This is a genomic window from Mycobacterium syngnathidarum (assembly GCF_001942625.1).
Taxonomy (GTDB): Bacteria; Actinomycetota; Actinomycetes; order Mycobacteriales; family Mycobacteriaceae; genus Mycobacterium; species Mycobacterium syngnathidarum.
Window position 1 is genome coordinate 1 of record NZ_MLCL01000010.1, and the last position, 44,562, is coordinate 44,562.

A 44,562-nucleotide genomic window follows, 5' to 3' on the forward strand; every position below is an offset into this window, starting at 1 on the left:
CCCCGGGAAAGCCCGCACCACCTGGCGAAACAGGACAATCCACCCACGCCTACACCCGAAAACTACTCCCCAGCAACACAACTCGACATCAGACCAAGCCCACGCCCATTTCCACGCAAAATCCGGGCTAGGCGGCGCAATCGAGTCGGGTGAAGTCACATCCAGGCCCGCAAGGGTGGCCGTTTACGGCGATTCCGTGCCGCTGCAACACTCGAGCGACCTTGCCCGCGGTCTGACACGGCCGGTCAAAGACCTGCCCGTAGGAGAGCCTGACTGTCGAACGGCCGTCGACGGCAGCATCGAGATCGCGTTCGAAATCGGCATCACGCCTAATCGCGGAATTGTGATGGGCCTGGCCGTCGAGCTCGACGATGAGCTGGTCGCCGTACTCGGCATCGCGGTAGCAGACACCGACGGACGCCGCGGCCCGCTTCTGCCTCGTGGCCCGAGGCAAACCGTGCGGTCGCTCGACGCGAACGAGATAGCCGTGCTCAAGAACCGAGCAGGTGCCGTCGGCGATGTCGACCAACACCGCGCGTAACCACCGGCGACGGCGGACCCGTGCCCGAGAATCGAGCACTTGCAGCAGCCGATGGGCGGTGGTTCGCCGCGATTGGCAGGCGTTGGCCAGGACCGCGATGGCATCGAGTTCGGACGCGGCGCGGCACGCGACGTCGATCGCCGCCTCGTCGTAGCGCATCCGCGGTGGGCTGACGTTCCACAGCACTTTGTCCTCGAGGTGCGCGACACGGTGAATGCGGACTCCCGTGGGTTCAGCCAGTACTGTTCGGTGTCGCGAGACCGCGACGTGGACGGGCAACGCGTCGGCTCCCAGCGCCGATTCGAAGCACAGCGCCGCCGGGGCCGCGTAAAGCACTGCAGCCCAGGCGCGTTGCGACGACGTCAGCGGTCCGGTGTGGTCGACGTACACGCCCACGTGGACTCGGGCCCACTCATTGCGTCTGAGCAGTCGCCGGATCTCGTGCTCGCGCAGGCCCGCGCCCAAAGCCTGCTGACGCGAGATCACCCCGTCCTGTTGGCGAACCACGTTGCCGACGTCCACCAACTCGATACTCGTGGACAGTCGCGATGGCGGCCAGAAGCATTTCGAGGACCTGTGGATAACCGGCCGCGCCGAGCCTGGCTACGGATTGTCTCCGGCAGGCACAGTTGTCGTCGTCACCGGCGCAGTGGTGGTGGTTGTGGTCGGCGCGGTCGTCGTGGTCGTGGTCTCGGTTGTCGTCGTGGTCTCGGTGGTAGTGGGGGTCGTCTCCTCAACCGTGGTGGTCGGAACGACCGTCTCGGTGACGGTGTGGGTTGGGGCCGGGACAACCGGGGCTGACGTCGCGACCGATGTCGTGGTGGTCGATGTAGTGGTGGTGGTTGTCGTCGATGGGGAGTCCGACGAGAACAGTTGCACCAGGGCGTAGATGACCAACGCTGCGATGACCGCGCCGACGGCGCCCATGCCGATCAGTGCAGCGGGCTTGCGGTACCAGGGGACTGGCTCGGGAGCGGGCGGTTCGGCGTACTCGCCGTAGCTCGGGGCGTATTCAGTGGGCTCGTCGTCGTCGTAATAGTTCGACACTCGCCGATGGTAGGCGGGTTCAGCCGCCCGGCGGTGGATACAGCGTGCGTGTCACGTTGGTGCGCGGCCGGTGGCGCGTCGTGGTCGGGTACTCGCCGTAACCGGCGCTGCTCGACTCAGTTGTTGTGGTGGTGGTTGTCGTGGTTGTCGACGTGGGCGACGTCTCGGACGTGTCGGACGACGTGGTCGTGGTGGTTTCTGACTCGCCCGGCAAGCCGAACTCGGTGGTGACCGGGAGGCTGCTGCTGGTTGTCCGGGTCGTGGTGGACTTCGAGGTCTTCATCGAAGTCGACGTGTAGGTCGGCGGGACGAAATCGATCGGCGCATCTTCGGGCCCGCTCGAGCTGGTCAACGAGATCGCAGCCCACAGGACCAGGCCGATCACGGCGAGGGCGGCCGCGCTGGCCCCTGCGACTGCCGGCGTCGAGTGATGCCAGGGAGCCTCGGGAGGCTGCCCCTGGTCGTCGTCGTCACCGGTCACGGGCACCGATACTATGCCCGGCCTTCGAGCGCGTCTCGATCAGCTCAGTTGACGGACGACTTCACCCGCGAACAGCTCGAGGTGATCCAGATCGGACTGGTCCAGCATCTGCAGGTAAACCCGCTGTACTCCGGCCTCCAGGAAGGGTCCGAGCTTGTCGACGATCTCGGCCGGTGTGCCGACCAGTGGCGAATTGCTGCGCAGCTCATCGACCTCGCGGTTGATCGCGGCGGCCCGCCGGGCGATCTGCGGTTCGTCGCGGCCCGCGCACAGCACGAACGCCGCCGAGTAGGTCAGTGAGTCCGCGGCGCGTCCCGCCGAGGTCACCGCGTCGGCCACCCGCGCGAATTGGGTCTTGAGGGTGTCCAGGGGCACGAACGGGACGTTGAACTCAGCGGCGAACTCGGCCGCCAGCGCCGGTGTGCGCTTGGCTCCCTGGCCGCCGATGACGATCGGCAGCGTGGCCTGGGAGGGCTTGGGCAGCGCCGGCGAGTCGACGACGGTGTAGTGCTTGCCGGTGAAGTCGAACGTCTCGCCGACGGGCGCCTTCCACAGGCCGGTGAGGATGCGCAGCTGCTCTTCGAGCCGGTCGAAACGCTCGCCCAGCGGAGGGAACGGGATCGCATACGCCTGGTGCTCGGCTTCGAACCAGCCGGCACCAAGGCCTAATTCGACACGGCCGCTGCTCATTTCATCGACCTGCGCCACCGAGATGGCCAGCGGGCCCGGATGACGGAAGGTCGCGGAGGTGACCATGGTGCCCAAGCGGATCGTCGAGGTTTCGCGGGCGATGCCGGCCAGCGTCACCCAGGAGTCGGTCGGCCCGGGCAGGCCGTCACCGCTCATCGCCAGGTAGTGGTCCGACCTGAAGAACGCGGAGTAGCCGAGGGCTTCGGTGGCGCGGGCCACTGCGAGTTGGTCGGAGTAGGTAGCACCTTGCTGGGGTTCGACGAAGACACGGAAATCCACGCCCGCCAGCCTATCGGCCATCTCGAGTGGACGAGCAATTCCATGAGTGTGCCTGCCGGTACCACCCGGTGCGTTAGAGCCCGCGCTTGGCGCCGCGAAGCTTCGCGATCGCGTCGTCGTCGCCGCTGAAGGTCACCCGGGCCGGCTCTCGGCCGGCGGCGAACAGAAGCAACTCGCCCGGCTCTCCGGTGACCGTCACCCCGGGTCCGGTGCCGACGGTCGCCAATGTCTTGCCCGCCGGTGTCGTCAATGCCACCCGGACCGGGGACTTACCCATCGCCATCTTGGCCATCGTGGCGATCCCGCGGGACAGCGCAGACACCGTCGCATCGTCGAGATCTCTTGGTTCCCAGCCAGGTTGGGCCCGGCGTACATCTTCGTTGTGGATGAACATCTCGTTGACGTTGACCAGCGGGTCCAGCAGCTTGAACGGCGAATACAGCGGCGGGCCCGCGGCGATCTGATCGATGAGGGCGTCCCACTCGGTGCTTTCGGTGATCTTCTGCTGCACGCGCTCGGTGTAGCCGGCGAGCTGGGGCACCAGGATGCCGGGGGCGGCGTCGAGGCGACGCTCACGCACCACCAGGTGGGCGGCCAGGTCTCGGGCAGTCCAACCCTCACATAGGGTCGGGGCATCAGGACCCGCGGCCCGCATGGACTCGACCAGGGCGGCGCGTTCTTGCCGAGCGACAGTCATGCCGCCAACTCTAGAAGGTTTTCACTCCTTCGACAGCGATGAGCATGCCGTGACCGCTGGCGTCATTGCTGATCCGGGTGCCGTCCTCACTCGCATCGATGGTCCAACCCACTGCGCTGTACTTGCGATAGTCGAGGGTGACCACTGGAATGTCGCCCAGGTTGCCCACGACCCACTTGATCTGGCCGTCCGGGGTGAGCCTGACTCCGTTCGCCTGCTCCCCGTCGATCACCGGTGCGTCGGTGAAATCGGATTCGCAGCCGACGTCCTGCTTGGAGAGTTGGCAACGGGTCTTGCCGGATTTCGTCTCGATGAAAACGTATCCGTTCTCCGGCTCCAGTGGGGTGGCGCCGGCCGGCGCGTGGGAGGTGCTCGGTGGCGCCGAGGCCGTCGTGCTGGGCGAGGGTGCTGGGCTCGACCGGGTAGGCCGTGCGGTCGGGAAGCTGGGCTCGGTCGGCGATTGCGGGCTGGTGGCCGGCGTGCCGTCGATGCTCGACTGGCAGCCGGACAGCAGCGCACCCACAGCCAGCAGGCTGCCCACCGATCGCCAGGCCTTCACCGGGCCAAGGCTACGCATCGCGGGTGATCACGATGGGTTATGACGCGCCGAGAAGCGCAGCCTGCCCGATGCCCGGTCAGACGAGGAACGGGTTGTGCTCAGGCAGCGGTTTGATCAGCGGATCGAGCAGCTTCGCCGACTGCTCGACGGTGAGGACGTCAGCCGGGTCGAGCTGGATGAACTCCCGCGCGCTTTCGTCGTACTCCCAGACGTCCTCACCGACCAGCAGGCCGTTGTCGTAGGGCCAGATCATGTGCTCGGCGGTCTTCACCAGATAGGTGGCCTCGGGATCAGCGGCCATGCCCTCGGCGGCAAGGATGACGCCCGGAGTCTGCTGATAGATATACGACGTCGACACGATCATGTCATCGCTGATGGCCAGCTTCTCGTCATCGGCGTAGAAGATGCACTGGGCGGTGTCCTTCCAGGCGTGGTAGAGCCCCTTGACCGCCTCGGTGCCTTCCACGGTGACGGTCTTGCCGAGCATGTTGAAGTGGTAGACCGGTTTTTCGACGGTCATGTCCGGGGCGAAGATCTCCTCGTAGCGGCCGGCCATTTCCAGGTAGCGGTGCCGGTTGTAGGCGTGCAGCATGTAGAGGTGGCGGGGGTTGTCCGTCGTCTCGATCAAGCGCTCCACGGCTCGGTTGGTCTGGGTGATGTCGTAGCGGCTCATTTGTTGGTTTCCTTTCAGGCTGTGAGAAACATGGTTCGGAGTTCGGATTTCTTGAATTTGCCTGTGGCAGTGCAGGGAAGCGCTTCGACGAATTCGAATCGATCCGGCAGCTGCCACTTGGCGAAGTCCTGCGCGAGGTGGTCGCGCAGGGCCTGGGCGGAGGTGTGACCACCGTCGTGAAGCACCACCACGGCCAGCGGGCGCTCGCCCCAGCGCTCGTCGGGCACGGCGATCACGGCGGCCTGCGCGACGGCCGGATGCGACATCAGCTGGTTCTCCAGATCCACCGAGGAGATCCACTCGCCGCCGGACTTCACCAAATCCTTTGAGCGGTCGCAGATCCGGATGCTGCCATGCGGATCGATGCGCACCACGTCGCCGGTCCGGAACCAGCCGTCGGCGGTGAAGCTTTCCGCCCCGCGGCCACTGTGATAGCTGCCCGCCACCCAGGGTCCGCGCACTTCGAGCTCGCCCATGGCGGCGTCGTCCCACGCGATGAGATCGCCGTTCTCGTCACGACCCCGGATGTCGAAGAACGGGCTGGCGAGGCCCTGCCGCATGCGGTAGTCGTACTGCTCGTCCCGCTCACCCGCGTCGAGGTGCGCCGGCGCGCGGCACACCGCGCCCAAGGGAGCGGTTTCGGTCATTCCCCAGGCCTGCACGACGGTCAGTCCGTGACGGTCGAATCCTTCGAACATCGACCGCGGCACCGCCGCGCCCCCGACGATCAGCCGGTCCAGCTCGGACAAGTCCCACTTGCTCGGGTCGGCATCGAGCGCGGCGAGCATGCCCATCCACACCGTCGGGACACCGGCGGTCATGGTGACCCGCTCGCGGGCACACAAGTCGAGGACACTTTCCGGGTCCAGGCGCGGGCCAGGCAGGACCAGACGTGCGCCGGCCAGGGCGGCGGCGTAGGGCAGGCCCCACGCGTTGGCGTGAAACATGGGGACGACGGGAAGGACTGTGTCCCTGGAGGATACGGAGAGCTGGTCGGGCAGGGCCGCGACCAGTGAGTGCAGGGTCAGCGCTCGGTGCGAGTACACGACTCCTTTGGGACGGCCGGTGGTGCCCGAGGTGTAACACATCGCGGCGGCGCGCTGTTCGTCGAGCGCGGGCCAGACCATTGGTTCGGTGCCGGCGATCAGAGTTTCGTAATCGAGTGTTCCCTCGGGGACGGCCCCATCATGGGTCACCACGATGACATGCCGGAAGTCGTGCCCGGCGCGGAAGGCGTCGAAAATGTCCAGCAGGGACTCGTCGACGATGATCACCTGGTCGTCGGCGTCGCCGACGATGAACGCCAGCTCGTCGGGGAACAACCGGGGGTTGAGGGTGTGGATGACCGCGCCCATCGCGGGCACCGCAAAGTACGCCTCCAGGTGTTCGCTCTGGTTCCACAACAGCGTTGCCACCGGATCGCCCTCGCGGACACCCAAGGCGCTCAACGCATTCGCAAGGCGTCGGGCGCGGGCCGCGCATTCGCCGAAGGTGGTGCGCGTGACCGCACCGGAAGGGCGGCGCGACACGACGTCCGTGCCGCTGTGGAATCGTTCGGCGCGCTCGACGATGCTGGTGAGGGTGAGCGGGTAGTCGTCCATGCTGTTGCTGCCCAACATGTTTCCGGTCACGACTTCGCCTTCTTCGGGCTCGTGTCTTCGGTGGCGTTGCGCAGCTCTGCCAGACCGTCGCCGAGTGCGGCCAGGATCGGCCACGGATCATCGACCAACTCCCGGTCGACGACGATCCCGAACTCGAGCGAATCCTGGTAGCTCATCACGGTGATGTTGATGCCGATCCCGTCGAGCACTCCCGAGACCGGGAACTGGGCACGTTGTCTTGCGCCACCGAGATACAGGGGCGTCGACGGCCCAGGGACGTTCGAGATCATCGCGTTCGCCGGCTGATTGAGCCCGCGCACCCCGGCCAGGCGCGACAGGGATCGGGCGGCCTGGGCGAACAGGGCAGGCGGGATGAAGTGATTGGCGTCCTGCAACAGCGAGGCCGGCAGCGCGCGCTGTCGCTCCTTGGCGGCGTTCATCGCCTCGTTGATCCGGCGCACGCGCTCGACGGGATCGGGCTCATCGGTGGGCAGCTGGGTGAGCATCACCGAGACCCGGTTGCCGAAGGTGCCCTGTTGCTCGGGGGTTCGCACCGACATGGGGATGAAGCTCGCGAGGGGTTCTGCGGGAAGCTCGCCCTGCTTGTCGAGCCAGGACCGCAGACCCGACGCACAGATCGCCAGGACGACGTCGTTGACCGTGCAGCCGAGCGCGTTCTTGATCGCCTTGACCTCGGCCAACGGCATCGAGCCGAAAGCGACGCGGCGGTGCGGCGATACGCGGGCCTGGAACCGGGTCCGGGGAGCGGTGACGTCGCTGCCCCGCAGTGCGGCCACGGGGCTGCCGGCTTTCACGGCTCGCTTGACCAGCCGGCTGCTGCGCGCGATCGCCTTTACTCCGGGGAGATGCCGGATGGTCGGAACATCGTCGAGGTGGGGCAGCGCGGTCGGCCCGGCACGCAGAACCCGCAGTGGCTGGCCGGCCAGCCCGACCAGACCGCGGCCCAGCATCTCCACTTCGGACGGATACTTCTCGGCGACGATCGTGGGTGCAGCTTCGCGCTCACGTCCGGTGGTGTCGTCGAGCAGGATGCTCATCACCTCGGCACCGGACACTCCGTCGACCGCGGCGTGGTGCATCTTCGTCAGCACCGCGACCCCGCCGTCTTCGAGTCCGTGGATGACGTACACCTCCCAGAGCGGACGGGCCCGGTCGAGCTGGCGGCCGATGATCCGGGCCACCTGCTCGGCCAGCTGTCGCTCGTCGCCCGGTGTGGGCAGGGCCAGCTCGCGGACGTGGTACTCGATGTCGAAGGAGCCGTCGTCGACCCAGTACGGGTAGTCGAGGGAGAAGGGCACCTGGGCGAGCCGCCAGCGGAAGGTGGGCAGCAGGTGCAGGCGTTCGCTGATGACCCCGCGAACGAGGGCGGCGTCGAGCGGCTCGCCCGATGCGGTGTGGGAGTCGTAGATGCCGAGAACACTGACGTGCCCTTGGACACGGTCGTTTTCCATGGCCAGGAACTGCGCGTCGAGGCTGGTCAGTTGTCGCATGTGAAGATCGTCCGTCGGACGGGTCGGCATTCTCTTGTCTGCCTGCGCCAACGCCGCGCCTGGTGGTTGTCCAATTTGCCCACCGCCGGGCGGGAGCGGCGCTACGGTGCAGGGCATGGAGCCGGCCTGGGCGGGCGTGCACGATGACGAGCAACGACGAGTGTGGTCGGCGGTGTTGCGGCCGGCCGCCGCCGAACTCACCGAGCGGGCCCGCGAAATCTCAGCCGCGGTGAACGATTACACCCGGGCTCGGCTGGGCGATCTGCTGGTCAACGAGCAGGCTCTCGAGGTCAACCGGGCGAGTACCGAGGCCAGCATTCGCGACTTCGCGCAGGTGCTGTCGGCCGGCGAGGATCCGCTGGCGGCGGTGCAGCTGCAGTCGCCGACGCTCGATTACGCGCGCGACGGAGCGCAACACGGAATCCCGCTCACCACCCTCATGCGCAGTTATCGCCTCGCGCACGCCGCCACCGCGACTCATTTCAACGCGATTCTGCAGAACCACGCGGGCAGCGCCGAAGAGCTGCAGCTGGCTTCAGAGCTGGGGTCGGCGTGGATGTTCGCCTATGTCGACGCTGCGCTGTGCCTGGTGGAGGAGGTGTACACCGCCGAACGCGATCGATGGTTGCGCAGCGCCGCGGCCAGTCAAGCAGAAACCATCGCCACGATCCTGGCCGGTGAACCCATCGACACCGACGTGGCCACCCGGCGGCTTCGCCACGACGTCCGCCGGGTCCATGTCGCAGCGATCGCCTGGCTCGAATCCCACGAAGAAGGCCGCAATACGCAAGCCGTCCTCGAAGCGGCGATCCGCGATATCGCCTCCGCCATCGGCAATCAGAACCCCCTCGTGCATCCGCTGGGGATCCTGTCCACGGCTGCCTGGATCAGCTCGCACAGCCACATCCCGTCGAAAGTTTTGGACGAGTTGCGGTTTCGTACTGCGAAGGCGCCAGGCGTGCGGGTTGCGATCGGCGAGCCGGCTTCCGGAATCGGGGGTTTTCGGTCCAGCTACATGGAAGCCGTCGAGGCACAAAGGGTCGCACGACTGGCCGGCCGGGCCGTCGGCAGCGTCACCCGCTACGACAATGTGGCGCTGCGTGCCCTCGCGACCGCGAACGTCGACCAGGCGCGCGACTTCGTGCGACGCGAACTCGGACCGCTCGGGGCGACGGACGAAACCACCCGGCGGTTGGCCGCCACGGTGCGCGCCTATCTCGACGAGAATTGCAGTCGCGGACGAACAGCCAAGCGGCTCCACGTCCACGACAACACCGTCGCGTACCGGATTCGTCAGGCGGAGGAACTGTTGGGCAGGTCGTTGGAGCGGCGCACCCTCGAGTTGCGTGTCGCGCTGGCCCTGGCCGATGTGGTCGCCGAGACCTCCGATTCCGCAACGACGTCCGCTTCTCTGCGGCCGGCCAACTGACTGACCCACCCCCCGGTCACACCCGGCCGAGCATCGCGTCGCGCACCCGTCCGACGCCGGCGAGGCGCGCCAGGTCGCCGATCAGAACGGGTGCGACGGCACCGATTCCGGCGAGTAGCCGCACGCCGACCGAGGCGACCGTGGTCTCCGGGGTGCCGCGCTCGATGGCCCCGGCCACTGCCCGGGCGACATCTTCGGGTGAACTCGTGCCGAATCCTCGCGGAACGGTGACGCCGGTGTCCGCCAGCATCCCCGCATCGCGGATCGGGCCGGGAAAGATCGTGGAAACCCCGATACCGGTGCCGTGCAGTTCTTGTCGCAGGGCCAGGCCGAGGCCGCGTAGGCCCCATTTGGTCGCCGTGTAGACCGCGCCGTTCCCCGGTGTCGCGATGAGTCCGGCTCCCGAGGAGATGAAGACGATGTGGCCCTGGCCGCGGCGTTGCATCGACGTCACCGCCGCACGGGCAAGCGCCGCCGGGGCCAGCAGGTTGATACGCACGGCGTCTTCGATCTCGCTGTCGCTGAGCATCGCGAGGTCCTGTGGGATGCCGACGCCTGCATTGGCGACGAGGATGTCCACATCGCCTGTACGGTCCATCAGATCCCGCACCGCGTCCAGGTCGGTCAGATCTGCGGTCAACGCACGCGCGGACGGGCCGAGTTCACCGACCAGCTTTTTGAGCGCCAGCTCGCGCCGGCCGGTCACCGTGAGTGAGCACCCACGCCCGGCGAGTTCGCACGCGATGGCCCGGCCGATTCCACCCGTCGCGCCGGTCACCAGCGCGCTACGGCCCTTCAGTTGCATGTCACGTCCTCGGATGTGGTTGATTACTTGGATAATTCGGCGACGCGTGCCCCGAGCCACCGCGCCAGTGGCGGGGCATACCGTGAGAGCACATACATCACGTGCGCTTCGGCGGCGATCGGAGCGACCGCGCGGTTGCGGTCGACTGCGCGCAGGATGTTCTTGGCCACGCGCTCAGGGGTGTACCCGCGCTTGTGGTACGTCGATTCGAGATGTCTGCGCCGCGCGTCAACGTCCCCGCTGCCGCGGATGAGGCTGTTCTGCGTGATGGCGGTGTTGATGATGCCGGGACATATCGCGGTGACGCCGATGCCGTGGGGCTTGAGTTCCATGCGCAGCGCTTCGGACAAACCGAGTACTGCGAACTTCGTTGCGCTGTAGGCGGTCAGCTGCGGGTTGGCCAGGAGGCCGGCCGCCGAGGACAGGTTGACGACGTGTCCACCGCGACCCGCGTCGATCATGGTGGGCAGGAATGCGCTGCAGCCGTGCACCACACCCATCAGGTTGACGTCGATCAACCATTGCCAATCTTTACTGTCGGTGTCCAGGAATCCGCCCACCAGGCCGACTCCGGCGTTGTTGACCACCAGGTCCACCTGGCCGAAATATTCGGCGGTGGCGTCGGCGAATCGTGTCATCGATTCGGTCTCGGACACGTCCGCCCACGAGGTCAGAACCTGCGCACCGTGGGCGCGGGCTGCGTCAGCGGTGTCGGACAGGCCGGCCTCGTCGACGTCGCACAGGGCCAGGTGGGCGTGGCGCCGGGCGCACAACAGGGCCAGTTCGCGGCCGATACCGCTGCCGGCGCCGGTAATGACCACCACCCGATCGGTCAGGTCAGCGGTCTTGAATCGAGGTCCAGTTATGGGCATGCACCGACGCTATGGACACGGCGTGGCCGCCCGCTCGTGCCGATGAGCCAACGTGTGCGCGGCCGGTTGTCGCAACGCGCCAATCGGCCGCGTTCACCCCAGGTGCTGGACGAGATGGGCGGCAATGCGTTTCGTCGCGTCATGGGCGGTGGCCACCTCTGATCTGGTGAAGCCGTGGTCGATGCCCGGAAAACAATGGTGAGTGGTCAGGACACCCGCGTCGGACAATCGTGCCGCCAGCTCGTCGCCCTCGGGGCCCAGGGTGTCGAGGGCGCCGGTCAGAACCAACGTCGGCGGCATCGCGTCAGCGAGGTCGTCATCAAAGCGAGGAGAGGCCAGCGGTTCTCGTGAGCGGTCCGTATCCACTAGGTAGGCGTCGATCACAAGTCGTTGGATCCTTCGCGATATGCGCGGACGTGCCTTGCCGGAAGTGCGGTCGGCACGGCTGAGATCGACGACGGGAAACGCCAATACCGCCGCCCGCAAACTGATTTCGCCGGTGAGATATGCCTGCTGACACACGTTGATCGCGAGCTTTGCGCCGGCGCTCGCACCTGTCACCGATAATCGGGCCGCGTCCCAGCCGCGGCGGCCGGCCTCACTGCGTACCCACAACGCGACGTCGAAGCATTGTTGTTCGGCGACCGGGTATCGAACCTGCGGCGCCGTGGCGTAGTCGGCCAAGACGACCACTGCACCGGCCTCTGCCGCGATGTAGTGCGCGATGTACTCCTCTTGCCGTGGGTTGCGAACGATGAAGGCGCCGCCGTGTAGGTGCAGGTTGACCGGTGGCCCGTCCGCGCCGGCCTTGGCGAGCGGGGCATCAGGGTGCGGTGAGTAGATGAAACACCGGACCGCGCCGTGACGTGTCGCCACGTCGACGATTTCGGGCGGGTCGATCCGTTGGGTCGCGGAACCGAAACTGCGTGGGGTGGGTACGAGCGGCAGCAGGCGCTGGGCCACGTGCGCTGAGAGTCGTGCGCTTGCTCGCCGCGTTCTGCTGGACGTAGCTGTGTTCACTTCGCGGAACGGTAGCCAAGGCCGCTCGACGCCGGCTTGTCGCGAAGAGCTGAAAAGTGTGGTTGTCGTTGGTCGAGGACGACAGACGGCGATCTGGAGTGTTGCATTCAGCCGGTATCGCGCATCAACCCCTGCAGCGCTGTTTCGGCGAGCCGACGGGCGTGTGCCTCGGTGAGCGCGCAATGTCCGGTCAGCCGGCGGAAGATGAGTGGACCGAACAGGATGTCGATGACGTCGTCGATCGCGATGGCGGCGTCGGCATCACCGCGGGCCACACCACGCTGCCATAGCTCGGTGATCGCCGCACGCCGACCGCTGAGAAAGTACTCGCGGAAATATGCTGCGCCCGTTCGGTCCTCGACGCAGGCCGCGAGCAACTGGGCGAATACCTCGCCGCGAGCACCGGCGTAGAACGCCGATACACGTACCACCTGCTCGACGAGATCGCCTGCGGTGGTGCCGGTATCGGGCAGAGGCAGTGATTCGGCCATCATGGTGCCGAAGGCTTCGGCCGCGATGGCGGTCCGCGATGGCCAGTGTTTGTAGATGGTGGCTTTGCTGGCGCCGGATCGGGCGGCGATCGCGTCGACCGTGGCGGCAGGGTATCCGCCCTCGTCGAGCAATGTCGCGGTGGCGTCGAGGATGGACTGATGGACGCGGTCGCTGCGTGCGCCGGTGGGGCGGACGAAATCCTCGCCCGCCCCACCGGCTATCGCGTCAGCTCGCGGCGACATCATCGAAATCCGTTGATTCCGAGACGCTTCGCCATTGCGCGAGCTCGGTTTGCACGTGCGCGATCTTGCCTTCGACCGCCGCGATGGTGTCGTTGCCCAGCATCAGACGCAGTGGGGGCTGTTCGGCTTCGGCGACGTCGATGATCGCCTTGGCTGCCTTCACCGGGTCGCCCGGCTGGTCGTGATTGCGCTCTGCTGCAGCGCCGCGCATCTGTCCGGCGGGGCCGGTGGCGTAGTCGTCGATGATGTTGCGCTGGGTCTGCAGGCTCGACGAATCGAGGAAGTCGGTGCGGAAGTAGCCGGGCTCGACCACCATGACATGGACGCCGAGCGGCTGCAGTTCGGCGTGCAGCGCTTCGGAGAGTGCCTCGACGGCGAACTTGGTCGATGCGTAGACGCCCCAGCCGGGCGAGCCGACGAATCCGCCGACCGAGGAGATGTTGACTATGGTGCCCGCCCGCTGGGCCCGCAGCACCGGGGTGACGGCCCGGGTCACGGTCAGCAGGCCGAAGACGTTGGTCTCGTAGACAGCGCGTACCTCGGCGTCGGTGGCCTCCTCGACGGCTCCGAGCAGGCCGCGTCCGGCGTTGTTGATCAGTACATCGATCCGGCCGAAGCGTTCCACCGCGGCCTGCGCGGCCTGTTGTGCCTGCGCTTCGTTGGTGACGTCCAGGGCAACGGCGAGCACGTTGTCGTCCTCGCCGAGTGCGGCGGTGACGGCCGCGGCGTCACGCGCGGTGGCGACCACCTGGTGTCCGCGGGCCAATGCGTCGCGGGCGATCTGCAATCCGAATCCGCGGGACGCCCCGGTGATGAACCAAACGCTCATGTCTGTGACCACCTATTCTGAGTTATCTGAACTGTACGTTCAGTTTAGTTACGATGATGGCCTGTGCAACTGGGACGAGGCCGGGATTATTCCGACCGGCTGACACCGCCGGCCGAGTAGCATCCGTCACATAACTCAATACGTCGATGACGCATTGCGGGAGAACCTCCGATTTGGGAGGCGCCGTAGGAGCAAATCCTCCCCGGGAATCTCTCAGGCCCAGTACCGCAGTGTCGAGGCAACTCTGGAGAACAGCGCGGTCTCACGCGCTTACCGAAGGTGAAAGGCGCGACGCGCCAAATCTCTCAGGTTTCAGGACAGAGCGGGGAGGTGTCACCACACAAACCCGGAGTTGTAGTCATGACGATCAGTGTTTTCGAACTGTTTTCGGTCGGGATCGGCCCGTCCAGCTCACACACCGTGGGCCCGATGCGGGCCGCGGGCATGTTCGTCGACGAACTTGCCAGTCGCGATGCGGTCGATCGCGTCGCCGAGGTCACGGTGGACTTGCTCGGTTCGCTGGCGGCGACCGGCGCCGGACACGGCACGTTGCCGGCGATCCTGCTGGGATTGGAGGGCTGTCGGCCCGAGACCATCGAGACCGGCGAGATGGAACGGCGGCTCACCAAGATTCGCGCCGACGGCAAGATCCGGTTGGCCGGCCGGGTGGTGATCGCGTTGACCGAAGCCGACATGCAATTGCATCCGGGCCGTCGGCTGCCACAACACCCGAATGCCATGACCCTGACGGCGTTTTCGGCCGGAGGCGACACCGTCTATCGCGACACCTACTTTTCGGTGGGCGGCGGTTTCGTCGTCGCTGAATCCCGCTCTGAATCCCGCGCGGAGCCGCAAGCGTCGGTGCGAGAAGACGCCGAAGCCCCATTCCGTTCCGCGGCTGAGTTGCTCGCGTTGACCGAGCGGAACGGTTTGTCGGTGAGCCAGGTGATGATGCGGCAGGAGTGTGTCGCCCGAACCGAAGTCGAGGTGCGGGAACGCCTCCTGCACATCCGCGACGTCATGGTCGCCTGCCAGGCCAACGGGATGTCCCGCGACGGTGACCTGCCCGGCAATCTGCGGGTCCGGCGCCGCGCCAAGGACTGGTTCGTGCGACTCGAAGCCGAGGATCCACAGCGTGATCCGGCCTTCGCCGAGGACTGGGTGAACCTGGTGGCGCTCGCGGTCAACGAGGAGAACGCGTCGGGCGGCCGGATCGTGACCGCGCCGACCAACGGCGCGGCCGGAATCATCCCGGCGGTGCTGCACTTTGCAGTGCACTACACCCCGGCCGGAAACGCCGACCCCGACGACACCGCCGTCCGCTTCCTGCTCACCGCCGGGGCCATCGGATCGCTGTACAAGGAGCGGGCCTCGATCTCGGGTGCCGAGGTCGGCTGTCAGGGCGAGGTCGGCTCCGCCGCTTCCATGGCCGCCGCGGGCCTGGCTGAAATCCTTGGTGGCACACCGCGACAGGTCGAGAACGCGGCCGAGATCGCCATGGAGCACAGCCTCGGCCTCACCTGCGACCCGATCGGTGGGCTGGTGCAGATCCCGTGCATCGAACGCAACGCCATCTCGGCCGGCAAGGCGATCAATGCGGCACGTATGGCGCTGCGGGGCGACGGCACCCACCGCGTCAGCCTGGACCAGGTGATCGAGACCATGCGTGCCACCGGGATGGACATGAGCGTCAAGTACAAGGAGACCTCGACGGGTGGGCTCGCCGTCGCGGTCAATGTCGTCGATTGCTAGTGATGCAGCAGAGTGCGCAACGCGACGGCTTCGGGATCGTTGCCGAAGTGCTCGACGACCTGCACCTGGATCTCGCCGACGAGGCCACCGAGGATCGCTCCGACGGCGATCATGGTCGGTTCGTCGTCCTTGAACACCGGACGCAGGATCGACTCGTACTCCTCGTTGGTGAGCTGACTCATCTTGTCGATGATGGTCTTTTCCAGATCCAGCGCGTTCATGGCGTAGTCCTGAGCCTCGACCAATGTCGTGGGAAGCCGCTCGAGCACGACCTTGACCAGATGGTCCTTGGCCGCGTTGTACCGCTGGGTGCCGACGGCGAGCTTGACCAGCGGGGTGGCAATACCGGTCTGTGCATCGATCGCCGCTTCGACCTCCTTGCCCACCAGCGCGAACAGTTTGTCGGAGCCTGGACCCCGTAGCACGCCGTCGAACAGGATCTCGGGTGAGAACAGGTCCTCGGACAGAATCCGCGCGTAGTCCTCGGTGATCTTGTCGCGCTCAGCGTGCAGCAGGCCCTGGAACGGGATGAAGCCGAGGTACTTGGTGGGCTGCACCGGCCGGAACAACATGTTGAGCGCGATGTAGTCACTGATCAGGCCGACCCCGAAGCCGAACGCCGGCATGATCCACGGGTTCTGGAACAACGCCCACGCAACCATCTGGACCACGCCGATCACGAGCCCGAAGTAGATGCCGCTGCGGCGGACGAAGGCCATCGCGTTGTCGCCGAGCCCGCGCATGAGTCTGTTGAGCTTGTCCTTGTTGCGGACCAGCGTCGTCACGGCCAGGTACTGGATGTCCACGAACCGGTTGAGGTCCGCGCGCATCTCGTTGAGCATCTTCTCCACGACCTTGGGCGTCTGGTCGTGGATGCGGGCCTGGATCGCGTTTCGCGCGGCGTCGGGCAGCGAATCCCATAATCCGGGGCGGATCTGCTCGGCGATGTCGCGGGAGATGTCGTCGACCGCCTGGGTCAGCGGCTCGCGCAACGCCTCGACGGCTTCTTTGGCGTCGACCTTCGCCAGCAGCTCTTCGGGTTTCAGCAGATTCTGGGTGAGTAGCTCAATGGTTTTCGATCCCACCTTGCCCGCGCGCCGCGGCACGATGCCCTGCCAACCGAGCAGACCGACGCCCCTGAACTCCATCGGTCGATAGAGCATCTCGAGCGCGACGATCTTGGTGCTCCACCCGACGAAGGCGGCCACGAACGGCATGGACAGATAGATCAGCCAGTTGACGCCGAAATCTGCTTTGATCTCCTGCCAGGTCTGGATCGCGAGAACGGTCTCGCTGCCGCTCATGCGGTTACGAACCGTCTCGTTCCACCGCAGCCTCCCACAGGCCGCGGCCCAGGCCCGACAAGCTCAGGGTCAGCCGTTCGACCTTCGCGGCCAGCGGCCCGCGCGATGCGCTCTTGATCGCCCGCAACACCATGGGCTCGGCCAGGAGCACCTCGTACTCGGCCTTCTGAGACGGATCCTCTGGCCCGGTCTCCACCAGGCCGAGGGAGAGCAGATGACCGACGTACTGCGGAACCATGCCGGGCAACGCCACATTCGCGGTTCGGCCGATCAGACAGGCGTTCTCCAACACCGCCTGGCCGGGCGTGCGGGCCCGGGTCCAGGTGTGGATGTTGACCAGCGGTGACGTCGCCCCCTCGGAGAGTGCGCCGATGATCCGCGCCTCGTCGGCCACCAACTGATCGAGCAGGCGGTGGTACAGCTCTACCTGGCTGCCTGCGGTGCTCTGGTCCAGGGCCCGGTCCAGCAGGCGGTCCATCTTGTTGTTGAGCGATTCGGCTGTCGGTTCTTCGGGCGTGGCGATCGTCACGGGCCTCGGCGCCGAGTCGAGGGCCTCCAGCCGGTTCTTCACCAGGGTGGCCAGCTGCTCCTCGCCCCAGGCAGCCAGCTTCATGCTGGTCTTCGCGGCGTCGACCGCACGGTCGGCGATACCGAACGGATCGAACCGCTTGGGTACGAGCGGGCGAGGGTTGCGCGGTGTGCGGATGGCAATGGCGATGTCGCCGACCGGGGTGGCCAGCCTGAATCCCCGGCGCTGGTAGCCGTGCTTGGCCGGCTTCTTCTCGGACCTGTCCGGTTCGGTCCTGGTTATCTCGTCTGCCATCGCCGGTCGATCCCCCTCAAGTGGCTGGCTGCGCCCCGGGGGGCGACGGTTGAGCCGATATCAAGCCGTGGTCGAGCCGACCGGCGGCACTTGATTATGGGGCACGGTACCCCGAGCATCGTGATGCCGGTACGCGGGTCAAACCAGCCGATGCTCGAACGCGAATGCGGCGGCCGCCGTCCGTGAGGTGACGTCGAGCTTGCGGAAGATATTCGACAGATGCCGGGCGACCGTCTTCTCGCTCAAGAACATGGTGGCCGCGATCTCGGGATTGGTCTTGCCCGCAGCCACCAGCCGTAGCACTTCGATTTCGCGCTGGCTGAGTCCACCGGGCGCGCTCGAATGCAGAAGGTCGGCAGTTTCGTGCTCAGCTGGTGCGGCACCCAGCCGGGCGAAGCTGTCGTGTGCCTCGGCCAGCTCCGCGACCGCCGAATCCTCGTCACCGAGCGCGCGCAACGCCCGGCCCAGCAGCGCTCTGCACCGCGCGGCCTCGTATGGCGCTCCGAGTTCTCTCCAGAGTTGGCCCGCACGGCGCAGTTCCCCGACCGCGGTTGCCGGGGCGCCGTGGACCAGTGCGACCTGGCCCGACGCACAGCCGGCCATGGCGCGCAACCCGACGCATCCGAAGTCGTTCGCGATCTTTGACAACTCGGCGCTGGCCTCGGCCGCGAGCTCCGTCTCGTCGCCTGCCAGCAGGATCTCTACCGCTTCGGGCAGCAGTTGTGAGCGGTGCACCGGATCGCGCGGTTCGGCCAGTAGTCGTTTGATCGCAGCGACTGCGGCAGCAACTCGACCACGGGCGAGCCACACGAGCGCCAGACCCGGGTGCGGCTCATGCCCGTGCTGCAATGCCTCGGCATACGCTGCCTCGGCCGCATCGAATCGTCCCCGGATGCGCAGCACGTCACCGCGTTCTGCCAGCGCAAGGCCGGCGGCCGGACCGGTACCTGCCGCGACGTACCGCTGTACGGCGTCGGCGAACTCCTCCAGCGCCTCGTCGAACGCGCCGCACAACCGCATGATCTGGCCACGGTGCACGGCGCATTGGCCGGTGAACGGGACCAGGCCGGGTTGGTCGTCGCACCAAGTGGTCAATGCAGCCGTCCATTCGGCGGCCCGTCCGAAATCGGAAACCTCCTGGCAGCCCTCGATCATCGAGCAATAGACGTGACCCGCGAAGATCGGTGAGACGGCGCCGGCCATGATGCAGGCCATCGCCTCGTCCAGCAATGCCAGCCCCTCGGGGACGTGCCCGGCGTACAGCGCCAGCCGGCCTTGTGAGCTGGTGCCCATGGCCGTGAGGTCCGGGTCACCGAACCGGTTCCCGTATTCGGTGATCTGGACGGCACAGTCATGCGCCGGTGCGAAGTCGCCCGCGAAGACGCTTCGCATCATCACCGGGATCAGCACATAGCCCCGTTCGACCAGGTCGCCGGCCACACCGTCGAGCAACCCTTGTGCGCGAGCCACCCAACCGCCGCCGACCGCCGACTCGCCGGCGTCCATGAGCACCATTGCCAGCCAGAACGCCGATCTCACCGCCGCAGGTACGTCGCCGGCATCGAGATTGGTCTGGTAGGCGCGCTGTAGTGCCTGGATGCAGTCGTTGTGCCGCCCGGTCAGGTATGCCGCCGTTGCAAGGCGTACAAAATCTTCGCCTTCCAACGTGGCCGAACTCTTGTTCAGGCCCGATAGGGCCTCGTAGGCGGCCACCCACTCGCGGCGCTCATATGTCTCGCGCGCCGAGAGCAGGTCATCGACGATGCCCACCGCGCATCACCCCCAGGTCGGGCGACTTTGCCTGGGTACGAGACTACGCGCCGCCGGCCTTCGGTTCGCCGCACGATCTTGCGCGCGACGTATCTCGCGTCGCGGCCGATTCCGGGTAAGACCATCGAGCTGAACGCATACTGGAAACTCAAACCGCAGAAGAACAATCCGGGCGCCTCGGCGCACACTCCGCGGTATTCCCGCGGCCAGCCGTCCGGCCCGAAGATCGGTAGCTCGATCCAGTCGAAAACTTGCTTGAATCCGGTGCACCACACGATGTTTCGCACGTCCAGCACCGTGCCGTCCGACAGTGTCGGCTGGTGATCGGCCACCCCGGACAGGCGGATGGTGTGGCGTCGGACTCCTCGGTCGGCAAGGTCTGCGCGTTTCACCCGAAGCATCGGCGCGCCGTGGGAACGAATGTGTCGCATCGCTTTCCGAGCGATCGGCATCCGCCTGGTGACGATGTGGCGCCACACGAACACCAGGATGGGCAACGCGACGCGGATCCGGCGCGAGTCCCAGCGCACCGGGATCTGACCGCAGTCACGACCACACAGGATGGTCGGGTGCGTCAACGCCGTCTCGTAGGCGATGTCGGTGCCGGAATGCGAAGCGCCGACCACCAGCACAGGCCCAGGTTGTAGCTGTTGCGGCCGCCGGTACTGGCTGGAATGTAGTTGTCGGATGGTGGGGTCCAGGTCCGAAGCGAAACCGGGAAGATTGGGTGTCAGACCGAACGTTCCGGTCGCCACGACGACGTTGTCGCAGGTGAGGATGTTGTCACCGATGTGGGCGGTGTAGCCGGGGCCCGGGCCGGCCGTCAGTAGGTCGACGCGCGTGCTCATCCGTACCGGCAGATCCCACTCGAGCGCGTACCGCTCGAGGAACTCGGCCACTTCGTCTCGGGTCGGGTACCGCCAAGGATCCTTCCCCGGGAAGGCCGTGCCCGGCAGCCCGCTGTACTTGGCCGGTGTGTAGAGGCACAGCGAGTCGTAGTGTCTGCGCCAGTTGTCGCCGATCCGTTCGTTCGCGTCGACGATCACGAACGGCCGGTTCATCTGCCGCAGGTGATAACCGGTGGAAAGACCGGCCTGTCCCGCTCCGATGATGAGTGTCTCGATGTGCTGAGTCGTCATGACCGACCTCCTGCGCGCTCCACTTGGCCTCAACGCTAGGAAGCGCACGCCCGGCCCCGCATCGGGCGAATGACCCATCTAGGCGGATCACCTGTGAGCGATGTAGTACAGGTTGAGTGGGTCGGATTCGATTTCTCGGATGCTGATGTCGCGGAACCCGGCATCGGTGAGCATCGCGGTGGCCAGCTGCCGTCCCCACACCGTGCCCAGTCCGTCGCCGTCGATGGCCAACGAAACGCTCATGCAGTGAACCGTGGAGATCGTGTAGAGGAACGGTGCGAACGGGACGCCGATGTTGTCTTCCAGTCGACTCGAGGCTTTGATGTCGACCATCAAGAAGATGCCTCCGGGGCGCAACGCGCGATGGATGTTGGAGAGCACCCGCGCCGGATGGGCTTGGTCGTGGATGGCGTCGAACACGGTGATGACGTCATAGGCGTCGGTCGTGTCGAGTTCGGCAAGATCGCGACATTCGAACCGGGCGTTCGTCAGGCCGAGCCGGCTGGCCTCCGCCGTGCCGACGGCCAGGCCTTCCTCGGAAAAGTCAACGCCGGTGAAACGGCTGGCGGGGAACGCCTGTGCCATGACGTTGACGGCATGTCCACTGCCGCAACCGAAGTCGGCCACCTCAGCGCCGGCGTGCAGCTTCGCGGGCAAATCCCCGGCAAGCGGCAGGATGTCGCTGACCAGTGCGGCATCGAACACTTCTCCGCTTTCCTCGGCCATCAGCGCGTGGAAGCGTGGATAGTCGCTGTAGGGCAGACCGCCACCGTGGTGGAAACAGCCGATGATCTTTTGCTCGACTTCGCCCGCCAGCGGAATGAATTGCGCGACCCGGGCCAGGTTGTCGGGGCCGGCGGCGCGCGTCAGCACCGCTGCGCGGTGGCGCGGCAGAAAATATGTCGCCGCGGCGGGGTCATAGTCGACGATCCCGCCCGCGACAATGCCGCCCAGCCATTCGCGCACGTAGCGTTCGTTGAGGCCGGCGGCATCGGCGATCTGCGGACTTGTGGCGGCCGGGAGCTCGGCGAGCACGTCGAACAGTCGGGTCTGGTGACCCAGGCTGATGAGGACGGCCAGGCAGGCGCTGTCGATCGCGCCGGTCATCCGGGCGGCGAACTGTTCGGTGTCTTCCTCGATCGGGGCTGTCGTGCTTTCCTGCGGTGTCGCCATGGCGCTCACCTCTTCCTTGCGTGATCCCCATCTGATTGTCCTCTGTGGGTCTCCTATGCGATGCGTTCTGCTCGGGAACAAATCCCACGCCGCTGCCGTTGACCACATCGACAACAAGTTGAGCGATATACACTCAAGTCTGGGTTGACAATCTAAGCTGACCCGGAGCAAGCTTGAGCGCAGTCCGCTCAGACCCCTATATCTCTATCAGGAGGCAACAACATGGCTCGTGCGGTCGGTATCGACCTCGGGACCACCAACTCCGTCGTGGCGGTCCTGGAAGGCGGCGACCCCGTCGTCGTCGCAAACTCTGAAGGCTCCCGGACCACCCCGTCCGTCGTCGCGTTCGCGCGCAACGGCGAGGTGCTGGTCGGTCAGCCCGCCAAGAACCAGGCGGTGACCAACGTCGACCGGACCATCCGTTCGGTCAAGCGTCACATGGGCACCGATTGGACCGTCGAGATCGACGGCAAGAACTACACGGCGCAGGAGATCAGCGCGCGCACGCTGCAGAAGCTGAAGCGCGACGCCGAGGCCTACCTCGGTGAGGACATCACCGACGCCGTCATCACCGTGCCCGCGTACTTCAACGACGCCCAGCGTCAGGCCACCAAGGAAGCCGGTCAGATCGCCGGCCTCAACGTCCTGCGCATCGTCAACGAGCCCACCGCGGCCGCCCTGGCCTACGGCCTGGACAAGGGCAGCAAGGAACAGACCATCCTGGTCTTCGACCTCGGTGGCGGCACGTTCGACGTCTCGCTGCTGGAGATCGGCGACGGTGTCGTCGAGGTGCGCGCCACCTCCGGTGACAACCACCTCGGTGGCGACGACTGGGACGACCGGATCGTCGAGTGGCTGGTCGACAAGTTCAAGGCCACCAGTGGCATCGACCTGACCAAGGACAAGATGGCGATGCAGCGGCTGCGTGAGGCCGCGGAGAAGGCCAAGATCGAACTGTCGAGCTCGCAGAGCACCTCGATCAACCTGCCCTACATCACCGTCGACGCCGACAAGAACCCGCTGTTCCTCGACGAACAGCTGACCCGCGCCGAGTTCCAGAAGATCACTCAGGATCTGTTGGACCGCACCCGTCAGCCGTTCCAGTCGGTGATCAAGGATGCCGGCATCTCGGTCGGCGAGATCGACCATGTGGTGCTCGTCGGTGGCTCGACCCGTATGCCCGCCGTGGCCGAACTGGTCAAGGAGATGACCGGCGGCAAGGAGCCCAACAAGGGCGTCAACCCGGACGAGGTTGTCGCAGTGGGTGCCGCGCTGCAGGCCGGCGTGCTCAAGGGCGAGGTGAAAGACGTTCTGCTGCTTGACGTCACCCCGCTGTCCCTCGGTATCGAAACCAAGGGTGGCGTGATGACCAAGCTGATCGAGCGCAACACCACCATCCCGACCAAGCGGTCGGAGACCTTCACCACCGCTGACGACAACCAACCGTCGGTGCAGATCCAGGTCTTCCAGGGTGAGCGCGAAATCGCTTCGCACAACAAGCTGCTCGGCTCCTTCGAGCTGACCGGTATCCCGCCGGCCCCCCGCGGCGTGCCGCAGATCGAGGTCACCTTCGACATCGACGCCAACGGCATCGTGCACGTCACCGCCAAGGACAAGGGCACCGGCAAGGAAAACACGATCAAGATCCAGGAAGGCTCCGGCCTGTCCAAGGAAGAGATCGACCGGATGATCAAGGATGCCGAAGCGCACGCCGACGAGGACCGCAAGCGTCGCGAGGAAGCCGATGTCCGCAACCAGGCTGAGTCGCTGGTCTACCAGACGGAGAAGTTCGTCAAGGAGCAGCGCGAGGCCGAGGGTGGCTCGAAGGTTCCCGAGGACACCTTGACCAAGGTCGACGCCGCGATCGCTGAGGCCAAGACGGCGCTGGAAGGCACCGACATCTCGGCGATCAAGGACGCCATGGAGAAGCTCGGTGTCGAATCGCAGGGGCTGGGCCAGGCGATCTACGAGGCCACCCAGGCTGAGCAGGCCGCCGGAGCCGACGCTGGAGCTTCCTCGAGTGCCGCGGACGACAACGTGGTGGACGCCGAGGTCGTCGACGATGATCAGGAGACCAAGTGAGCGAGAACGATTCGCACGAGCCGGTGACCATCACCGACAAACGGCGCATCGATCCCGACACCGGTGAGGTTCGCGAGCAGGAGCCGGCCCCTGGTGGGCCGGCTCCGGCCGCCTCCGATGCCGGTGCGCCGGCGACCGATAGCGACGAGGTAGCCGAGCTCAAGGCCACGCTGCAACGCGTCAAGGCCGAATACGACAACTACCGCAAGCGGGCCCTGCGCGATCAGCAAATGACCGCGGACCGGGCCAAGGCCACCGTCATCACCCAGTTGCTGGGTGTGCTCGACGATCTGGACCGGGCCCGTAGCCACGGTGACCTGGAGACCGGGCCGCTCAAGTCGGTTGCCGACAAGCTCGTCGGCGCCCTTGAAGGGCAGGGCCTTTCCGCATTCGGGGCCGAGGGTGACGAGTTCGATCCGTCGCTGCACGAGGCTGTGCAGCACGAGGGCGAGGGCACCCATCCCGTAGTCGGAACCGTGATGCGCCGCGGCTACAAGATCGGTGACCAAGTGGTCAGGCATGCCCTCGTCGGCGTGGTCGACACCGTTCCCCAAGCCGAGGCCGGCGCTGATTCCCAGTCGGGGACAGCGGATAACGCTGACGCCGCCGGCGATCAGGCCGCAGAATCAGAGAAATAGACAATCCAACTAGAGAGAAGAGGTAAGGAGGTGGCGCATGGCCCAACGCGAGTGGGTCGAGAAGGACTTCTATAAAGAACTCGGCGTCTCCTCTGACGCCAGCGCCGACGAGATCAAGAAGGCCTACCGGAAACTGGCCTCCGAACTGCATCCCGACCGCAATCCCGATTCGGGTGCGGCAGATCGGTTCAAGGCCGTTTCCGAGGCGAACAGTGTCCTGTCGGACCCCGCGAAGCGCAAGGAGTATGACGAGACCCGCCGGTTGTTCGCCGGGGGTGGGCGTCGGTTCAACCCGGGTGGGAACTTCAGTGGCGGGTTCGGTTCCGACGGAGCCGAATTCAACCTCGGAGACCTGTTCGACGCGGCCGGACAGAGCGGCGGCGCCAACATCGGTGACCTCTTCGGTGGGTTGTTCGGGCGCGGTGCACAACCGCGGCCGAGCCGGCCCCGCCGGGGCAACGACCTGGAAACCGAAACCGAGCTGTCCTTCCTGGAAGCCACCAAGGGCGTGGCCATGCCGCTGCGGCTGACCAGCCCGGCGCCGTGCACCAACTGTCACGGCAGTGGTGCGCGGCCGGGCACCAGCCCCAAGGTGTGCCCGAACTGCAACGGCTCGGGTGTGGTCAACCGCAACCAAGGTGCGTTCGGATTCTCCGAACCCTGCACCGAATGTCGGGGCAGCGGCTCGATCATCGAGCACCCCTGCTCCGAATGTCAGGGCACCGGCGTCACCACCCGGACTCGCACCATCAACGTGCGGATCCCACCGGGCGTCGAGGACGGTCAGCGCATCCGGCTGGCCGGCCAGGGTGAAGCCGGGCTGCGAGGCGCACCATCGGGTGACCTCTACGTCACCGTGCATGTGCGGCCGGACAAGGTGTTCGGGCGTGACGGCGACGACCTGACGGTCGCGGTGCCGGTGAGCTTCCACGAATTGGCGCTGGGTACAACACTTTCCGTTCCGACGCTGGATGGCAAGGTTGGTGTGCGGGTGCCCAAGGGCACCTCAGACGGCCGGATCCTGCGGGTGCGCGGACGTGGCGTGCCCAAGCGCTCCGGCGGCCACGGTGACCTGCTGGTCACGGTGAAGGTGGCGGTACCGCCGAACCTGGAAGGTGAAGCGGCAGAGGCGCTGGAAGCGTATGCGAAAGCCGAGCGGGCCAGTGGGTTCGATCCGCGGGCCGGGTGGGCAGGCAACATATGAGCCAGCGCAAAGAGGAAGCACGTACGTTTTTGATCTCGGTGGCCGCCGAGCTGGCCGGTATGCACGCGCAGACCCTGCGCACATACGACCGGCTCGGCCTGGTCAGCCCGCAGCGCAGTTCCGGTGGCGGGCGCCGCTACTCCGAACGTGACGTCGACCTGCTCCGTGAGGTGCAGCGGTTGTCGCAGGACGAGGGCGTCAACCTGGCCGGGATCAAGCGCATCATCGAACTGACCAATCAGGTAGATGCGCTGCGCACCAGGGTTTCCGAGTTGACCCAGCAGGTCGAACAACTCAGTGATCAGCGCCGCGACGTCTCCGTCGCATCCAAAGCGGTGGTGCTGTGGCAGCCGCGGCCGCCTCGCCGCGGTGCGCGTTAACCCACTCTGATCGAAAAGGTGGCCGTCTCCGGACTTCCGGGGGCGGCCATTCTGTAATTCCCTCGGCGCAGCGCGTCGGTCGGTGCGGCCATCGGCTCGATGCCCACCACGGCGTCGTTCCCGGGGGCGAAAAGTTGTGCGGCGGTGTAACTCTCGTCGAAGGTGACGTCGACCCGGCGGCCGCCGCCGGACAGGGTGAACAACGCGCCCGGCTCAACGTCATCGAATCCGTCGTCGAGTTCGGTGGTGCCCAGCCGTTCCTCCCCGCCCGGCCAGTTCTTGGATTCGCCGGTGGGCAGGCCCCGGTCATCGACCAGCAGGTGTCGCATGGCCGGGGTGCGCAGCCGCCAATCTTCGCGGGGCACATCAGGAATCGTGAGGTACGGGTGAAAGCCGTAGCACAGCGGGACGTGAGGTCGCCCGCTCGGCGTGACCGTGGTGGCGACGGTAAGGGTCCGGTCGGCCAGCGTCACGGCCATGGTCAGGCGATGCGGGAACGGGAATGTCGCCAGCAGGCCCGGGTGGGCGCCCCAGTCCAGGTCGGCGATGAGTGCACCCTCGGTTTTCTCGGTCACCTGCCAATCCGGATTGGCGGCGAGCACGCCGTGCATCGGCGCCCCGTGGGCGTCGGCGCGCACACCGTTTACTCCGGGTACCACGTCCACCACCGTGTCCCCGACGCGGTATTGGTTGGCGCTCAAGCGGTTCGCCCACGGATAGAGGATCGGGATGCCCATGGTCTTACCGTCGGTGAGGTATGCCTGCAGCCCGCGTCGCTGGCCCAGGTACTCGACATCGCCGTCGGAGAGCGAGGTACAGATCATCCCCGCCTCCGGAACGTAGGTGGCCGTCAGCGATGACGACGGGTCAGACAAGGTGACTTGTTGGACCTCGGGCATGGGGCAAGTCTGGCATTCTCAGCGCGTCAGCGGGTCGTGCTGGATGCGCTCGGCCGGTGCACCCCGCTCGACCAGGGCGGCTTTGGTGGCGGTGACCATGTCCGGGCCGCCGCAGATGAGGATCTGCCGATCACCCCAGTTGCCGTACCGTGTCACCACTTCGGCCAGGGTGCCGGTCTGGCGCACGTGCAGGCCGCGCGGCGGCTGGACGTCGGGATACTGGCCGGCCCAGGGCGGATCGGTGCTGTATTCGGACACCGGGGTCACCGACAGCCACGGGTTGGTCGAGGCGATGTGCCACAGGGTTTTCAGGTCGTACAGGTCGCACGGATAGCGGCCGCCGAAGAACAGGTGCACGCGGGGATTCTCGCCGTGCAATGTCATGTCCATGATGATGTTGCGCAGCGGGGCCAGGCCCGTGCTGCCCGCCACCATCAGCACATCTTCGCCGTCGCGGTCGACGTGCAACCCGCCGTGTGGGCTGGACATCCGCCAGCGATCCCCGATCTTGGTCTCGGCGACGATGGCGGTACTCACCATGCCGCCGGGGACGGACCGGATGTGAAACTCGATGCCCCCGGAGCGGTCGGAGGGGACGGCGGGACTCAGATAGCGCCACCGGCGCGGCCACTGCGGCACCTGGACCGTGACGTACTGGCCGGGGTGGTAGAACAACGCCTGGTCGAGCTGCAGTCGGATCACCGAGACGTCACGGGTGACCCGGTGGTGCTCGATCACGGTGCCGTCGCAGTACGCGGGGGAGTCCTCGGCGTCTGCGGCTCCGCGCATCACCCCGATGACCAGTGCCACGGCATCGTGGGTGGCCTCTGCCAGCCGTTCGTCCCATTCGGGTTCGAGGTGGCGGTGCAGCGCGTTGTACAGCGCCTCCTGCATCGAGTCGTAATGGCTCTGCGTGACACCGTACTTGCGGTGGTCCCTGCCCAGCTGAGCCAGGAACGCCACCGGCTCCTCGGCGCGCTGGGCGATCAGCTCCCCGAACAGCCAGGTCAGGGCGCGGGCAAAGACATCGCGCTGGCTGTCCATGTCGGGCGGGAACAGATCGCGGGCCGAGAGGTCGGTGGCGAACCACTGGGTGTAGAAGTCGCGGATCAGGGGCGCGGAGCCCTGCTCGGGGTCGACGGCACGCTGGAGCGTCTCCAGTGCTTGACGGTCATCGAGTCCCACGGAGTCGCATCATATGCGCGGAACTTGCGGGCCGCCGCAATGCGGCGATGATCACCAACGTCAGCCCGGCGAGGACCCAGCAACTGAGCACGATGATGGCCAAGTCCGCGCCTGCACCGCCGAAGTATGCGGTGGATCGCAGCAGCGTGGCGGTGGCGCCCTGTGGCAGCAACTGGCCGAGCTGGCCCCAGCCGGCGGGCAGCATCTCCGGTGCGGCCGTCAACCCCGCCAGGGGGTTGCCCAGCAACAGGGCCAGCGCCGCGCCGACGCCCAGGCCGGCCTTGCCGAACAGTGAGCCCAGTCCGAGTACCGTCAGTCCGGCCGCGGCGATCCCCAGCGTCAAGCCGCCAGCCACTCCCCAGAAGTTCGAGTCGATCGAGCCGAACACGTATTGGAGCAGGGCGGCGACGGTGGTCCCGGCAACGGCGGAGAACACGATCGCCGCGATCAGCCGGGTCCACACCTCGCGGCGCAGTATCAGTACCAGAGCGGCCGCAGGCAAGATCCCGGCCAGGGTGATCGGCAGGGCAGAGGCGGCCAGGCCGGTGCCGCGGGGATCCTGGCTTGCGGGCGGGGCGAGATCTTCGGTGTGGAGGGGCACACCCTGGTGAGCAGCGATGCCGTTTCCGATCTGGGTGAGTAGCTGCGCCACGGCCGGGCTGCCTCCGGTGGCGGTCAGCAGGGTCGGTCCTTGCGGACCGAATGCTATGCCGCCGTATACGTTTCGGTTGAGGATGGCTTCCCGTAGAGCCTTCTCGCCGGGATAGTAGGTCACCGCGAACGCATCCGGGGCCTGCTGTTCGAGGAGTTCGGTGACCTGGCTGGTGGCTGCCTGCGGGCCGGCTGCGCCGATCGGGACGTCGTGGGGCTTTGACCGCGCAGCGGGCAATGCGAAGGCGATGGCGACGACGGCGATCGCGATGGACAGCACGGCGACGATTCCGGCGGCACGTAGCGCTGCGGGCGGCTCGTGGTCGGGTGCAGCGTGGTGGACGGGTGTGGCGGTCTGGGTCGAGAGCATCATTCCCTCTTTTCATCCGACGTTGAATTAATCGGTTCGTCTGAGAGTAGGCCCTGGCTGGGTAGTTTTTCAACAGTTATTGAAATGATAGTGTCGACGTGTGGCTTCACCTGGGAAAACTGCCAACCGGCGCGGGCGTCGCCAGGGTGATCCGGTGTCGCGCGATGCTGTGCTGGCGGCTGCCAAACTGCGCTTCGCGGCTGAGGGATACGAGAAGACGACACTGCGCGCCATCGCCTCGGACGCCCACGTCGACGCGTCGATGGTGCTGTATCTGTTCGGCTCGAAGGCCGACCTGTTCCGGGAATCGCTACGTCTGATCCTGGATCCCGACGTTCTGGTGGCTGCCCTGGAAGGGTCGGCAGAGCAGATCGGCGAACGTATGGTCCGCGTCTACCTGAAGATGTGGGAAACGCCTGAGACCGCGGCCAGCATGCGGGTCATGTTGCAGTCGGCAACTTCGAATTCCGATGCGCACGTGGCATTTCGAACGTTCATGCAGGATTACGTGCTGGCCGCGGTGTCCGGCGTGCTAGGTGGTGGCGAGCAGGCCCGGCTACGGGCGATGCTCGCCGCGTCGAGCCTGGTGGGCACCGCGATGCTGCGCTACGTGATGGCCGTGCCACCGTTGGCGACACTCGACGGTGAACAGGTGGTGCGTCTGCTCGCACCAACCTTGACCCGTTACCTCACCGCCGATGCGGATGAGCTGGGTTTGCCTGAGCTGTAGGTGCTACTTGCCGAACGTCGCGCTTGCGGCCACCTTGGCGTATTGCCCCATGGCCTGGCTGATCTCCGCAGCGTTCGCCATCGAGTTGGCGGTCATCTTGGTCATCTGGCCAGCAGCGAGAGGCACAGAGCCGGCGACAGCTCCAATCTCAATGGCCGTCGCGACGGCAGGACCGTGCGGACCCGAGACCTTCGCAATCATGGCGGGCAGGATGGCGTATCCGAGGACAGTCGCGCAGGTGCCGAGGAAACTACGTGTCTGGTCGATCTGGCTAGCTTGCTTGCTGATGACTGCTTCCAACTTTTTGTCGACTTCTGCGATCGCGCGCGCACGTTCCTGTTGCTTCGCATCTTGTCCGGTGTAGGCCTGCGAGGCGCCTCCTTGCCATCCGGAGGTCGGCTTCGCTGATTCCAGGGTGTCATGGACCTGGCCCAATTGCTCTGCGCCCTTCCCGAACCTGTCGCCACTATCCGGGTTGCCGATTCCGCAAGTGAGAGTCATACCCTGGATGCCCAACAGGCCGGCGTTGATAATGGGAGTTGCGAAAGACTTGCGGAGAAACATCTGCACGATGCCGATCGCGTCGGAACCCAACCCGATCTTGTCCCCGGCCTCGGCATGAGATTTCGTGGACCACAGCGTGTTGGCATTCCCGAGTTGGCCTAACTCGTCACTCTTGCCGAGCGTCTTGCTGACCGCATCTGCTGCATCCCAAAAGCTCATCTCGGTCGATACCTCCTTCGTTGCGGGGAGCCTAACAGCACTTCAAGACGGTGCTACGCACCAAATTTCGGACACATGGCAAAGAGCGTTGACCGTCTCCGGAGCGACCTCATTCACCGGGAAAAGCGAGACAACGGTGCATCCGACGGAAGGTCGTCGTAGAGAAAGTGCGCAAATGTTATGGCCAACATCAGGGCAGGCATCGGCGGGGAGGTGGGGTGCGCGCAGTCGAGCCGGTAGTTGAAGGTCCTTCCTGTCAATCTGAGCGCGCGTGTCAGCTCGGATTGGTTCGGCTGACTACGCACTCGCCCGATCTCTGCACTGCTGTTGTCGTGGATGGGCGCATCGAGTTCCAACGGGGTGAAGTAGGGGATATGGCTGCGTATTTTTGTGTTGCCCAGGCGTTGACCCTGGTACTCGAGATCGACAGACATCCAGGGCGTTCGTAAGTACTGCCAGTATGAGTTCGTTTGACGGAGACAGCCGAGTTCATGGCCGGCATGGTCGTGAACTTGCAGGCAGTGGCGGCGCCGGTACAACGGGCCAGTAGAACGAGTGAACCGTAGTAGTTGGATTCCGTTGGGCCGAACCACCTCGAACTCGATCTTGTAGAGTGCCGCCGCACCGTACCCCAGCGGGAATTCTCCCAGCGGCTGGATCAGCGCCAGAGGCTGCCCTTTGGGGTTCGTGATCGAGCAGCGAATATCGGAGCCCGATCCACCGCGGATTGGCTGCAGGAACAGAGTGGGTTCCCCGAACGGGTAGCCACCCGACGACACAGGCGGAGCAGGTAATGGTGCCGGGGTATCCGGCTGCATCGGCGGACCAGGTGCTACGTGGGCTGTCCACTGCCTGCCGTCAAAGTACCGGAGATGCTGTGCGCTCCACGGGTCGGTGAACCACCCCGCCTGCGCGGACGGGGCCGGGAATTCGTTGATGATGGCTCCTCGGTCAGTCTTCCGGCTCCGAGTGCCGCGCGATGAGCGCGAGGTCGGCCTCGTCGGCCTGGTCCGGGGTGGCGAATGGCATGTTGGTCTCCACGAAATCCCGTGCGTCGCGCAGATCCATGCCTTGCTCGACGAACATGTTCACCACCCCGACGTGCACAACCGCAGAAGCCCTTTTGGCCGCCACGCCCGCCACGACGCGGATCTCTTCAGCCAGTTGGGATTCGGTCAGGGTGGTCACTTTCGGATCCAGGTCGACGTGAGCGACCGACCCGCCGAGGTAGGCCGTCACGGCGACCGTACCGGGAGGGTTGATCGCCTGGATTACGGGAGTCTGCTCTTCGTCGGTGGCATCCACCGCATCGCTGGCATCGAAGACAAAGTCGTCGTCTACTGCCTCGTGACGGTGGTAGTCGTGGACGGCATCGAGGTCTGCAACGTTGTCGATGTCGTCAGCGGTGTAATCCGGCAGGGCATCGAGTCCGGACGCGTCATCGTCGAGATTGGGTGTGTCGAAGTCGAGCGCATCCAAACCTGCGGCGTCGGAGTGGGAAAACTCATCGTCTGGATCGTGTGTCGTCACGTGTCTACGGTCCCGATTCTGGTCGACGGCCTGGCGTGAGCTGAGATGGCTGGCTGACCGAAGGCTACCCGTTCGAAAAGCCGCCTAACGGCAGGGGCGTCAGCGCGGATGCATCTCTTTACTCAGCGTGCCGGCTCCCTTTGCGTCCGTCTGGTCGTACCGTGACGCCGCGAGCCCGAGCCGGCTCGACAGGCTGGTCGAGACCGAGTTCATTCCAGCGCACGCAGCAGCGCGTGCGCTTTCTGCAGCCGCGACGGCCGCGGTGGCTGAGGCGCAGACCGTGCCGTGATTGACCATCATTGACGTGCTGACACCGTGAGATGCGGCAGCAGCCGCGAGAATTTCTTGAGCGGCGGTGTTTTGTCGCTCCGCAAGTTCGAGCACGTGTGAGGTAATCACTCGCAGTTCGCCGGACATGTTTGGTCTCCTCGTGACTGGGCGCAGTGCCGTAACGGGAGCCTAACAGCGCTTTGTAGCACCGCCTGGCACCAATTTCGAAGCTAGCGACAGCCGGGACCGAGCGCCGCTCACCTGCCTTCGAAGTGATTGTGTCCCAAGGTGTCGACGAAACTGGGCCCGCGTCGTTCGAGTTCATTCAGATACACCTCGGCCCAGGTGCTGAATGGTTGATGTGCCAGATATTCATTGCGGAACCGGTCGTCTTCGGACACCTCGGAAACGCAGAACGATGGAATCGCCAGATCGACTACGGGACCGCCGCGTTCGACTTCGGAGAGCAATAGCGGCGCGTTTCGCCCGAGGAACTGGTCGATGATCCAGCCGTCCTCGCCCAGCCACATCGAGTAGCGAACCTTTGCGATCACGTGTTCGGATCGACCGACGATCTGGGCGGCGACCAACGGATCGAGTTCGCGTTCGGCCTCGTATCGGGTGCCGCCGACGGCGGGGCCTTTGGCGGTCATGGTCCCGAGCGATTCCTCGCCCAGTGCCGCGACGAGCTCTGCGGGCGTGGCCTCCAATTTCGCGGGCGCAGGCCCTTGTACCCGGACGCGCACCGCGTAGCCGTCGGATGCGAACAGATATGCCTGCACGATGAGGGCAGGCGTGGGATCCGATGCTGCCGCTGCGGGCAATTCGCGGACAAAGAACTTCCGCTCGAATTCGAAATCACCGAAACCGGATTCGGACATGCGCACACCGTAGCCGGTCCCGCGCCGAATGCGTCGCCTATAGGGCGTGAATTCCCTTGTAGAGCACGAGGAGACCGATTACGACGAGAATGGCAGCAACCAACACCGCGTGGTTGCGTTCCATCCATTCCTTGAGTCGGGCCAGCGCGGGATCCAGACGCTGGCCCGACACCGCGTAGGCGAGGATGGGGAGGGCGACGGTCGATCCGGCGGCCAGCACGAAGTACAGCCCCGCCGCCCATACTCCGGGTTGACCGAGGCCGGCGGTACCGATCGCCAAACCTGCCGCCACGCAGATGAACAGCACTTTGGGGTTCACCACGGTGAGTACCGCGCCGGCAGCACCTGCCCGGGCGGGCGTGAGCTTGCTCAGGCTGGCCATCCACTTGGGACTGTGCTCTGACTTGGCCCGGGTGAGGTAGCGGTACGCACCGAAGACGATCAAGGCGGCGCCGACCACGATGCGCAGCCACGACGCCCATGTCGGGGGTTCGTCGAGCTGGCCGAACAGCCCGGAGACGCCGACGAAGATGGCGGTCAGCGCGGTAAGTCCGAGGAACCATCCGGCGAGGAACGACAGCCCGGCCGGCCGGGGGCGGGGGCTGTGCAGTACCAGTACCGCGGGAATGATCGACAGTGGCGAGAGGGCCACCACCATGGCCAGCGGGATGAGTTCGGTGAATACCGAACCCCAGCTTTCCGTCATGGCCGCCCTTTCGATGCAGTATCCGACGCATTGTTCGAGCAAAAACCTAGCAACACTGAGGCTCTGAGTTCGCCCATCGGCCGCGACTGCTCACGTCGGCCGGCTGCAGTGTGTCGAGGGCGGCTGCGGCAAGTAAGCGGTCAGTCGGGCCGAAGGTGCCGAGATGTCAGGTTGGCTTCCGCGGCTACTGCCTCATCGGGTGTCGGCAGGCCCATCCGATCGTGGACAATTTCCCTGATCGAGTCAGCATCCTGACCCTGTATCCGCAGCAGGCCCGCTACGAGTTCATACTGGGCCGATTGTGCTTTTGCAGCGACGACATCGGCGACGGCGAGAATTTCCGCCGCAAGTTCGTTTTCAGTCATCGCTGACGTCTGGGGCGCCAGGTCCACCTGATGGATGGAGCCGTTGAGTAGCGCGGTAACCGTGACGGTGCACGATAGGTTGGCTGATGAGAAGGTTATGTCAGGAATGCTTGCGGCGTCGCTCTTAGGATCTGCGTCTTCCTCATTGAGGGTGGCGTGGGAGGACTGATAGTCGAGTGCTGCGAGGCCACAGTCATCGTCGTAGGAAGCCCCGTCGTCGTAGAGATCGAAAGCACTCAAACCGGACTCGTCATCGTCGTACGGCTCGTATTGATCGGTCATCGCACTCGGGGGCGAATCTCGTCGTTGATCTCGTCGCGATGGTGCTCGTCGACGGCTACATATCGCGATGCAGCGGTATTGAGGTTTGCTTCGTGCGCTTGAGAGGTGGTCTCGATTGCGATGCAGGCTTTCCTGCGTGCCTCGGCAACCCTGGCGGCGGCCGCAGCAGCGGCGCTGCAGGCGCTTCCGTGAGTATGCTCCACCGCTTGCGCTGTCTGATCGACCAGCGTTGTTGCCTGTGAGACCTGCGCTGCGGCGGTGCCGTGCTTATTCGCCAGCTCGCGCAAATGATCTGGCGTAACCCACAGTTCGCCCGAGGACATGGTCTGCTCCTACATCTGGGTTGGGTAACACTCGGCAGCAATCCGTTCATAGATCATGGCCGCCTCGTCCATGGTCCTTGCGGAGCGTGCGGAATGATCGGACAGTTCGTTCATGTACCAAATGCATGTGGGTACCGCTACACCCACTACGGACGTCTCTATTCCCATCGAGATGCCCTTGCCGACTCGGGGGATAGCCCTCGCGGCAAGTGCAGGAGCAATGGCGTTCCCCATAATCGTGGCGGCGTTGTTGAGGATCCGTCGAGTGTTGTTCACGGCGCCGGCTTCTGACGAGATGGCCATTAGTACGTCAAGGTCTGCATCGGGCATTCTGCGTGCTCGGCTCTTCTGGGCTTCGTTCGCCGCAGCGTACGCATCGGAGGCGTCCCCAAGCCAACTGGCATTGGGGAATGCTGATTCCAGCCCATCTGCGATCTCGTTGAAGCGCTGAGCACTCTGACCGTAGCCGTCGCCATCTTCTGTCTTGTTCGTCCAGCCGCACTGGTATTGCATGGCCAGGACTACGCTCAGGCCGCCCGCGATGATATGAGTCTGCTTAGCTCTAGGGAGCATGCTTTGCGCAACCGACTCGACTTCTCCTAGGTCGGACGCCGCATTCCATAGCGAGTCGACCCCATCCTCCCGGACTGTCTCAATCGTCGAAAACAGGCTGGATACCGCTTCTCCGGCCTGGCCTACGGGGCCGAACGGATCAGCCGTCTGCATGAAATGGCCGAGTTTCTGCATGGCGTCGGTGTATGTGTCGAACAGGCCCACGGGCGACCTCCTCCTCCGCGCAGACCGACCATATCAGGGCGTCAAAGTGCAGATATTCACCAATTTTCGTTGGATTGCGTACGTTACGGTGGTATCGCGCCGGCGGGTTCGACTTATCGACATGGTGTGGGGAGGGGCCATGACGCTGCCACAGTCAGGTTGGTTCGCCGACCCGTGGAATGGGGGCCAACTTCGCTACTTCGACGGACGCCGCTGGACCGGCGATGTGGCGGCTCCCGAACGCGTAGCGGGTTTTCCGCTAGGGCAGCGCAGCATGGTCTTTCGCACGGCGGCCGGCCGTTCGCAGGGGGCACTGTGCTGTTGGGTGACGGGCGATCGTGGTGTGCACGTCGCCACGATCACGTCACGCTCTCGCCTTCCGTCGCTCATTGGCAGGGATACCAGGACACTCGTATTCGACGTGGTCGAGCCCAACGGTGTGCCGATGCTGACCCTCACGCGGCACGGAGGCGCTCGGGAACTCCGGATCACGGTTGAGGACCCCGATGGAGCGCATCTAGGTCAATTGCGCCAGATCAGTTCAGCGGGGCGGCAGTTTCGCACGGGCCAGGTTACGTTGGCGGTGGAAAGTGGACAGCAGCACGTAGCCACCGCCGACCTCGGCTTTCGGCCCAGCGACAACCGATATGCCGATGTCCAGGAGTCGATCTTCGACGCATCTGGCACGGTCATCGCCACGTTAGCGCGACAGGGTCGGTTCACCGCGAGCCTCGACCTCACCGGTGCTCGTCGCGAGAGCTCTTTTGCCTACAAATTGGACTGTGCGCTGAGGCTTGCGGAGCCGGTGCCCACCCTGCTGCTGGCCACAGGGTTCACCTACTACTTGTGTGACCGAATCGCGGATGGAGGCTTTTTCGGCGCGATCAGCCGATACGTCCTTCAACCGTCGTGGGAGCGGCACTGGTAGACGTTCAGCTGGTCGGGGCAGCTCGAGAAAATTTTTAAAGTTGAGCGGAACAGACTCAACCTTGACTACGTTGTACATCGCGACAAGCATTTTCTCTATCGGAAAAGGGAGGTGTCGTGGACTCGTTCAACCCGACGACCAAGACTCAGGCGGCGCTGACCTCAGCGTTGCAGGCGGCCAGTTCCGCAGGCAATCCGGAGATCCGGCCCGCCCACCTATTGATGGCATTGCTCACCCAGAACGAGGGCATTGCCGCACCCCTGCTCGAGGCCGTCGGCGTGGACCCCGCGACGATCCGGACCGAGGCGCAGCGGTTGCTCGACCAGTTGCCCAGCGCCAGCGGCGCCAGCAGCCAACCCCAACTGAGCCGGGAATCGCTCGCGGCGATCACCACGGCCCAGCATCTGGCCACCGAGATGGACGACGAGTACGTCTCCACCGAGCATCTGATGGTCGGCTTGGCCACCGGCGACTCAGAGGTCGCCAAGCTGCTGACCGGGCACGGCGCCTCGCCGGAAGCGCTGCGTGAGGCATTCACCAAGGTGCGCGGCAGCGCCCGTGTCACGAGCCCGGACCCCGAGGGTAGTTACCAGGCGTTGGAGAAGTACTCCACGGACCTGACCGCTCGTGCCCGGGAGGGCAAGCTGGACCCGGTCATCGGGCGCGACAACGAGATTCGTCGTGTCGTGCAGGTGCTGAGCCGTCGCACCAAGAACAACCCGGTGCTCATCGGTGAGCCCGGCGTCGGCAAGACCGCGATCGTCGAGGGCCTGGCCCAGCGCATCGTGGCCGGCGACGTGCCGGAAAGCCTGCGGGACAAGACCGTCATCAGCCTGGACCTGGGCTCGATGGTGGCCGGCGCGAAGTACCGCGGCGAGTTCGAGGAGCGCCTCAAGGCTGTGCTCGACGACATCAAGGAGTCGGCCGGTCAGGTCATCACGTTCATCGACGAGCTGCACACCATCGTCGGCGCCGGTGCCACCGGTGAGTCGGCGATGGACGCGGGCAACATGATCAAGCCCATGCTGGCCCGTGGTGAGCTGCGCCTGGTCGGTGCGACCACGCTCGACGAGTACCGCAAGTACATCGAGAAGGACGCTGCCCTGGAGCGCCGGTTCCAGCAGGTGCTGGTCGGTGAACCGTCGGTCGAGGACACCGTCGGCATCCTGCGCGGCCTCAAGGACCGCTACGAGGTGCACCACGGTGTGCGCATCACCGACTCGGCTCTTGTTGCCGCTGCGACTCTTTCGGATCGCTACATCACCGCGCGGTTCCTGCCGGACAAGGCCATCGACCTGGTCGACGAGGCCGCGTCCCGGTTGCGCATGGAGATCGACTCCCGGCCCGTCGAGATCGACGAGGTCGAGCGGCTGGTCCGTCGCCTCGAGATCGAGGAGATGGCGCTCGAGAAGGAAGAGGACGACGCGTCCAAGGAGCGCCTGGAGAAGCTGCGCGGCGAGCTGGCCGACTACAAGGAAAAGCTCGCTGAGCTGACCACTCGTTGGCAGAACGAGAAGGGCGCCATCGACGTGGTCCGTGAGCTCAAGGAGCAGCTGGACAGCTTGCGCGGCGCCGCCGACCGGGCCGAGCGCGACGGTGACCTGGCCAAGGCTGCGGAGTTGCGCTACGGGCGCATACCCGAGGTCGAGAAGAAACTCGACGCCGCACTGCCGGTGGCCGAGGCCCGCGAAGACGTGATGCTCAAGGAAGAGGTCGGACCAGACGACATCGCCGAGGTGGTCGAGGCGTGGACCGGCATTCCGGCCGGCCGGATGCTCGAAGGCGAGACCGCCAAGCTGCTGCGCATGGAGGAGGAGCTGGGCAAACGCGTCATCGGTCAGAAGGCCGCGGTGACCGCGGTGTCGGATGCCGTGCGCCGTTCGCGCGCGGGTGTCGCCGACCCCAACCGACCCACGGGTTCGTTCATGTTCCTGGGCCCGACCGGTGTGGGTAAGACCGAGCTCGCAAAGGCGTTGGCGGAGTTCCTGTTCGATGACGAACGCGCGATGGTCCGCATCGACATGAGCGAGTACGGCGAGAAGCACTCGGTGGCTCGGTTGGTCGGTGCGCCTCCGGGATACATCGGCTATGACCAGGGTGGTCAGCTGACCGAGGCGGTACGCCGGCGTCCGTACACCGTGGTGCTCTTCGACGAGATCGAGAAGGCCCACCCGGACGTGTTCGACGTGCTGCTGCAGGTGCTGGACGAGGGGAGGTTGACCGACGGCCAGGGCCGCACGGTCGACTTCCGCAACACGATCCTGATCCTGACCTCCAACCTGGGTGCCGGTGGCACCGAGGAGCAGGTGATGGCCGCGGTGCGGGCGGCGTTCAAGCCCGAGTTCATCAACCGGCTGGATGACGTGATCATCTTCCACGGCCTCGAACCCGGCGAGCTGGTCTCGATCGTCGACATCCAGCTGCAGCAGCTGCAGAAGCGGCTGGCGCAGCGCCGGCTCACGCTCGAGGTGTCGCTGCCGGCCAAGCAGTGGCTGGCGCAGCGTGGCTTCGACCCGCTCTACGGTGCCCGGCCGTTGCGCCGCCTGGTGCAGCAGGCCATCGGTGACCAGCTGGCCAAGATGCTGCTGGCGGGTGAGGTGCACGACGGCGACGTGGTGCCGGTCAACGTCGGCGCCGACGGTGAGGGTCTGGTGCTGGGCTGACCCGATAGTGAAAAGCTCCGCCACACAACAGGTGTGGCGGAGCTTTTCACTTGCTAGATGTTGAACCGGCCAGCGAAGCCGCGCAGCGGCACGTCGGCGCTCGTCAGCAGCCCCGGCGGGGCCTTGACCACCGAGGCGATGGCGTTGAGGGCGGGCAGCCCGGTCACCGTCATGCCGATCGAGGCGAACGAGTCCGGGTCGGACAGATCCACGCCGGGTTTCGGGAAGATCATGTGCTTGTTGTAGACGCACGGATCGCCCTTGATCTGAGTGATGTAGCAGCCCTTGATATCCCAGCTGGGATCGGTGTGCGGGGTCATCTGCCATTCCAGGTGGGTCTCGACGCGTGGCACACCGTCGACCAGGCCCTGGTACTTGATGTAGTTGCCGCCCAACGATCCCTTGGGCAGCGTGTACCAGCCCAGGTCGACGTCTTTGGTGCAGGCACCGAGCTCATAGCTGAACTTGACCTCGTCGAGCTCCAACCCGAAGCAGTCGGCCATCATCAGGACGCTGTCGGCGAACACCCGGGTGTACTTCTCCAACTTCGACGGGATCGACGGATCGTCGACAGGCATGCCGTAGCCGACCTCGATCCAGGTGTCCTTGCTGTGATGGCATGAGACGTCGACGGATTCGATGGTGGTGACGTTCTCGATCTCGGCGACATCGGCCGAACACACCACGCCCAGGATCTGGTTGACGCCGGGGTTCATGCCGGTGCCGTAGAACGTCGACCCACCTTTCTCGCACGCCTCGGCCAGCAGTTGTGACACCGGCTTGCCGGACGGGTGGGGATGGTTGGTGTCGCGGTGCCAGCCGGTGATCCAGTCGGCGGTGGTGACGATATTGATACCGGCCTCAAGCACTTTCACGTAGAGGTCCTCGTCGGGGAATACGCCGTGAAAGGTCAGGACGTCGGGACGCGCCGCGATGATCTCGTCGACAGAGCCCGTCGCGGTCACTCCGATCGGATCGATCCCGGCGATCTCACCGGCGTCGCGACCCACCTTTTCCGCTGTGTAGCAATGCAATCCGATGAGCTCCAGGTCGGGGCGCTTGCCGATGCGCTTGATCATCTCGGTGCCGACGTTGCCGGTGGCCACCTGGAATACACGGATCTTTTCGGTCATACGGTGTCTGCCTCTCGTGCCAGGTCCGCGGCACTACCGCCGAGACCGTCCGGATAGAACTGCATGGCCCACTTGCGGATTGCGGTGAAGCCCTCGTACTCGGCGGTCGCCAGCGCCGGGGGATCGGAATAGCGCTGGTGCGACCAGATGTGGATGTCCTGGGTGAACTGGCGGATCACCTCATCACCGAATTCTTCTGCCCGCTGGGCGGCACGAGGGCTGTCCTTGCCGGGGGTTCGGCCGATGTAGACCATGAACCGAACGTCGGAGGTGGACTCGTCGACGGGGGTGACCGCTGAGATGGTGCGGTTGTCGATCATGCCCCAGCTCTTGGTCACGGCGATGCCCAGACCGCCGTTGATCGCCTCGACGCCGCTGCTCACATCGTCGATCGACTGTTGATCGTCGCCCTCGAAGGTGATGGTGAAGTCGACGTAGGAGATGGGTGCGGCGAAGTCGTGGCGGGTGAACACGGGCACGATCGGGGTCTGGTGCACGAACTTGAAGTGCGCGAAGTCGACGCCGTTCTCCAGGACGTACTGCGGATGCAGCTCGAGTCCTTCACGGAACAGCCGCTGCTGGGGGTAGTAGTCGGCGGCGCTGCTGCCGTCGGCGAACGACGCGAACACGTCCGGGGCGTCGAAGAACGGCTCCCGCCCTTCGGTGTCGTGCCAGATGTAGATGGCCTCGTTGCGCTCCACCACCGGGTAGGTGCGCATGCGGCGTCCGCGGTTGGGCCGGTCCTGGTACGGGATGCAGACGTTGCGGCCCTCGGCGTTCCATTGCCAGCCGTGGAACGGGCATTGGATGACCTCGCCGACCACGTGGCCGCCGAACCCCAGGTGAGCGCCGAGGTGTTCGCAGAAGGCGTTCATGACAGTCACCTGCCCGGATTCCGAGCGCCAGGCGACCATCTCCTCGCCGAAGTACTTCATGGCGTGCACGGCCCCGGCGTCGACCTGGTCCGACCAGGCGACTTGGAACCAACCTGTCGGCTTCATCGACAACGGAGGTTTGGCCATGACGCGAATGGTAGGAGGTTCTGTGAAAGTTTGGAAGAGGGTTCTGTGAAAACGGGGTAGCCTGTCGAAGATGACCGACGCCGACGTCGTTGCGCGCCGCACCAACCGGCGCGGGGAAGCCACCCGGGAGAGCATGCTGGAGGCCGCGCGCAAGGCCCTGGCCACCGGCGACCCGGGTGCGGTCTCGGCCAACCGGATCGCCAAGGACATCGGCGCGACCTGGGGCGCCGTGAAATACCAGTTCGGTGACATCGATGGGTTCTGGGCCGCCGTCCTGCAACGCACCGCCGAGCGCCGCGCCGGCATGCTGAGCCACCACGACAACACTGCGCCGTTGCGTCAGCGCGTCGCAGGCATCATCGACCTGCTTTACGACGGATTGACCGCCAGCGACTCCCGGGCGATCGAGAACCTGCGTGCGGCGCTGCCGCGGGACCATGCCGAGCTCGAACGGCTCTATCCGAAGACCGCGGCCGAGCTGTCGTCATGGGGGCAGAGCTGGCTGCAAACCTGCCAGCAAGCCTTCGCCGACCTTGACGTCGACCCCGAGCGGGTCCGTGAGGTTGCCTCCTTCATCCCCGGGGCGATGCGCGGCATCACCTCCGAGCGGCAACTCGGTACGTATACCGACCTCGACGTGGCCCGGCGCGGACTCACGAATGCGATCGTCACGTACCTCGAAGCACCCCGGTCACGGCGCTCTGATCACCAGTGATCGGGTTGTGACCTCACAAGGCTGGGGCATTCCGGCGGTCAACAAGTAGGCTATGCCCGATGGTCCCGCTCTGGTTCACGCTGTCCGCACTCTGTTTCGTGGGTGCGGCGGTGCTGCTGTACGTCGACATCGACCGTCGACGTGGGTTGGGACGGCGCCGCAAGTCGTGGGCGAAGTCGCATGGCTTCGATTACGAGCACGAGTCGAACGAGATCCTCAAGCGCTGGAAGCGCGGGGTGATGTCGACCGTCGGTGACGTCACGGCCAAGAACGTCGTACTCGGCCAGATCCGTGGCGAGGCGGTGTTCATCTTCGACATCGAAGAGGTGGCGACAGTGATCGCGCTGCACCGCAAGGTCGGCACGAACGTCGTCGTCGATCTGCGATTGAAGGGCATCAAGGAGCCCCGCGAGAGCGATATCTGGCTGCTCGGCGCGATCGGCCCGCGGATGGTGTACTCCACCAACCTCGACGCCGCTCGCCGCGCCTGCGACCGCCGGATGGTCACGTTCGCCCACACCGCGCCCGACTGCGCCGAGATCATGTGGAACGAGCAGAACTGGACGCTCGTCAGCATGCCGGTCACGAGCACCCGCGCCCAATGGGACGAGGGGCTGCGTACCGTGCGCCAGTTCAACGATCTGCTCCGCGTGCTGCCGCCGCTTCCGCAGAACGGTGTGGCGCCGCAGTCGGGTCAGGGCAGCCAAGCTGCGCTGGCGCGTCGCGCGGGTTCGCCGAGCCGTCCGTTGGCCCCGACCCCGGCCGGGCGTCGGGAGCTACCTCCGGGCCGGGCCGACGCGGCCCCCGGACGTGGTGACATCAGCCGCTACACGCAGCCGCGCCAGGAGCCCGGCCGTCCGGACGCGATTCGTCGGACTCCGCCACCGGCACGCAACGGGCGTCACGCCCCGCACTACCAGCGCTAGCGGGCGCAACAGAACTTGGGTGCTGTAGCAGTGCGTGCGCTGATCGCCGCGGTGATGGCGGTATTTCTCGCCGTCACCACGGGCTGCACATCCGATCAACCGGCGCGCACATATGAAGCGTCGACAGCTGTGTTCGGTGATTCGCTGGACATTCTCGGCTGGCATCTGAAGCTGTCGGATCTGCGGTTCGACTCCGAACGTGTGCTGGTCGACGTCGAGGGCTCTGCCTCGGGCGACACCCATGCCAAACCCGAGGACATCCGGTTCGGCCTGTACGGCGCGCTGGCGCATCCGATCGAGGCAGATGCGCTGCACGGCTGTGACGGCATCGCCGACCTGGGGCTGCGGCCGCTGTCTGCGCCCGCGCCTGACAAGCTCAGCGGCACAGTATGTTTGGGACCGCAGCGGGACCAGAGTCAGGTTCGCGGGGTGTATGTGTACTCGCCGCGTGAGCGCATTGCCGGCACCACCATCGCCTACCCGGCCGCTTTCCCGGTGGGGGTGCTGCCCACGAACGTCAACGATGCGGGCGTCACCATGAGGTCCACCAGCGTCGACGCGTTCAGTGCCGATGGAGGGCAACTCGCCCCGGCGGCGATGGGCGACCCCACCGCATTCAACGGCAAGGGGTACATGCTTCTTGGTCTCCAGATCGACGGTGCGGCAAAGCGTTACGCAGACGATGCGGCGGAGCGCGGCGGTCCGCTGATGGTGGTGGCCGGCCCGTCGCTGCCGCCGCCCGGACTCAGCCGCGCCTGCTCGGCATACGGCTCGTCGGTGCTGATCCTGCCGGAGGCCTCACGTGACGCCGTCAACGTTCGGGCCTCGCTGTGTACGCAGGGAGAGATGACCGCTGCCCTGTTGTATGCCTCGGTTTCGGTGATCGGCACCCACGCTGCCCTGTGGACCACCGGTGGCTGAGGCCGTCGGCCCCACCGAGTGGGGACAGTCCCCGGGAGTGGGACCGTGGGAGGGTCCGTTGCCCGACGGAGACGACGCCACACGGTATGACGCCGAGCTGCTGAGCGCCGGGGACACCCGCAATGTCGTTGACGCCTACCGGTATTGGACCAGGGAGGCGATCATCGCCGATATCGATCGCCGGCGGCATCCGCTGCACATCGCGATCGAGAATTTCGGCAACGATGCCAACATCGGTGCGGTGGTACGTGCCGCGAACGCCTTCGCCGTCGACACCGTGCACATCGTCGGTCGGCGCCGGTGGAACCGGCGGGGCGCGATGGTGACCGACCGCTACCAACGGCTGCACCATCACGACACCACCGCCGAACTTCTGTCCTTCGCCGCTGACGCCGGCTTGACTGAATCGCCCTGGTTTTGCCGGAGGCTCGGGCTATTGGATTGCGACCAGTGGTTGGTCGGTCCGTTGTGCATCGTAGAACGTGGCTTCGTACTCGGCGGGTGGGACGTCGTTGAGGTAGCCGTGTAA

General features: G+C 65.6%; 45 protein-coding genes, 2 pseudogenes and 1 riboswitch. Of the genes and pseudogenes, 13 read left to right on the forward strand and 34 right to left on the reverse strand.

Annotation, left to right across the window (positions count from 1 at the left end):
* Positions 1-127 precede the first annotated feature (127 nt).
* From BKG60_RS02395 to BKG60_RS02435, 9 genes are all read right to left on the reverse strand, one after another.
* Positions 128-1,063, reverse strand: coding sequence for a type IV toxin-antitoxin system AbiEi family antitoxin domain-containing protein (locus BKG60_RS02395; protein ID WP_075909143.1), 936 nt, complete (start codon positions 1,061-1,063; stop codon positions 128-130).
* Positions 1,064-1,144: 81 nt separating this feature from the next.
* Positions 1,145-1,588: a hypothetical protein gene (locus BKG60_RS31840; RefSeq protein ID WP_075909144.1), complete on the reverse strand. Its 444-nt coding sequence runs from the start codon at positions 1,586-1,588 to the stop codon at positions 1,145-1,147.
* A gap of 19 nt (positions 1,589-1,607) precedes the next feature.
* Positions 1,608-2,069, reverse strand: coding sequence for a hypothetical protein (locus BKG60_RS02405; protein WP_242671537.1), 462 nt, complete (start codon positions 2,067-2,069; stop codon positions 1,608-1,610).
* Positions 2,070-2,108: 39 nt separating this feature from the next.
* On the reverse strand, positions 2,109-3,038 hold the full coding sequence (locus BKG60_RS02410) for an LLM class F420-dependent oxidoreductase (protein ID WP_070946376.1): 930 nt from the start codon (positions 3,036-3,038) through the stop codon (positions 2,109-2,111).
* A gap of 73 nt (positions 3,039-3,111) precedes the next feature.
* Positions 3,112-3,735 (reverse strand): TIGR03085 family metal-binding protein, encoded by a 624-nt coding sequence (locus BKG60_RS02415; RefSeq protein WP_070946353.1) that lies wholly within the window; start codon positions 3,733-3,735, stop codon positions 3,112-3,114.
* Positions 3,736-3,745: 10 nt separating this feature from the next.
* A complete protein-coding gene (locus BKG60_RS02420; protein WP_423213122.1) occupies positions 3,746-4,294 on the reverse strand; it encodes a hypothetical protein in 549 nt (182 codons plus the stop codon).
* 76 nt (positions 4,295-4,370) lie between these two features.
* Entirely contained in the window at positions 4,371-4,967 is a 597-nt protein-coding gene (locus BKG60_RS02425; RefSeq protein ID WP_070946355.1) for a hypothetical protein, read from the reverse strand.
* Between the two features lie 14 nt (positions 4,968-4,981).
* Entirely contained in the window at positions 4,982-6,598 is a 1,617-nt protein-coding gene (locus BKG60_RS02430; RefSeq protein ID WP_341271957.1) for a long-chain fatty acid--CoA ligase, read from the reverse strand.
* Entirely contained in the window at positions 6,595-8,079 is a 1,485-nt protein-coding gene (locus BKG60_RS02435; protein WP_075909158.1) for a WS/DGAT/MGAT family O-acyltransferase, read from the reverse strand. The genes BKG60_RS02430 and BKG60_RS02435 overlap by 4 nt, the downstream gene beginning before the upstream one ends.
* Positions 8,080-8,194: 115 nt before the next feature.
* On the opposite strand from BKG60_RS02435, the gene BKG60_RS02440 reads away from it, so the two are divergent.
* A complete protein-coding gene (locus BKG60_RS02440) occupies positions 8,195-9,508 on the forward strand; it encodes a PucR family transcriptional regulator (RefSeq protein ID WP_075909146.1) in 1,314 nt (437 codons plus the stop codon).
* 16 nt (positions 9,509-9,524) lie between these two features.
* On the opposite strand, the gene BKG60_RS02445 is transcribed toward BKG60_RS02440, so the two are convergent.
* The 5 genes from BKG60_RS02445 to BKG60_RS02465 all read right to left on the reverse strand — a co-directional run bounded on the left by BKG60_RS02445 (position 9,525) and on the right by BKG60_RS02465 (position 13,768).
* Positions 9,525-10,313: an SDR family NAD(P)-dependent oxidoreductase gene (locus BKG60_RS02445; protein ID WP_070185528.1), complete on the reverse strand. Its 789-nt coding sequence runs from the start codon at positions 10,311-10,313 to the stop codon at positions 9,525-9,527.
* Positions 10,314-10,336: 23 nt separating this feature from the next.
* Positions 10,337-11,185, reverse strand: coding sequence for an SDR family NAD(P)-dependent oxidoreductase (locus BKG60_RS02450; protein WP_070185529.1), 849 nt, complete (start codon positions 11,183-11,185; stop codon positions 10,337-10,339).
* Positions 11,186-11,278: 93 nt separating this feature from the next.
* The gene (locus tag BKG60_RS02455) at positions 11,279-12,148 is read right to left on the reverse strand and encodes an alpha/beta hydrolase fold domain-containing protein (RefSeq protein WP_075909147.1); all 870 of its coding nucleotides are present in this window, start codon (positions 12,146-12,148) and stop codon (positions 11,279-11,281) included.
* Positions 12,149-12,312: 164 nt separating this feature from the next.
* Positions 12,313-12,942: a TetR/AcrR family transcriptional regulator gene (locus tag BKG60_RS02460; protein WP_242671539.1), complete on the reverse strand. Its 630-nt coding sequence runs from the start codon at positions 12,940-12,942 to the stop codon at positions 12,313-12,315.
* Positions 12,923-13,768: an oxidoreductase gene (locus BKG60_RS02465; RefSeq protein WP_070185572.1), complete on the reverse strand. Its 846-nt coding sequence runs from the start codon at positions 13,766-13,768 to the stop codon at positions 12,923-12,925. The genes BKG60_RS02460 and BKG60_RS02465 overlap by 20 nt, the downstream gene beginning before the upstream one ends.
* Positions 13,769-14,002: 234 nt before the next feature.
* Positions 14,003-14,099: riboswitch (glycine riboswitch) on the forward strand.
* 29 nt (positions 14,100-14,128) lie between these two features.
* On the opposite strand from BKG60_RS02465, the gene BKG60_RS02470 reads away from it, so the two are divergent.
* Positions 14,129-15,520 (forward strand): L-serine ammonia-lyase, encoded by a 1,392-nt coding sequence (locus BKG60_RS02470; protein ID WP_075909149.1) that lies wholly within the window; start codon positions 14,129-14,131, stop codon positions 15,518-15,520.
* Here BKG60_RS02470 and BKG60_RS02475 read toward each other — a convergent pair.
* The 5 genes from BKG60_RS02475 to BKG60_RS02495 form a co-directional block, all read right to left on the reverse strand.
* Positions 15,517-16,824: a DUF445 domain-containing protein gene (locus tag BKG60_RS02475; protein ID WP_070185533.1), complete on the reverse strand. Its 1,308-nt coding sequence runs from the start codon at positions 16,822-16,824 to the stop codon at positions 15,517-15,519. The two genes, BKG60_RS02470 and BKG60_RS02475, sit on opposite strands and share 4 nt — an antisense overlap.
* A 4-nt stretch (positions 16,825-16,828) precedes the next feature.
* A complete protein-coding gene (locus BKG60_RS02480) occupies positions 16,829-17,647 on the reverse strand; it encodes an Abi-alpha family protein (protein WP_110764924.1) in 819 nt (272 codons plus the stop codon).
* 138 nt (positions 17,648-17,785) lie between these two features.
* Positions 17,786-19,417 carry a helix-turn-helix transcriptional regulator gene (locus BKG60_RS02485; protein WP_075909150.1) on the reverse strand — a complete coding sequence of 544 codons (1,632 nt, stop codon included), beginning with the start codon at positions 19,415-19,417 and terminating at the stop codon, positions 17,786-17,788.
* Positions 19,330-20,556, reverse strand: a complete 1,227-nt coding sequence (locus tag BKG60_RS02490) for a flavin-containing monooxygenase (RefSeq protein WP_083284006.1) — start codon at positions 20,554-20,556, stop codon at positions 19,330-19,332. Before BKG60_RS02490 ends, BKG60_RS02485 begins: the two co-directional genes overlap by 88 nt.
* A gap of 87 nt (positions 20,557-20,643) precedes the next feature.
* On the reverse strand, positions 20,644-21,729 hold the full coding sequence (locus BKG60_RS02495) for a class I SAM-dependent methyltransferase (RefSeq protein ID WP_070185535.1): 1,086 nt from the start codon (positions 21,727-21,729) through the stop codon (positions 20,644-20,646).
* Positions 21,730-21,951: 222 nt separating this feature from the next.
* Between BKG60_RS02495 and dnaK the strand changes: the two genes are divergently transcribed.
* Genes dnaK through BKG60_RS02515 form a run of 4 tightly spaced genes read left to right on the forward strand, consistent with a single transcriptional unit; the run spans position 21,952 to position 26,033 of the window.
* The gene (dnaK, locus tag BKG60_RS02500; protein WP_070185536.1) at positions 21,952-23,811 is read left to right on the forward strand and encodes a molecular chaperone DnaK; all 1,860 of its coding nucleotides are present in this window, start codon (positions 21,952-21,954) and stop codon (positions 23,809-23,811) included.
* A complete protein-coding gene (gene grpE / locus BKG60_RS02505) occupies positions 23,808-24,449 on the forward strand; it encodes a nucleotide exchange factor GrpE (RefSeq protein ID WP_075909151.1) in 642 nt (213 codons plus the stop codon). The genes dnaK and grpE overlap by 4 nt, the downstream gene beginning before the upstream one ends.
* 37 nt (positions 24,450-24,486) lie before the next feature.
* Entirely contained in the window at positions 24,487-25,653 is a 1,167-nt protein-coding gene (gene dnaJ / locus BKG60_RS02510) for a molecular chaperone DnaJ (RefSeq protein WP_075909152.1), read from the forward strand.
* Positions 25,650-26,033 (forward strand): heat shock protein transcriptional repressor HspR, encoded by a 384-nt coding sequence (locus tag BKG60_RS02515; RefSeq protein ID WP_070185539.1) that lies wholly within the window; start codon positions 25,650-25,652, stop codon positions 26,031-26,033. Before dnaJ ends, BKG60_RS02515 begins: the two co-directional genes overlap by 4 nt.
* Here the strand turns inward: BKG60_RS02515 and BKG60_RS02520 are convergent.
* The 3 genes from BKG60_RS02520 to BKG60_RS02530 are packed head-to-tail and all read right to left on the reverse strand — an operon-like array spanning position 26,030 to position 29,138.
* Positions 26,030-26,932: an aldose 1-epimerase gene (locus BKG60_RS02520; RefSeq protein ID WP_075909153.1), complete on the reverse strand. Its 903-nt coding sequence runs from the start codon at positions 26,930-26,932 to the stop codon at positions 26,030-26,032. The genes BKG60_RS02515 and BKG60_RS02520 overlap by 4 nt on opposite strands.
* Positions 26,933-26,950: 18 nt before the next feature.
* Complete coding sequence (locus BKG60_RS02525; RefSeq protein WP_070185541.1) at positions 26,951-28,117, reverse strand: FAD-binding oxidoreductase; 1,167 nt, start codon at positions 28,115-28,117, stop codon at positions 26,951-26,953.
* Positions 28,104-29,138, reverse strand: coding sequence for an ABC transporter permease (locus tag BKG60_RS02530; RefSeq protein WP_075909159.1), 1,035 nt, complete (start codon positions 29,136-29,138; stop codon positions 28,104-28,106). The genes BKG60_RS02525 and BKG60_RS02530 overlap by 14 nt, the downstream gene beginning before the upstream one ends.
* 100 nt (positions 29,139-29,238) lie before the next feature.
* Between BKG60_RS02530 and BKG60_RS02535 the strand changes: the two genes are divergently transcribed.
* Complete coding sequence (locus BKG60_RS02535) at positions 29,239-29,868, forward strand: TetR/AcrR family transcriptional regulator (protein ID WP_207553860.1); 630 nt, start codon at positions 29,239-29,241, stop codon at positions 29,866-29,868.
* A 3-nt stretch (positions 29,869-29,871) separates the two neighbouring features.
* On the opposite strand, the gene BKG60_RS02540 is transcribed toward BKG60_RS02535, so the two are convergent.
* From BKG60_RS02540 to BKG60_RS02580, 10 genes and pseudogenes are all read right to left on the reverse strand, one after another.
* Positions 29,872-30,591, reverse strand: a complete 720-nt coding sequence (locus BKG60_RS02540; protein ID WP_083650215.1) for an EspA/EspE family type VII secretion system effector — start codon at positions 30,589-30,591, stop codon at positions 29,872-29,874.
* Positions 30,592-30,704: 113 nt separating this feature from the next.
* Positions 30,705-31,409 carry a hypothetical protein gene (locus tag BKG60_RS02545; protein ID WP_075909155.1) on the reverse strand — a complete coding sequence of 235 codons (705 nt, stop codon included), beginning with the start codon at positions 31,407-31,409 and terminating at the stop codon, positions 30,705-30,707.
* Positions 31,410-31,412: 3 nt separating this feature from the next.
* Positions 31,413-31,655: pseudogene (locus BKG60_RS32755) on the reverse strand (DUF2510 domain-containing protein); the annotation flags it as partial.
* Entirely contained in the window at positions 31,543-32,121 is a 579-nt protein-coding gene (locus BKG60_RS32275) for a hypothetical protein (protein ID WP_242671541.1), read from the reverse strand. The gene BKG60_RS32275 and the pseudogene BKG60_RS32755, both read right to left, overlap by 113 nt.
* 99 nt (positions 32,122-32,220) lie before the next feature.
* Complete coding sequence (locus BKG60_RS02555; protein WP_075909156.1) at positions 32,221-32,538, reverse strand: type VII secretion target; 318 nt, start codon at positions 32,536-32,538, stop codon at positions 32,221-32,223.
* A 110-nt stretch (positions 32,539-32,648) separates the two neighbouring features.
* Positions 32,649-33,272: a CYTH domain-containing protein gene (locus BKG60_RS02560; protein ID WP_070185544.1), complete on the reverse strand. Its 624-nt coding sequence runs from the start codon at positions 33,270-33,272 to the stop codon at positions 32,649-32,651.
* Between the two features lie 37 nt (positions 33,273-33,309).
* Complete coding sequence (locus BKG60_RS02565) at positions 33,310-33,978, reverse strand: GAP family protein (RefSeq protein ID WP_070185545.1); 669 nt, start codon at positions 33,976-33,978, stop codon at positions 33,310-33,312.
* A gap of 140 nt (positions 33,979-34,118) precedes the next feature.
* The gene (locus tag BKG60_RS02570; RefSeq protein ID WP_070185546.1) at positions 34,119-34,625 is read right to left on the reverse strand and encodes a hypothetical protein; all 507 of its coding nucleotides are present in this window, start codon (positions 34,623-34,625) and stop codon (positions 34,119-34,121) included.
* The gene (locus BKG60_RS02575) at positions 34,622-34,948 is read right to left on the reverse strand and encodes a type VII secretion target (protein WP_075909157.1); all 327 of its coding nucleotides are present in this window, start codon (positions 34,946-34,948) and stop codon (positions 34,622-34,624) included. Before BKG60_RS02575 ends, BKG60_RS02570 begins: the two co-directional genes overlap by 4 nt.
* 9 nt (positions 34,949-34,957) lie before the next feature.
* Positions 34,958-35,725 carry an EspA/EspE family type VII secretion system effector gene (locus tag BKG60_RS02580; protein ID WP_070946369.1) on the reverse strand — a complete coding sequence of 256 codons (768 nt, stop codon included), beginning with the start codon at positions 35,723-35,725 and terminating at the stop codon, positions 34,958-34,960.
* A 46-nt stretch (positions 35,726-35,771) separates the two neighbouring features.
* On the opposite strand from BKG60_RS02580, the gene BKG60_RS31055 reads away from it, so the two are divergent.
* Complete coding sequence (locus BKG60_RS31055) at positions 35,772-36,653, forward strand: DUF2510 domain-containing protein (protein WP_165617830.1); 882 nt, start codon at positions 35,772-35,774, stop codon at positions 36,651-36,653.
* Positions 36,654-36,769: 116 nt separating this feature from the next.
* Positions 36,770-39,316, forward strand: coding sequence for an ATP-dependent chaperone ClpB (gene clpB, locus BKG60_RS02595; protein ID WP_070185548.1), 2,547 nt, complete (start codon positions 36,770-36,772; stop codon positions 39,314-39,316).
* 53 nt (positions 39,317-39,369) lie between these two features.
* On the opposite strand, the gene BKG60_RS02600 is transcribed toward clpB, so the two are convergent.
* Together BKG60_RS02600 and BKG60_RS02605 are read right to left on the reverse strand one after the other, a co-directional pair.
* Positions 39,370-40,449 carry an NAD(P)H-dependent amine dehydrogenase family protein gene (locus BKG60_RS02600; protein WP_070946370.1) on the reverse strand — a complete coding sequence of 360 codons (1,080 nt, stop codon included), beginning with the start codon at positions 40,447-40,449 and terminating at the stop codon, positions 39,370-39,372.
* Complete coding sequence (locus tag BKG60_RS02605; RefSeq protein ID WP_070946371.1) at positions 40,446-41,471, reverse strand: Rieske 2Fe-2S domain-containing protein; 1,026 nt, start codon at positions 41,469-41,471, stop codon at positions 40,446-40,448. Before BKG60_RS02605 ends, BKG60_RS02600 begins: the two co-directional genes overlap by 4 nt.
* A gap of 70 nt (positions 41,472-41,541) precedes the next feature.
* Here BKG60_RS02605 and BKG60_RS02610 point away from each other — a divergent pair, with 70 nt between their 5' ends.
* The 4 genes and pseudogenes from BKG60_RS02610 to BKG60_RS31845 form a co-directional block, all read left to right on the forward strand.
* On the forward strand, positions 41,542-42,186 hold the full coding sequence (locus BKG60_RS02610) for a TetR/AcrR family transcriptional regulator (RefSeq protein WP_070185551.1): 645 nt from the start codon (positions 41,542-41,544) through the stop codon (positions 42,184-42,186).
* 59 nt (positions 42,187-42,245) lie between these two features.
* A complete protein-coding gene (gene ttfA / locus BKG60_RS02615; protein WP_070185552.1) occupies positions 42,246-43,112 on the forward strand; it encodes a trehalose monomycolate transport factor TtfA in 867 nt (288 codons plus the stop codon).
* A 30-nt stretch (positions 43,113-43,142) separates the two neighbouring features.
* Positions 43,143-44,033 carry a hypothetical protein gene (locus BKG60_RS02620; RefSeq protein ID WP_070946372.1) on the forward strand — a complete coding sequence of 297 codons (891 nt, stop codon included), beginning with the start codon at positions 43,143-43,145 and terminating at the stop codon, positions 44,031-44,033.
* A pseudogene (locus BKG60_RS31845) lies at positions 44,026-44,436 on the forward strand (TrmH family RNA methyltransferase); the annotation flags it as partial. The gene BKG60_RS02620 and the pseudogene BKG60_RS31845, both read left to right, overlap by 8 nt.
* Between the last annotated feature and the right edge of the window lie 126 nt (positions 44,437-44,562).

Bases quoted from the DNA above. Each gene is read 5' to 3' on its own strand.
- BKG60_RS02540 (WP_083650215.1), bottom strand. From the start codon at position 30,591: ATGAGCTTTTGGGATGCAGCAGATGCGGTCAGCAAGACGCTCGGCAAG.
- BKG60_RS02600 (WP_070946370.1), bottom strand. From the start codon at position 40,449: ATGACCGAAAAGATCCGTGTATTCCAGGTGGCCACCGGCAACGTCGGC.
- BKG60_RS02555 (WP_075909156.1), bottom strand. From the start codon at position 32,538: ATGTCCGGCGAACTGCGAGTGATTACCTCACACGTGCTCGAACTTGCG.
- dnaK (WP_070185536.1), top strand. From the start codon at position 21,952: ATGGCTCGTGCGGTCGGTATCGACCTCGGGACCACCAACTCCGTCGTG.
- BKG60_RS02440 (WP_075909146.1), top strand. From the start codon at position 8,195: ATGGAGCCGGCCTGGGCGGGCGTGCACGATGACGAGCAACGACGAGTG.
- BKG60_RS02495 (WP_070185535.1), bottom strand. From the start codon at position 21,729: ATGGCGACACCGCAGGAAAGCACGACAGCCCCGATCGAGGAAGACACC.
- BKG60_RS02560 (WP_070185544.1), bottom strand. From the start codon at position 33,272: ATGTCCGAATCCGGTTTCGGTGATTTCGAATTCGAGCGGAAGTTCTTT.
- BKG60_RS02415 (WP_070946353.1), bottom strand. From the start codon at position 3,735: ATGACTGTCGCTCGGCAAGAACGCGCCGCCCTGGTCGAGTCCATGCGG.
- BKG60_RS02465 (WP_070185572.1), bottom strand. From the start codon at position 13,768: ATGAGCGTTTGGTTCATCACCGGGGCGTCCCGCGGATTCGGATTGCAG.
- BKG60_RS02475 (WP_070185533.1), bottom strand. From the start codon at position 16,824: ATGAGCGGCAGCGAGACCGTTCTCGCGATCCAGACCTGGCAGGAGATC.
- BKG60_RS02530 (WP_075909159.1), bottom strand. From the start codon at position 29,138: ATGCTCTCGACCCAGACCGCCACACCCGTCCACCACGCTGCACCCGAC.
- BKG60_RS02435 (WP_075909158.1), bottom strand. From the start codon at position 8,079: ATGCGACAACTGACCAGCCTCGACGCGCAGTTCCTGGCCATGGAAAAC.
- BKG60_RS02515 (WP_070185539.1), top strand. From the start codon at position 25,650: ATGAGCCAGCGCAAAGAGGAAGCACGTACGTTTTTGATCTCGGTGGCC.
- BKG60_RS02545 (WP_075909155.1), bottom strand. From the start codon at position 31,409: ATGCAGCCGGATACCCCGGCACCATTACCTGCTCCGCCTGTGTCGTCG.
- BKG60_RS02565 (WP_070185545.1), bottom strand. From the start codon at position 33,978: ATGACGGAAAGCTGGGGTTCGGTATTCACCGAACTCATCCCGCTGGCC.
- BKG60_RS02520 (WP_075909153.1), bottom strand. From the start codon at position 26,932: ATGCCCGAGGTCCAACAAGTCACCTTGTCTGACCCGTCGTCATCGCTG.
- BKG60_RS02570 (WP_070185546.1), bottom strand. From the start codon at position 34,625: ATGACCGATCAATACGAGCCGTACGACGATGACGAGTCCGGTTTGAGT.
- BKG60_RS02575 (WP_075909157.1), bottom strand. From the start codon at position 34,948: ATGTCCTCGGGCGAACTGTGGGTTACGCCAGATCATTTGCGCGAGCTG.
- BKG60_RS02425 (WP_070946355.1), bottom strand. From the start codon at position 4,967: ATGAGCCGCTACGACATCACCCAGACCAACCGAGCCGTGGAGCGCTTG.
- dnaJ (WP_075909152.1), top strand. From the start codon at position 24,487: ATGGCCCAACGCGAGTGGGTCGAGAAGGACTTCTATAAAGAACTCGGC.
- BKG60_RS02480 (WP_110764924.1), bottom strand. From the start codon at position 17,647: ATGGCAGACGAGATAACCAGGACCGAACCGGACAGGTCCGAGAAGAAG.
- BKG60_RS02610 (WP_070185551.1), top strand. From the start codon at position 41,542: ATGACCGACGCCGACGTCGTTGCGCGCCGCACCAACCGGCGCGGGGAA.
- BKG60_RS02445 (WP_070185528.1), bottom strand. From the start codon at position 10,313: ATGCAACTGAAGGGCCGTAGCGCGCTGGTGACCGGCGCGACGGGTGGA.
- BKG60_RS02460 (WP_242671539.1), bottom strand. From the start codon at position 12,942: ATGATGTCGCCGCGAGCTGACGCGATAGCCGGTGGGGCGGGCGAGGAT.
- BKG60_RS02450 (WP_070185529.1), bottom strand. From the start codon at position 11,185: ATGCCCATAACTGGACCTCGATTCAAGACCGCTGACCTGACCGATCGG.
- BKG60_RS02490 (WP_083284006.1), bottom strand. From the start codon at position 20,556: ATGACGACTCAGCACATCGAGACACTCATCATCGGAGCGGGACAGGCC.
- ttfA (WP_070185552.1), top strand. From the start codon at position 42,246: ATGGTCCCGCTCTGGTTCACGCTGTCCGCACTCTGTTTCGTGGGTGCG.
- BKG60_RS02470 (WP_075909149.1), top strand. From the start codon at position 14,129: ATGACGATCAGTGTTTTCGAACTGTTTTCGGTCGGGATCGGCCCGTCC.
- BKG60_RS02605 (WP_070946371.1), bottom strand. From the start codon at position 41,471: ATGGCCAAACCTCCGTTGTCGATGAAGCCGACAGGTTGGTTCCAAGTC.